The sequence below is a fragment of the Streptomyces sp. NPDC050164 genome (assembly GCF_044459945.1).
In the GTDB taxonomy this organism is placed as follows: Bacteria; Actinomycetota; Actinomycetes; order Streptomycetales; family Streptomycetaceae; genus Streptomyces; species Streptomyces coeruleorubidus_A.
In genome coordinates, this window is record NZ_JBITJK010000026.1 from 1 (window position 1) to 45007 (window position 45007).

Sequence of the window (45007 nt, forward strand, 5' to 3'; positions counted from 1 at the left end):
TAGGTGTCGCAATCCACACCGAAACCAGGGGCCCTCACCCCGTTCAAGGACCACTCAAGGCGTGTCGCCCGTCACCAACGTCCCGGGACAGCACAACTAGGCCCTGTCGTCAAATTCCCGTCGTCCGCCCGAAGGGCGGGCACCGCGGCGTCAGGTGCGTGCTCTCGCCGTGCCGGGCGCAGGCCCTCCTACTGGTTGTACGTGGGTCTGTGCCCGGTGCGGCGAGAGTGCGTGCATGGCGCCGCGGGGCAGGCGGGAATTTGACGACAGGGCCTAGGAGGGGCGGGCCATGGCCTTCACGAAGGCCCGCTCCACATCGGCCGCGGACAGGACCCCGTAGATCTCGCCGGTCTCCTCCACCACCAGGTACTCGGTCGCGGGGGTCGCCCGGAGGGCGTCCAGGAGCTCCTCGCCCGACAGTTCCGCCGAGACGCGCATGCCGTCGGTGAGGTCCTGGGCGAGCCCGCTGACCGCGACCCAGGGGCGGCGGTGTTCGGGGACGCCGACGATGGCGGCCTCGCGGACGAGGGAGAGGGGGTTGCCGTGGGCGTCGACGACGACCAGGGCGCGGGCGCCGGCGGCGTTGGCGCGGCGCAGGGCCTCCGAGAGCGGGGTGTCGGTCTCGACCGGGACGGCACGGCGGGTGAGCGCACGGGCGCGCAGTTCGGGCAGGTGCTCACGCAGGCGGGCCATGCGCAGGCTGTTGCCGGCGCCGGTCCAGATGATCGCGGCGAGGATGGCGGCGAGCAGGGCGTCCAGGACGGTGTCCATGCCGACGCTGTCCACGGCCTCGGTGCCGAGGGCGCCGGACTGGGTCAGCAGGGGCAGGCCGATCAGGACGGAGACGGCGAGGGCGCGGCCGACCCAGGCGGCGGCGATGGTGCCGCTCATCGGCTTGCCGGTGACCTTCCAGACGACCGCGCGCAGCATGCGGCCGCCGTCGAGGGGCAGACCGGGCAGGAGGTTGAACGCGGCCACGATGAGGTTGGAGATCATCAGGCCGGCCAGCAGGACGCCCGGGACGGTTCCGGGTTCCACGGTCTGCACGGCGGCGTAGAAGACGCCGGCCAGGGCGAGGGAGAGCAGCGGCCCGACGAAGGCGAGCACGAACTCCCGTCCGGGGGTCTCGGCCTCCTTCTCGATCTCGGAGACGCCGCCGAAGAACTGGAGCTGGATGCGGCGGACCGGGAGCTTGAAGCGGAGGGCGGCGACCGTGTGGGCCAGCTCGTGCACCAGCACGGACGCGTAGAAGGCGACCGCGAAGAACAGGGAGACCAGGTAGCGGGCGGCGCCGAGCTCGGGCAGCACGCGCTCCAGCTGTCCGCCGAACACCCAGGTGATCAACGCGGCGACGAGGAACCAGCTGGGCGCGACGTAGACGGGCACGCCGAAGGGCCGCCCCATCAGCAGTCCGCCTCGCGGCTCCGGGGGACGCTGGGGCGCGGGGCCCTTGCCGTCCGCCGAGTGCGCGAGGTGACGGTCGCCGGGGCCGGGGGTGGTGTGCCGGCTGTTCGCATCGGACTTGCCCGCGGCAGAGGCCGCGTGCGGGCCGGTGGCGTAGGCACGGTCGGGGTGCGCGTCGCCCTGCGACGAACGGCTGCCGTCGTACTCGCCGGGGGCTGGGGCCTTGCGCAGGGCGTCGGACGCAGGGCCGTCCGCGTGCGCGTCGCCTTCCGGTCGGCGGCTGTTGTCGTGCTCACCGTCAGCGGGGGCCTCGCGCAAGGCACCGGACTCAGGGCGGTCCGCGTGCGCGTCACCCTCCGGCCGACGGCTGTTGTCGTGCTCACCCTGAGCGGGGGCCTCGCGCAAGGCATCGGCCTCGGGGCGGTCGGGGTGCTCCTGGTGTGAGGCTTCCGGGGGCTGCTGGTCCGAGGGGGCGTCGGCGGTGGTGTCCGGGGCCTGGCCGGGCGCCGAGTCCTGCGGTCGAGCGGCCGGGCGGTCGGCGCCGGGGGCCTGGTCCGCTGCCGGGTCGGCCGTCGGTCCGGGTGTCTGCGGGGCCGGGCCGTCGTCCGGCCGGGTCGGCGGCGTCGCGGCAGGGGCGTCGTCGTCGCTCGTGGAGGTGAACCGCCGTACGTCCGTGGACTGTTCGTCGGCGGAGGTGGGGTCGGTGGCCCGGGCCGGAGGCCCTGCGTGGCGCTCCGCCGACTCCTCGTTGCCGGACCGCGGCTGCCCGCGCCCGCCGCTCTCGTCCACCGGTGTCCCCTCGTTCGAAGCGTCTCCCGCGTCTGCCGGACGGGAGGTCTCGAGTCGATGGTATGCGTCCGTCGAGGCACCTTCCGCCCCGGCACCCCTGAGTTCCCCTCCACCCCGCCCCCTCACTCCTGCCCGCCGTGTGACCGCGGCTGGGTCACTGTCAGTGGCGGGCCGTATGGTCTGGGGCATGGAGACGAGCAGCGAGGGCGCGGCGCAGCCCGACAGCAGCCCTGCCGCGGCGGTGGATCCGCCGGTGACGGCCGGGTCCGTGGAGGCGGTCATCGAGACGGCCGTGGAGACGGCGACCGAGACCGCGCCCACCGCCATACCGCCCGCCTCGCTGTCCCCCTCGCGTGCCAGTGACTTCATGCAGTGCCCGCTGCTCTACCGCTTCCGGGTCATCGACCGGCTGCCGGAGAAGCCGAGCGAGGCCGCGACCAGGGGCACGCTGGTGCACGCGGTCCTGGAGCGGCTGTTCGACGCCCCGGCGGCCGAGCGCACGGCGCCCCGGGCGAAGTCGCTGATCCCGGGCCAGTGGGACCGGCTGCGGGAGACGCGGCCGGAGGTCGTGGAGCTGTTCGCCGACGATCCGCAGGGCGAGCGGCTGGCGCGCTGGCTCGGCGAGGCGGAGCAGCTCGTCGAGCGCTGGTTCAGCCTGGAGGACCCCAGCCGGCTGGAGCCGGCCGAGCGGGAGCTGTTCGTCGAGGCCGAGCTGGAGTCCGGGCTGCGGCTGCGCGGGATCATCGACCGGGTCGACGTGGCGCCCACGGGCGAGGTCCGGATCGTCGACTACAAGACGGGGAAGGCCCCCAGGCCCGAGTACTCCGAGGGCGCCCTGTTCCAGATGAAGTTCTACGCCCTCGTCGTCTGGCGGCTGAAGAACGTGGTCCCGAGGCGGCTCCAGCTGGTCTACCTCGGCAGTGGTCAGGTGCTGACGTACGACCCCGTCCTCGCCGACCTGGAGCGGGTCGAGCGCAAGCTGCTGGCGCTGTGGGAGGCGATCCGGCTGGCGACCGAGACGGGCGACTGGCGGCCGCGCCCCACGAAGCTGTGCGGCTGGTGCGACCACCAGGCCCACTGCCCGGAGTTCGGCGGCACTCCCCCGCCGTACCCGCTGCCGCTGAGGGCGACCGGCCAGGGCGGCTGAGTCCGGCGGCCTCGCGCAGGGCAGAATGGGGCCGGACTAGCGAAGGAGACTTACGTGGCCATCCGCGTCCTACTGGTCGACGACCAGCCCCTGCTCCGTACGGGCTTCCGGATGATCCTGGAGGCCGAGCAGGACCTCGCGGTCGTCGGCGAGGCCGGAGACGGCCTCCAGGCGCTCGACCAGGTGCGGGCGCTGCAGCCCGACGTGGTCCTGATGGACATCCGCATGCCGCGGATGGACGGTGTGGAGGCGACCCGGCAGATCACCGGCCCCGGGCGGGACGGTCCGGCGAAGGTCCTGGTGCTGACCACCTTCGACCTCGACGAGTACGTGGTGGAGGCCCTGCGGGCCGGTGCCAGCGGTTTCCTGCTGAAGGACGCCCCGGCCAACGAACTGGTGCAGGCGATCCGGGTCGTGGCCGCGGGCGAGGCGATGCTCGCGCCGAGCATCACCAGGCGGCTGCTCGACAAGTACGCCACGCATCTGCCGTCGGGCGAGGAGCCCGTGCCGGACACGCTGCACACGCTCACCGACCGCGAGGTCGAGGTGCTGAAGCTGGTGGCGCGCGGGCTGTCCAACGCCGAGATCGCCGCCGATCTGTTCGTCAGCGAGACCACCGTCAAGACGCACGTCGGGCACGTGCTCACCAAGCTCGGTCTGCGCGACCGCGTGCAGGCCGCGGTGTACGCCTACGAGAGCGGGCTGGTGCGCCCCGGCGCCCAGTAGGCACCCGCGCACCGGACACACAGAGGGCGCCCCCTGCCGAGCAGGGGGCGCCCTCGTCCTTCACGCACGCGTGTGCGTCAGGAGTCCTTGCTCAGCTCCCAGAAGCGGAACACGGTCGACGCGTCGAGGCAGTACTCCAGGCCGTAGACGCCGTCCCGGACGACCGCGTACTGCTTGGCCTGCCACACCGGCAGGACGGGCAGTTCGTCGGCGACGATGTCCTGCAGCTCCCCGAACTCCTTGTCGGTGGAGGCGCGGTTGGTCAGGGCCGCGGTGCGCGGGATGAGCGAGCCGGTGATCGTGCTGTTGTCGTAGTTGTTGCCCAGCACGTTGCCCTTGCCGAAGAAGGGGGCCGTGAAGTTGTCGGCGTCCGGGTAGTCGGGCACCCAGCCCTTCACGTAGACGCCGTACTTGCCGGCGGCGATGTCCTTCTCGTACTGGCCGAAGGGGACGGACTTGACCTCGGCGTCGAACAGACCGCTGGCGTTGAGCTGGCCGGCGATGGCCGTCAACTCCTGGTCGGTGGCGGGGCCGTAGCGGGACGGCGTCGACCACAGGGTGAGCTTCACCTTGCCGGTGATGCCGTCCTCGCGCAGCGCGGCCTGGGCCTTGGCCTTGGAGGGGCGGGCGCCGTAGGTGTCGAAGAAGGCCGTGTTGTGGCCGGCGATACCGGCCGGGATGATCGAGTACAGCGCGGTCGCGGTGCCCTGGTAGACGTCCTTGATGAGGGCTTCGCGGTCGAGCAGATGGGCGATGGCCTTGCGGACGCCGAGCTTTCCGGCGACCGGGTCGTCCATGTTGAACACCAGGTGCTGGACCTCGGCGCTGCTGCCCTCGACGACCTCGACGCCGGTGCCGTCGTCGGCCTTCTCCATGTCGGCGACGTCGCCTGCGGTCAGGCCGCGGTAGGCGATGTCGACTTCCTCGTTCTGGATGGCCTGCTTCAGGGCGGTCTGGTCGCCGTCGAAGAACCTGAGCGTGACGCCGGTGTTCTTCACCTTGGCGGTGCCCTTGTAGTTCTCGTTGACGGAGAAGACGGCCTGCTCGTCGTCGATCGAGTCGAGCTGGTAGGGGCCGGAGCCGACCGCCTTGCCGTCCTTGCGCAGCCCGTCCGCGTCGTACTGGCGGTGGTCGACGATGGAACCGGCACCCGAGGCGATCTTGCTCGGGAAGGTGGCGTCGGCCGTGTTGAGCCGGAAGACGACCGTCTTGTCGTCCGGTGTCTCGACCTTCTCCAGCGTGGGGAACATGATCGCGGGCCCGTCGGGGTCGTTGATCTTCAGCATCCGGTCGAAGGAGAACTTGACGTCCTCGGAGGTGAGCTCGTCACCGTTGCTGAACTTGAGGCCGTCCTTCAGCGAGCACTTGTAGACCGTGGTCTGCGTGTCGGTGAAGGCGCAGCTCTCGGCGGCCTCCGGCTGGGGTTCCGTGGCGCCCTTGGGGAAGCTGAGCAGCGACTGGAAGACGTTGTTGAACAACAGCCAGGAGCCCGGGTCGTAGCCGGAGGCCGGGTCGGTGGCCAGGACGTCGTCCGACATCCCCACCACCACGTTGGAGCCGTCCCCCGCGGAGTCTCCGGTCTCCGTGCCACAGCCGGTCAGCAGTCCGGAGGCGAGCCCCGCCACGATGGGCAGGACCGGCCACTGGTTGCGTATGTTCACGTGTGTGCCTTGTCGTCGGTTCTCGAGAACACCCGGAGCATGTCCCTGGCTCCGGGCACGGTTCCCCGGGGGCCGCGGTCACCGGCCCCGGGGTTCCAGCGGGTCCGTCAGCCACTCACGCCCCGGCCGAGCTCCCACAGCTGGAGCGTCGACGAGGAGTTGAGAGCGTAGGCGGTACCCGTGATGTCGTCGCGCGCGGCGACGTACTGCTTGCCCTGCCACAACGGCAGCACCGGCACGTCGGAGGCGACGATGTCCTGAATGTCCGTCAGGCTGGTGGAGGCGGACAGCCGGTCCGCCTCACGACGGGACTCCGGGATCAGCGTGTTGCGGATCCGGCTGTTGTCGTACGGCGAGCCGAGGGTGTTGTCCTTGTCCAGGAACGGCGCGAGGAAGTTGTCGGCGTCCGGGAAGTCCGGGAACCAGCCCATGCCGTAGACGTCGTACTCGCCCTTCTTCTCCGCCGGGCGGAAGGTGTCCCACGGCGTGCCCTTGATGCTGACGTCGAACAGGCCGCTGGAGTTCAGCTGGTCGCGCAGGACCTCGAACTCCTCCTTGGTGGCCGGACCGTAGTGGTCGGTCGTGTAGTGCAGCGTCAGCTTCACCGGGGTGGTGACGTTCGCCTGGTTCAGCAGGGAACGGGCCTTGGTGACGTTCGGGTCGCCGTACTTGTTGAAGAACGAGTTGGAGTGGCCTGTGACGCTGGCCGGGACGAGCGAGTACAGCGGCTCGGCCTGGGAGCCGTAGACCTTGGCGACCAGCTCGCTGCGGTTGACGACCTGGGCCATCGCCTGGCGCACGGCCTTGGACTTCACGGTCGGGGCGTCGGTGTTGAAGCCCAGGTAGCGGATCTCCAGGCCGGGCATCTCGACGAGGTCGATGCCGGTGTCCGCGTCGCCCGAGAGCTTTCGGATCTGCTCCGGCGACATGGTGCGGGTCATCAGGTCGATGTCGCCCTTGTCCAGGGCCGTGCCCATGGCGTCGGCGCCCTTGAAGGAGACCATCTCGATCTTGTCGTTGTTCACCTTCAGGCTCCCCTTGTAGTCGGGGTTCCGGGTGAACTCGGCCTTGACCATCTCGTCGTTCTCGACGTCGGCCTTGAGGGTGTACGGGCCGGAGCCCTGGAGGTCGAAGCCGTCGCGCAGCTTGTTCTTCGGGTACTCGTCGGGGTCGACGATGCCGGCGACCGGTGTCGACAGCTTGTACGGGAAGGTCGCGTCGGCGGTCTTGAGGTGGAAGATGACCTCGCGGTCGCCCTGCGTCTCGACGGTGTCGATGGTGGACAGCAGCGCGAACACGCCGCTGTCGGCCTTGAGGGAACGGGCGCGGTCGATGGAGTACTTGACGTCGGCCGCGGTGACGGGGTCGCCGTTCGCGAACTTCAGGCCGTCGCGCAGGGTGCAGGCGTAGCGCTCGTTGCCGGTGTCGGTGAAGCCGCATCGCTCGGCGGCCTCCGGTACCGGCTCGCCCTCGCCGCGCGGCTGGATCATCAGGGTCTGCACGGTCTGGCGCAGGATGTTCCAGGTGCCGACGTCGTAGGCGTACGCCGGGTCGAGGGGCGCGGGGGCGTCCTTCGAGGCGGTGAACCGGTCCGTGGTGCCGACGACGATCGCGCCGCCGTTGTCGCTCCCGCTGTCGGACCCGCCGCAGGCGGCGAGCACCGGCGCGAGCAGGCCGATCACGGCCGGCAGCACCAAAGTCTTGCGGTTCATGCTCGAGTTTCTCCAGAGCTGTCGACTCCGTGTACCCGGCATGCAGGGGTGGCGCAGCGGATCACGGGGGTGGGGCGATGTTCTCGTGTCGAGATTAGTCGCGGCCGACAGGAGGGTTCGCCGCCACCGGAGTTGAGCACCCATCACGCTGCGGAACCAGGCGCGGACGCACCGAAAACCCGACAGCGGAAGCTTTGGTGCAGCGTTCCATCAATCGGGACACAAAGGCACGCCGAAGGCCCCCCGGAGGGGGTGCGCAGCACACGCTGGACTTGGTGTCGACCCCGGACTACGTGGGGAACGTCACACCCGTAAACAGGTTCGAAGGTACGGGAATTCGGTCCTCCGGGGAGTTCGAATTCACCTTCGGAATTACCGTCCTAACGCCGCTGCACGCTGGGTGAACACCTAGCGCATTTCCGTCATCAGGCCGTGCAGAAATGTCAGGTCGACCTCTTCGAGAGAGGTGACGACCGTACGCCTCAGGGCCGGGGCGATGGGGGCCACGGAGGGCACCGCCACGACCCGGCAGCCCGCGGCCTCGGCGGCGGCGACTCCGGTCGCGGTGTCCTCGATGACGGCGCACCGGGCGGGGTCGGCGCCGAGTCCGGCGGCGGCCGCCAGGTACGGGTCGGGGTGGGGCTTGGTGCGCGGCACCTCGTCGCCGGCCACCGTCAGGGCGAAGTGGTGCGCGCCCAGGGAGGTCAGGACCCGGTCGATGATGCGCCGGTGCGAGGCGGAGACCAGGGCCGTGGGGATCTCGTACTCGTACAGCTCGGCCAGCAGCCGGCCGGCGCCGGGCATCAGCGGCAGGGCGCGGCCGATGCGGTCCTCGAAGCCGTCGTTCAGGAGCACTGTGAGCTCGTCGAGGGTGATGTCCGCGCCGGTGGCGTCGATCAGGAACCCCGCGCTGCGGGTCATGGGGCCGCCGACCACGACATGGCGCCAGGACTCGTCGAGCATGTGGCCGAGGGAGGCGAAGACATCGACCTCGACGTCCCACCAGAAACCCTCCGTGTCCACCAGGGTGCCGTCCATGTCGAGGAGCACGGCCTGTAGGGCCGAGCCTTCGGCCGTACGGGTACCGAGCGCGGGGACCGTACTGGTCATCCACCTACCTCCTTGAGGGACGATCAGGCCGGTTCCCACGTGGGAACCGGCCTGCAGTGGACCGACCAGTCTACGTCGTGTGCGGAGGAAGTGCCTCGTTTAACCGCTGTGCCCCCGGGCACACAGTGCGTACGCCGGGGGCCGCTGTGGAGCGTGCCCGGTAGGGCGGCTCAGCGGGCGTTGAAGTACTTCGCCTCCGGGTGGTGGATCACGATGGCGTCCGTGGACTGCTCGGGGTGCAGCTGGAACTCCTCGGACAGGTGGACGCCGATGCGCTCCGGCTGGAGCAGGTCGGCGATCTTGGCGCGGTCCTCCAGGTTGGGGCAGGCGCCGTAGCCGAGGGAGAAGCGGGCACCCCGGTACTTCAGCTCGAACATGCCCTGCATCTCGTCCGGGTCCTCGCCGGCGAAGCCGAGTTCGGAGCGCACGCGCGCGTGCCAGTACTCGGCGAGCGCCTCGGCCAACTGCACCGACAGGCCGTGCAGTTCGAGGTACTCGCGGTAGGCGTTGGACTCGAACAGACGCGCGGTCTCCTCGCCGATGCGCGAGCCGACGGTGACGACCTGGAGGCCCACGACGTCCGTCTCACCGGACTCCTCCGGGCGGAAGAAGTCGGCCAGGCACAGGCGCCGGCCGCGGCGCTGGCGCGGGAAGGTGAAGCGGGTGCGCTCGTTGCCCTGCTCGTCCAGGATGATCAGGTCGTCGTCCTTGGAGACGCACGGGAAGTAGCCGTAGACCACGGCCGCCTCCAGCAGGTTCTCCGTCTGGAGCTTGTCCAGCAGCCCGCGCAGCCGGGGCCGGCCCTCGGTCTCGACCAGTTCCTCGTACGAGGGGCCCTCGCCGGTGCGGGCCTGCTTGAGGCCCCACTGGCCCTTGAACAGGGCGCCCTCGTCGAGCCAGCTCGCGTACTCCCTGAGCTGGATGCCCTTGATCACGCGGGTGCCGCGGAAGGGCGGCTCGGGCACGGGGTTGTCGGTGGCGACGTCGGAGCGGACGTGCCCCTCCTCGGGGCGCTCCTCGACGGCGGCCGGGGCGGTGGCCCGCACGCGGCGCTGCTTCAGCTCGGGCAGCTTCGCGCCGGGCACGCCGCGCTTGACGCCGATCAGGGCGTCCATCAGGCGCAGGCCCTCGAAGGCGTCGCGGGCGTAGCGGACCTCGCCCTGGTAGATCTCGTGCAGGTCCTGCTCGACGTAGGCGCGGGTCAGGGCGGCGCCGCCGAGGATCACCGGGTACTTCGCCGCCAGGTCGCGCTGGTTCAGCTCCTCCAGGTTCTCCTTCATGATCACCGTGGACTTGACCAGGAGACCGGACATGCCGATCACGTCGGCCTTGTGCTCCTCGGCGGCGTCCAGGATCGCGGAGACCGGCTGCTTGATGCCCAGGTTGACGACGTTGTAGCCGTTGTTGGTCAGGATGATGTCGACGAGGTTCTTGCCGATGTCGTGCACGTCGCCGCGCACGGTGGCCAGCACGATGGTGCCCTTGCCGGCCTCGTCGCCCTCGACCTTCTCCATGTGCGGTTCGAGGTGGGCGACGGCCGTCTTCATCACCTCGGCCGACTGGAGCACGAACGGCAGCTGCATCTGGCCGGAACCGAACAGCTCACCGACGACCTTCATGCCCTCCAGCAGCGTCTCGTTGACGATGTCGAGGGCGGGGCGGGACTGCAGGGCCTCATCGAGGTCGGCCTCCAGGCCGTTGCGCTCGCCGTCGATGATGCGCCGCTTCAGGCGCTCGTCCAGCGGCAGCGCGGCCAGCTCCTCGGCCTTGCCCGCCTTCAGGGACTTGGCCGTGGCGCCCTCGAACAGCTGCATGAGCTTCTGCAGCGGGTCGTAACCCTCGGCGCGGCGGTCGTAGATGAGGTCCAGGGCCGTCTGGACCTCCTCCTCGGAGAAGCGGGCGATCGGGAGGATCTTGGACGCGTGCACGATCGCCGAGTCCAGGCCCGCCTTGACGCACTCGTCCAGGAAGACCGAGTTCAGCAGGATCCGGGCGGCCGGGTTGAGGCCGAAGGAGATGTTCGACAGGCCCAGCGTGGTCTGCACCTTCGGGTGGCGCCGCTTCAGCTCGCGGATGCCCTCGATGGTGGCGATCCCGTCCTTGCGCGACTCCTCCTGGCCCGTGCAGATGGTGAAGGTCAGGCAGTCCACGAGGATGTCCTCCTCGTGGATGCCCCAGTTCCCGGTCAGGTCCTCGATCAGCCGCTCGGCGATCTCGACCTTCTTCTCCGCCGTGCGGGCCTGGCCCTCCTCGTCGATCGTCAGCGCGATCAGCGCGGCACCGTGCTCCCTGGCCAGCCGGGTGACCTTGGCGAAACGGGACTCCGGGCCGTCGCCGTCCTCGTAGTTCACCGAGTTGATCACCGCGCGGCCGCCGAGCTTCTCCAGACCGGCCCGGACCACCTCGACCTCGGTGGAGTCCAGCACGATCGGCAGCGTGGAAGCGGTGGCGAAACGGCCGGCCAGCTCCTCCATGTCGGCCACACCGTCCCGGCCGACGTAGTCCACGCACAGGTCCAGCATGTGCGCGCCCTCACGGATCTGCTCCCGGGCCATCTCCACACAGTCGTCCCAGCGGCCCTCCAGCATCGCCTCACGGAACTTCTTCGAACCGTTGGCGTTCGTCCGCTCACCGATCGCCAGGTAGGAGGTGTCCTGCCGGAACGGCACCGACTGGTACAGCGACGCCGCGCCCGGCTCGGGCTGCGGAGAGCGCTCGGTCGGGGTGACGTCCCGGACGCGCTCGACGAGCTGGCGCAGGTGCTCGGGGGTGGTGCCGCAGCAGCCGCCGACCAGGGAGAGGCCGTAGTCCCGGACGAAGTTCTGCTGGGCGTCGGCCAGGCCCTCGGGGTCGAGCGGGAAGTGAGCGCCGTCCTTGGTGAGGATCGGCAGGCCGGCGTTCGGCATGCACAGCAGCGGGATGCGCGAGTGGCGCGTCAGATAGCGCAGGTGCTCGCTCATCTCCGCCGGGCCGGTGGAGCAGTTCAGACCGATCATGTCGATGCCCAGCGGCTCCAGCGCGGTCAGCGCCGCGCCGATCTCGGAGCCGAGCAGCATGGTGCCGGTGGTCTCGAAGGCCATCGAGCACAGCAGGGGCACCTCGACGCCGGTGGCCTCCATGGCACGGCGGGCGCCGAGGATGGAGGCCTTCGTCTGGAGCAGGTCCTGCGTGGTCTCCACGAGCAGCGCGTCCGCGCCGCCGGCGAGCAGTCCCTCGGCGTTGGCCTGGTAGCCGTCGCGGATAATGCCGTAGGCGACGTGGCCGAGCGTGGGCAGCTTGGTGCCGGGGCCGATCGAGCCGAGCACCCAGCGTGGCCGGCCGTCCCGGGCGGCGTACTCGTCGGCCGCCTCTCGGGCGATCCGGGCACCCGCCTCGGACAGCTCGTGCACCCGGTCGGAGATCTCGTACTCCACCGCGGCCGTGTGGTTGGCGCCGAAGGTGTTGGTCTCGACGCAGTCGACGCCCACCGCGAAGTACGCGTCGTGGACGGAACGGACGATGTCCGGCCGGGTCAGGTTGAGGATCTCGTTACAGCCTTCGAGATTCTCGAAGTCCTCGAGCGTCGGGTCCTGCGCCTGGAGCATGGTGCCCATGGCCCCGTCGGCCACGACCACACGGGTGGCCAGGGCCTCTCGGAGGGCGGACACACGGGTCCGGCTGTCTGCGGAAGGGGTCGGTGGCAACGAGGCCATGTAAAGGGCTCCCTCAAGTGCGACGGCTGTCGGCTATGCGGCTGCCCGGACACGCGGAGGGCATCCGGGAAAAAGGCGCACGGCGCCAGCCTAACCGGGAGGCGGCCCGGATGGGCAGGGCGTCCACGGGGCGGACGCGCCTGGCGTCCCGAACGGCCGTTGTGCCACTGATGAGCCACCTGTGCCGCGCCCCGGGCGCGGCACGGGTGCACCACAGGGCGACCCGCCGGCGCAACAAATGGCGACCCGCCATTAGCGAGAGGTCGGCAACGACCGGTAGTGTTCGACATTGCCGAACAAGGGCTGCGGGCGCCGCTGGTCGGCGGTCGAAGGGGACGGAGGCAGTACGGCGATGGCACGGAACATCCAGTCGCTCGAACGGGCGGCCGCGATGCTGCGGCTGCTCGCGGGCGGCGAGCGGCGGCTCGGCCTGTCGGACATCGCCTCGTCGCTGGGCCTGGCCAAGGGCACCGCCCACGGCATACTGCGCACCCTCCAGCAGGAGGGCTTCGTGGAGCAGGACGACGCCTCCGGGCGTTACCAGCTCGGCGCGGAGCTGCTGCGCCTGGGCACCACGTACCTCGATGTGCACGAGCTGCGGGCGCGCGCCCTGGTGTGGGCCGACGACCTGGCCCGGTCCAGCGGCGAGAGCGTCTACCTGGGCGTCCTGCACCAGCAGGGCGTACTGATCGTGCACCACGTCTTCCGGCCGGACGACAGCCGGCAGGTCCTGGAGATCGGGGCCATGCAGCCGCTGCACTCCACGGCGCTGGGCAAGGTGCTCTCCGCCTACGACCCGGTGGCGCACAGCGAGGCGCTGGAGGCCGACCGCAAGGCGTTCACCGACCGGACCGTGTGTGAGCCGGGGACCTTCGAGCACATCCTCGACGTCACACGCGCGCGTGGGTACGCGGCGGACGTCGAGGAGACCTGGGAGGGCGTCGCCTCCCTCGCCGCGCCCATCCACGACCGGCGGCGCATGCCGGTCGGCTCGGTCGGCATCACCGGCGCCGTGGAGCGGCTGTGCCGGGACGGGGAGCTGCGCCCCGAGCTGATCGCGGCGGTCCGGGACTGCGCCCGCGCGGTGTCGCGGGACCTGGGCGCCGGGCGGTTCTGACGGGACACGACGGGACCGGGACGCCGCAGGGCGTCCCGGTCCTCGGCATGCCCCTGCTCACCGGCCACTGGAGATCCACAAGGCCGCGGCGATCAGTAACGATCGTGTTTTCGACAACACAGCCCTTGACGTGCTCGTAACGCCGAAGCAAGACTCCCGTCCATCGGTCGACATTGTCGAACAGCTACCGGCAATACGCGCTAGAGTGTGACAACGCCAGGCCGGTATAGAACTTCACCCCTGGACGAAGGACAAAGGAGTCGCGGGTGTCCAGCTCCGACATCTTCATCGGCGAGACCATAGGTACCGCCATACTCATCCTCCTCGGCGGCGGAGTCTGCGCCGCCGTCACACTGAAGGCTTCCAAGGCCCGCAACGCCGGCTGGCTCGCCATCACCTTCGGGTGGGGCTTCGCGGTGCTCACGGCGGTCTACACCACGACGCCGCTGTCCGGCGCCCATCTGAACCCGGCCGTGACCCTGGCGATCGCGATCAAGGACGGCGACTGGAAGAACGTCCCGGTCTACTGGGCCGGACAGATCCTCGGCGCCATGATCGGTGCCGCCCTGGTCTGGATCGCCTACTACGGACAGTTCCACGCCCACCTCACCGACCGCGAGATCGTCGGCGGTCCGGGCGCACAGGCCACCACGGCCAAGGCCGTCGAGGCCCAGGAGAAGGGCGCCGGCCCCGTGCTGGGCATCTTCTCCACCGGGCCCGAGGTCCGGGTCGCCTGGCAGAACGTCGCCACGGAGATCATCGGCACCGTCGTGCTGGTGCTCGCCGTGCTCACCCAGGGCCTGAACGACAAGGGCAACGGCCTGGGCACGCTGGGCGCGCTGATCACCGCGCTCGTGGTGGTGTCCATCGGCCTGTCCCTCGGCGGCCCGACGGGCTACGCGATCAACCCGGCCCGTGACCTCGGTCCGCGTATCGTGCACGCCCTGCTGCCCCTGCCCAACAAGGGCGGCTCCGACTGGGGCTACGCCTGGGTCCCGGTGGCCGGTCCGCTGATCGGCGGCGCCATCGCGGCAGGCATCTACAACGTCGCGTTCGCCTAGGAGCAATCCTCGCCCCCTTTGCGAAACTCTCGGCACGCGCCGTACGTAAAGCCCCATAAACCCGGAACTTCCAGGAGCACACAGTGACCGACGCGCACACCGCCGGCCCCTTCATCGCCGCCATCGATCAGGGCACCACCTCCTCCCGCTGCATCGTCTTCGACCGCGACGGCCGGATCGTCTCCGTCGACCAGAAGGAACACGAGCAGATCTTCCCCAAGCCGGGCTGGGTCGAGCACAACGCCACGGAGATCTGGACCAACGTCCAGGAGGTCGTCGCCGGGGCCATCGAGAAGGCCGGCATCACCCGCGACGACATCAAGGCCATCGGCATCACCAACCAGCGCGAGACGACCGTGCTGTGGGACAAGAACACCGGTGAGCCCGTCCACAACGCCATCGTCTGGCAGGACACCCGCACCGACGCCCTGTGCCGCGAGCTCGGCCGCAACGTCGGCCAGGACCGCTTCCGCCGCGAGACGGGCCTCCCCCTCGCCTCCTACTTCGCCGGCCCCAAGGCCCGCTGGCTGCTCGACAACGTCGACGGGCTGAAGGAGCGCGCCGAGGCGGGCGACATCCTCTTCGGCACCATGGACAGCTGGGTCATCTGGAACCTGACCGGCGGTGTCGACGGCGGCAAGCACGTCACGGACGTCACCAACGCCTCCCGCACGATGCTCATGAACCTGCACACCATGCAGTGGGACGACAAGATCTGCGAGTCCATCGGCGTCCCGAAGCAGGTCCTGCCCGAGATCCGCTCCTCCGCCGAGGTCTACGGCGAGATCACCGGCGGCAAGCTGGGTGACCTGCTCGGCGGCATCCCGGTCGCCTCCGCGCTCGGCGACCAGCAGGCGGCCCTGTTCGGCCAGACCTGTTTCTCCGAGGGCGAGACCAAGTCGACGTACGGCACCGGCACCTTCATGGTGATGAACACCGGTGACAAGATCATCAATTCCTACAGCGGCCTGCTGACCACCGTCGGCTACAAGATCGGCGACCAGGACACGGTCTACGCCCTGGAGGGCTCGATCGCCGTCACCGGCTCGCTGGTGCAGTGGATGCGCGACCAGATGGGCCTGATCTCCACGGCCGCCGAGATCGAGACGCTCGCGCTGTCGGTGGAGGACAACGGCGGTGCCTACTTCGTGCCGGCCTTCTCCGGTCTGTTCGCCCCGTACTGGCGCTCCGACGCCCGTGGTGTGATCGCCGGCCTGACCCGGTACGTCACCAAGGCGCACCTGGCGCGTGCCGTCCTGGAGGCCACCGCCTGGCAGACCCGCGAGATCGCCGACGCCATGACGAAGGACTCCGGCGTGGAGCTGGCCGCCCTGAAGGTCGACGGCGGCATGACCTCCAACAACCTGCTGATGCAGACCCTCGCCGACTTCGTGGACGCCCCCGTGGTGCGCCCGATGGTCGCCGAGACCACCTGCCTCGGCGCCGCCTACGCCGCCGGCCTCGCCATCGGCTTCTGGAACAGCACCGACGACCTGCGCGCCAACTGGCGCCGGGCCGCCGAGTGGACCCCCCGCATGGACGCGGAGACCCGCGCCCGTGAGTACAAGAACTGGCTCAAGGCCGTCGAGCGGACCATGGGCTGGCTCGAGGACGAGGAGTAAGAAACAGCATGACCACTCAGTCCACCCTGAAGTCCGTGCCTGCCCTGGGGACGCGCCCGTCCTCCGGCTCGAACCCGAGCCGAGCCGAGACCAGGGAGCAGCTCGCCAAGGCGTCGTACGACCTTCTCGTGATCGGCGGCGGCATCCTTGGCATCTCCACCGCCTGGCACGCCGCGCAGTCCGGCCTCAGGGTGGCTCTGGTCGACGCCGGCGACTTCGCCGGTGCCACCTCCTCCGCCTCCTCCAAGCTGCTCCACGGCGGTCTGCGCTACCTCCAGACCGGGGCCGTCAAGCTGGTGGCGGAGAACCACTTCGAGCGCCGTGCGGTCTCCCGGCAGGTGGCTCCCCACCTGGCGAACCCGCTCACGTTCTACCTCCCCGTGTACAAGGGCGGGCCGCACGGCGCGGCGAAGCTCGGGGCGGGCGTCTTCGCCTACTCCGCGCTGTCGGCCTTCGGTGACGGCGTCGGGCATCTGCTCTCGCCGGCCAAGGCCGCGCAGGACGTGCCCGAGCTGCGCACCGAGAACCTCAAGGCCGTGGCCGTGTACGGCGACGACCAGATGAACGACGCGCGCATGGCGCTGATGACGGTCCGCGGGGCCGTCGAGGCGGGCGCGGTCGTCCTCAACCACGCCGAGGTCACCGGCCTGCGCTTCACCCAGGGCCGTGTCACGGGCGCCGAGCTGAAGGACCGCCTGACCGGCGACGAGTTCGGCGTCAGCGCCCGGCTGGTGCTCAACGCGACCGGCCCTTGGGTCGACCACCTGCGGAGGATGGAGGACGCGAACGCCGCGCCGTCCATCCGCCTGTCGAAGGGCGCCCACCTGGTCCTGAAGCGCACCTCCCCCTGGAAGGCCGCGCTCGCGACCCCGATCGACAAGTACCGCATCACCTTCGCCCTCCCCTGGGAGGACATGTTGCTGCTCGGCACCACCGACGAGGAGTTCGAGGGCGACCCGGCGGATGTCGCGGTCACCGAGAAGGACATATCCCAGATCCTCGACGAGGCCGCCTTCTCCGTCCGCGACCAGCAGCTGAGCCGCGACCTCATCACCTACGCCTTCGCCGGTCTGCGCGTGCTGCCGGGCGGTCCCGGGGACACCGCGAAGGCCAAGCGCGAGACGGTGGTGACCGAGGGCAAGGGCGGCATGCTGTCCGTCGCGGGCGGCAAGTGGACCACCTTCCGCCACATCGGCCGCACGATCATGAAGAAGCTGGAGTCGCTGCCGGGCCACCCCCTGGGCGACGACTTCGAGCCCATCAGCTCGCTGCCGAAGAAGCTGCCGCTGCCCGGCATCGCCAACCCGCGCGCGGTCGCCCACCGGCTGCTGACCGACCGCCCGGCGCCCGGCCCGCGCATGGCGGCCGACACCGCCAGGCACCTGGCCACGCACTACGGCTCGCTCGCCTTCGACATCGCCCGCCTGGCCAACGAGAGCCCCGAGCTCGCCGAACGCGTCCACGCCGACGCCCCGGAGATCTGGGCGCAGGTCGTCTGGGCCCGGGACCACGAGTGGGCCGAGACGCAGGACGACGTGCTGCGCCGCCGCACGACGCTGACGATCCGCGGGCTGGCCACGGACGACGTCCGCGCCAAGGTCCAGGACCTGCTCGACAAGAAGTAGGCACGACCCGGGGATCCCGTTGCCCGGGGACCCGGTTGCCGGGAGGGGCGGCTCCACGCCGACGGAGCCGCCCCTTCCGCGTTCCCGACCCCCATAATGACCTGATACGTCGGAGGTCTTGAGCGACAGGGAGGCCGGCCATGGCAGTCACCGACGAGGCGATCGAGAAGATCAAGGGCATGATCGTCTCCGGCGCGCTGCGGCCGGGCGACCGGCTGCCCAAGGAGAGCGAACTCGCCGCCGACCTCGGCCTGTCCCGCAACTCCCTGCGGGAGGCCGTACGCGCGCTGTCCCTCATCCGGATCCTGGACGTGCGGCAGGGCGACGGCACGTACGTCACCAGCCTCGATCCGCAACTCCTGCTGGAGGCGCTGAGCTTCGTCGTGGACTTCCACCGCGACGACACGGTCCTGGAGTTCCTGGCCGTACGCCGCATCCTGGAGCCGGCCGCGACGGCCATGGCGGCCCTGCGGATCAGCGAACAGCAGCTCGACGCGCTCACGGCCCAGCTGGACAAGCTCGGCGACGACCCGTCCGTGGAGGATCTCGTCGCCTGCGACCTGGAGTTCCACCGGGGCATCGTGCAGAGCTCGGGGAACTCCGTGCTGTGCTCGCTGCTCGACGGGCTGTCGGGCCCCACCACCCGGGCCCGGATCTGGCGCGGCCTGACCCAGGAGGACGCGGTCGGCCGCACCCTGCGCGAGCACCGGGCGATCCTCGCGGCCCTGCGGGACCGGGACGCCGAGGCGGCGCGCTCGTGGGCGACGGTGCACATCGCGAGCGTGGAGCAGTGGCTGCGCTCCACGCTGTGACCAGGGCCTCACGGACAGCTCGGATGAATCCGGGGTGTTCAGGGGTGGATCGCGGGGCAGTGATGGGGTCACTCCCCCTGCAAGGGGGCTGCGGGCGCCCCCTTGGTACGCCGTAAGGTTGGGGGGTACGCGAGGGCACGTCGGAAGGAGGCGCTGGGTGATCGAGCTCGAGGGGGTTCCCGAGCTGATCGACCCGGTCATGGTGGCCGCGTTCGAGGGCTGGAACGATGCCGGCGACGCCGCCTCCACCGCGGTCGCGCATCTGGACAGGGAGTGGAAGGGCGAGGTGTTCGCGGCGCTGGACGCCGAGGACTACTACGACTTCCAGGTGAACCGCCCCACGGTGTTCATGGAAGCCGGCGTTCGCAAGATCACATGGCCGACGACAAGGTTGTCGGTGGTCCGGGTCGGCGGGGACAAGCCGCGCGACCTGGTCCTCGTCCGGGGTATCGAACCGTCCATGAGATGGCGGTCGTTCTGCAACGAACTGCTCGGCTTCGCGCACGAACTGGGCGTGGAACTGGTGGTCGTCCTGGGCGCCCTGCTCGGCGACACCCCGCACACCCGTCCGGTTCCGATCAGCGGGACGACGTCCGACCCGGACCTGGCCCGTCGCATGGACCTGGAGGAGACCAAGTACGAGGGGCCCACGGGCATCGTCGGCGTCCTCCAGGAGGCGTGCACGCACGCGGGGGTACCGGCCGTGTCCCTGTGGGCAGCCGTACCGCACTACGTCTCGCAGCCGCCGAACCCGAAGGCCACGCTGGCCCTCCTGAACCGGCTGGAGGACCTGATCGACGTGCGCATCCCGCTGGGCGAGCTGCCCGAGGACGCGCGCGCCTGGCAGGTCGGCGTGGACCAACTGGCCGCCGAGGACAGCGAGGTCGCCGAGTACGTCCAGTCGCTGGAGGAGGCCCGGGACACCGCCGAGCTGCCGGAGGCGTCCGGTGAGGCGATCGCCCGCGAGTTCGAGCGCTACCTCCGGCGCCGCGACGGCGGCGGACCGACCGCCTCCGGCGGCCACGCCACGGCGGACGGCAGCGACAGCACGTCGTACCTGCGGGACAACCCCAGCGGCCGTACCCGCCCACCGAAGCCGCCGAAGCCGGGCACGGACGACGAGGAGTCGTCGGAGGACTGAGACCTCGCCCACCGCGGGCCCGGGCGGCAGCGAGCGGGCGCCGGGGGACGCGCCCGCAGCCCTGGCGGCCTGCCGGGCCCCACCGCGGCACCTCGCCGCCATGCCGTCGACCACGACGAGCATGCCGGACGGGGCTCCACTGCCACACCTTGCACCCGCGCCGGCAACCGCGAGCGTGAGCCCCGGGTGGGGAACGCGCCGGTCCTCGCCGCCCCTGCCGTCGGCGACGAGCAGACAGCAGGCGTGCTCAGAGCCGTCGCAGCCTGCCACGGCCACCGCGGCACCTCGCCGACCCGCGTCCGCGACGGCAAGCGGGCGCCGGGGGCGCACCGCAGCCCCTCGCAGCCTGTCAGAGTCTCACGGCAGCACCCCGCTGCCCAGCCGTCGCCGACGACGAGCATGCACGCGCCCAGAGCCCTCACAGCCGCCGGGGGCACCCCGCGACACCCGGCCAGCCGCAGGGGGCGTCTCCCGCCCGGGAGACGCCCCCTGCGGCTGTTGTCGGTTACAGCGCTACGCCCAGCAGCGCGTCCACCGCCCGGGAGACCACCCCGGGGGCGCCCTCGTCCGTGCCGCCGCTCTGCTCCTGCTGCGCGGTCCAGCGGTCGACCGCGGTGAGGGCGGCCGGAGCGTCCAGGTCGTTCGCGAGGGACTCGCGGATCTGCTCCACGAGTGCCTGCGCCGGGGGGCCGTCGGGCCGGGAGACTGCGGCCCGCCAGCGGGCGAGCCGTGCGACGGCGTCCTGGAGGACCTGGTCGGTCCACTCCCAGTCGGCACGGTAGTGGTGGGAGAGCAGCGCGAGCCGGATGGCGGCCGGGTCGACGCCGTCGCGCCGGAGCTTGGAGACGAAGACCAGGTTGCCCTTGGACTTGGACATCTTCTCGCCGTCGAGGGCGACCATGCCGGCGTGGACGTAGGCCTTGGCCATGGGGAACTCGCCGGTCAGGCCCTGGGCGTGCGAGGCGCCCATCTCGTGGTGCGGGAAGGCCAGGTCGGAGCCGCCGCCCTGGATGTCGAAGCCCATGCCGAGGTGGTCGAGGGCGATGGCCACGCACTCGATGTGCCAGCCGGGCCGTCCGCGTCCGAGCGAACCGCCGTCCCAACTGGGCTCGCCCTCCCGGGCCGCCATCCACAGCATCGGGTCGAGCGGGTTCTTCTTGCCCGGCCGGTCCGGGTCGCCGCCGCGCTCGGCGGACAGCAGCCGCATCGCCGCGGCGTCCAGCCCGGAGACCTTGCCGAAGTGCGGGTCGGACTCGACCGAAAAGTAGACGTCGCCTTCGAGTTCGTACGCCGCGCCCATGTCCCGCAGCCGCTCGACGAGCGGGACGATCCCGGGTATCGCCTCGACGGCGCCTATGTACTGCCGCGGCGGCAGCATCCGCAGGGCCGTCATGTCCTCACGGAAGAGGGCCGTCTCCTGCTCGGCGAGCGCGGCCCAGTCGAGGCCGTCGCGCTGCGCCCGCTCCAGGAGCGGGTCGTCGACGTCGGTGACGTTCTGGACGTAGTGAACCTGCCGCTTGGTGTCGAGCCACACGCGCTGCACGAGGTCGAACGCGTTGTAGGTCGCCGCGTGTCCTATGTGGGTGGCGTCGTACGGGGTGATGCCACAGACGTAGATACGGGCGACGGGACCGGGGTCGAGGGAGACCAGACCACCGGTCGCGGTGTCGTGGATCCTCAGGTCGCGGCCCTGACCAGGCAGGGCGGGGACCTCGGAAGCGGGCCAGGCATGCATGCCATGAGCCTAACCGGACTGAAGTTCCATATACGAATGGGAGCGGGCCGGACGGCCGAGAAGGCGCTCTTGCGACTGCTCGGCGCATGTGCTGCTACACGGGTGGCCAGGGAATCGCCGGCCACTGCCCGCTCGGCTCCGGATGCTTCCCCGAGGCGAGCAGCGCGCCGACCCGCGCGCGTGTGGCGTCGATCTCCGCGCCGGTGATCAGCGGCTGCAGCCGGGCGGTGAGGGGACCGTCCTCCGCCAGGTCCTTCCTGAGGCCTTCGAGGACGTCGACGGCCTCCTGGGTGAGGGGCTCCCCCGCCCACCCCCACAGCAGGGTCCGCAGCTTGTTCTCGACGTTGAAGGTGACCCCGTGGTCGATCCCGTACAGCCGCCCCTCATCGGTCGGCAGCAGGTGCCCGCCCTTGCGGTCGGCGTTGTTGACAACGGCGTCCAGCACCGCGAGCCGGCGCAGCCGCTCGTCGTCCGCGTGCACGAGGAGAGCGGTGCGGCCCTCGCCGACCTCGGCGAAGCCGACCGCCTTCCAGCCCGGCTCCGGTTCCTCCCCGTCGACCAGCGCGAGCAGCTCCGCCTCCGGCGCCGCCTCGACCCACAGCTGGCACATGCCCTCGCCGTAGGGGCCGTCCCGCAGCACGGTGGGCGGGACGAGGCCCCAGCCGGTCACCTCGGAGACCTCGTACGTGGCGACCTCGCGCTGGGCGAGCGTCCCGTCGGGGAAGTCCCACAGGGGTCTCTCCCCCGCGACCGGCTTGTAGATGCAGGCCGCTTCCCGGCCGTCGTGGGACACCGTGCAGTACAGGGCCGCGTTGGATGCCTCACGGATGCGTCCGCGCACGGTGAGTTCGCCCCGGGCGAGCAGTTGGGCGGCGTCCGAAAGAGGACTCACGCTCCGCGGCGGTATCCGTTCTGGCGCGGACATACGTGTCCTTCCGGGTCGAGCGGGAGGCTGCACAGCGGGCACGGCGGCCGCCCGGCGTTGACGATGTCGAGGGCGCGCTTGGCGAAGGCCCTCGCCTGCGCGCCGGTGAGCCGGACACGCAGCATCGGCGGCCCGTTCTCCTCGTCCTGGAGCAGCCGCTCCTCGGCCTCGGCGAGGTCCTCCTCGGAGTCGGCGTCGAGCTCGACGAGCGCCTGCGCCTCGACGATCATCAGCTGCTCCTCGCCGTCCCAGGCGAGCGCCATGGTGCCGACCCGGAACTCCTCCTCGATCGGGGTGTCCAGCGGAGCGGTGTCGGTGATCTCGGACGGTGCGACGGCGGGGACGGCGGCGCTGCCTCCGCTACGGCGTACGACCTCGTCGAGCAGTTCGTCCATGCGCTCGGCGAGCGCGGCGACCTGGGTCTTCTCCAGGGCCACGCTGGTCACCCGGGAGCCGGCGGTGGCCTGGAGGAAGAACGAACGGCGCCCGGGCAGTCCGACCGTACCGGCCACGAAACGCTCCGGATGGTCGTAGAGGAACACCTGACGGGACACGTCCTGTCTCCATTGGAATCGTGGGGGCCGTGTGGCCACGGCACTGCTGCGACCGCTTCACCCTACTGCGGCCGACGATCACGGTGCGCCCGCACCACCCCCGACGGGGGCCTCGTCGCCCGGCGGTTCCTCGCGCGGCACCAGGGACGTGAAGTCGCCCGTGTCGCCGAGGCGGACGAGAAACGGTCGCAGTCGTGTGTAGCGGATCGCGGTGATGGAACACGGTTCAACGGAAATCCGCTGGAAGAGGTCCAGATGAAGTCCGAGTGCGTCCGCGACGAGCGACTTGATGATGTCGCCGTGCGAGCACATGAGGTAGACGGCGTCGGCGCCGTGGTCGCGCTCCACGCGCGCGTTCCACTCGCGTACGGCCTCGGCGGCACGGGTCTGCATGGCCCGCATGGACTCGCCGCCGGGGAACGCCGCCGCGGAGGGGTGCGCCTGCACGACCTCCATCAGGGGCTGGTCCTTCAGCTCGTCGAGCTTGCGCCCCGACCAGTCGCCGTAGTGGCACTCGCCGATGCGCTCGTCGGTGTGCGGGGTGAGCTCCGGCCGGGCCTGGAGAAGGGGCCGGATCGTCTCCTGGCAGCGCTGGAGCGGGCTGGTGACGATCTCGGCGAGGGGCAGTTCGGCGAGCCTCCCGGGCAGCGCGGCGGCCTGCGCCGCGCCGCGTTCGTCGAGGGAGACACCGGGCGTCCAGCCGGCGAGCAGTCCCTCGGTGTTGGCGGTGGAACGTCCGTGCCGGACCAGGATCAACGTGGGCATGCGGTCCAGCGTAGGCGCACGCGCGCGTACGGTGTCCTTCGAGTGACGGGAGAGTCTCTTCGTGATCGTCGACTGTGCCATCTACCGCGACGGACACCGGTCGCAGGGGCCGGAGGACTTCTCCGACGCCCTGGGTGAGGCCCGTGCGGCGGGCGGTTTCGTGTGGATCGGGCTGCACGAGCCGACGGAGCGCGAATTCGACCATGTGACCCAGGAGTTCGGGCTGCATCCACTGGCCGTCGAGGACGCCCTCAAGGCCCACCAGCGGCCCAAGCTGGAGGTGTACGACGACTCGCTCTTCGTGGTGCTCAAGCCGGTGACGTACGAGCCGCAGAGCGACACCGTCTCGGCCGGCGAACTCATGATCTTCCTGGGCGACTCGTTCGTCGTGACCGTCCGGCACGGCGAGGGCGGCCCGCTCAAGGCCGTACGGCAGCGGCTGGAGCACGAGCCGGACCTGCTGGGCAACGGCCCCACCTCCGTGCTCTACGCGGTCGCCGACGCCGCCGTCGACCACTACCTGGACGTCGCGACCGAGCTGCAGGCCGACCTGGAGGGTCTGGAGGCGGAGGTCTTCTCACCGGACGGCGAGGGCTCGCGGCACACCGCGTCGCGGATCTACAACTTCAAACGGCAGGTCCTGGAGTTCCGCCGGGCGACCGGGCCGCTGGCATTGCCGATGAGCCGGCTGGCGGGCACGGCGCCGTCCGGCGTCGCGGTGCCGTTCGTGGACGACCGGGCCCGGCCGTTCTTCCGTGACGTCAGCGACCACCTCACGCGCGTGAACGAGTCCGTGGAGAACCTGGACCGGCTGGTGTCGGACATCCTCTCCGCGCATCTGGCGCAGATGAGCGTCCGGCAGAACGACGACATGCGCAAGATCTCCGCGTGGGCGGCCATGGCCGCGATCCCCACGATGATCGCGGGGATCTACGGCATGAACTTCGATCACATGCCCGAGCTGCGCTGGGAGTGGTCCTATCCCGCGCTGATCGCGGTGATGGCCGTTCTCGAGGTGCTGGTGTTCCGGCTGTTCAAGCGCCGTGGCTGGTTGTAGACCGGGCCGTCTCAGGCGAACTCGGGTGCCGCGGACGCGGGTCCGCCGAGGGCGTCGCGGCGCTCGGGCGTCTTCAGCGACACCATCCGGCGCCAGCCGCCCAGCCGTTCGTAGGCGTACATCGCGTGGATGCCCGCCGCGAGCACCGCGGACTTGGCCCTGGACCAGCCGAGGATGCGGCCCATGTGCGCCATGACGGCGAGGCTGACGTCCCGGTAGATGCGGATCTCGGCGAGCGCGCACTCGCGCAGGGTCCGCTGGATGGCCCGGCCGTGGCCCGCGTAGGCGAAGCGCAGCAGTTCCTCGTGGCAGTAGGCGAGGTGGTTGTCCTCGTCGTTGGAGATCTGCTTGACCGCGCGGCCGATGTCGGGGTCGTCGGCGAAGTGCTTGCGCAGGAGTTCCATCTGCTCGGAGGCGCGCTGTTCGGTGACCCTGCTGTGCGAGAGGTACGTGACGATGTCCTGCACCGTGAGCCGCTCGTCGCGCCCGAGTTGCTCATGCGCGAGGCCGATGCCGTTCTTCTCCAGGAGCATCGTGTAGTCGGTCTCCGGCGGGACCGGGACGGGGTCGAGGCCGCGCTTCTTCATCAGGGCGTTGAAGATCCGGCCGTGCTTGTCCTCGTCGGCGCCGTGCCGGGTGATCTTGGGGGCGAGTTCCCGCTCGCTTTCGGGGACGAGCGCGGCGATACGGGCGTTCTCCCAGCCGCCCTGGGACTCGCCGCTCGCGGCGATGGAGCAGAACAGGGCGAAGGACTCGTCGTTGGCGAGGATCTGCTGGAACACACTCTTGGCCGAAAGCATCGTGAGCACCTCTCCCGCGCACGTGCGCGTGCGCGTGCTGCGTGATTCCGCAGGTTTCCGCAAAGGACGAGTCAAGTGCGGGACGACAGGTGCGGCAACAGGTATGTCGGACAACTCCGCCGAATGGAGGACACGGGAGACCGCGTCGAAACCGGCCCGGCCGGCATGTCCGGGAGGATCCCGGCGTAACCGCAGGAGGCACGCCGCGTTGTTCTGCGTGACGGCCGTGGCGGGGAAGACCCCCGAGCCCCCACCACGGCCGCAGAAGACTCGGGCCTGTTACGCGAGCCCCGCGCGCTCCAGGGCCTGCGTGCCGGCGCGGAGGGACGCGAGCCGCTCGTCGAGCGTGAAGCCCGCCGGGGCGAGGCTCAGGGTGGTGACGCCGGCCTGCGCGTAGGCCTTCATCCGGTCCGCGATCCGGTCGACGGACCCCAGCAGCGCGGTCTTGTCGATCAGCTCGTGCGGTACGGCGGCCGCGGCGCCCTGCTTGTCGCCGGACAGGTACTTGCCCTGGATCTCGGCGGCCTCCTTCTCGTAGCCCATGCGCTGGGCGAGCTGGTTGTAGAAGTTCTGCTTGGGGCTGCCCATGCCGCCGACGTACAGCGCGGTGTAGGGGCGGAAGGTGTCGGCGAGCGCGGCGACGTCCTTGTCGTCGCCGACGGCGAGCGGGAGGGTCGGGCAGACGTCGAAGCCGTCGAGGGTCTTGCCGGCCTTCTCACGGCCGGCCCGCAGGTACTTGATCGTCGTGTCCTCGAGGTGCTCGGCGGAGGGGAAGATCAGCAGGGCCCCGTCGGCGATCTCGCCGGTCTGCTCCAGGTTCTTCGGGCCGATCGCGGCGATGTACAGCGGGATGTGCTCGCGCTGCGGGTGCACGGTCAGCTTGATGGGCTTGCCCGGGCCGCCGGGCAGGGGCAGCGTCCAGTGCTCGCCCTCGTAGGACAGGCGCTCGCGCGTCATGGCCCTGCGGACGATCTCGACGTACTCACGCGTGCGTGCCAGCGGCTTGTCGAACTTGACGCCGTACCAGCCTTCGGAGACCTGCGGGCCGGAGACGCCGAGGCCGAGGCGGAAGCGGCCGCCGGAGAGGGAGTCGAGGGTGGCCGCCGTCATGGCGGTCATCGCGGGCTGGCGGGCCGGGATCTGGAAGATGGCGGAGCCGACGTCGATACGTTCGGTCTGGGCGGCGACCCAGGTCAGTACGGTGGCGGCGTCGGAGCCGTAGGCCTCGGCGGCCCAGCAGACGGCGTATCCGAGCCGGTCGGCCTCCTGGGCGACGGCCAGATTGTCCGCGTCCATTCCGGCACCCCAGTAGCCGAGGTTGATACCGAGCTGCATGCCGAATCCCCTTACCGATCAGTAACGTGCACGTGCGCAGACCTTAGCGTGCGGCTGTGCGAGGACCTAGCCGCGGGCAGCCGTGCCGGACAACCCGAGCCGGGCGCCGGAAATCGGCCGTCCACAGCCCCCCACACGGAAGGTTCTGGCCAGTAATCTCGGCGTTCATGGAGCAGAGGCATCTCGGCCGCACCGGCCTGCGTGTGTCCCGGATCGGGCTCGGCACCCTGACCTGGGGACGGGACACCGACGAGCACGACGCCGCGGACCTGATGAAGACGTTCTGGGAAGCGGGCGGGACCCTCGTCGACACCGCGGACGTGTACGGCGACGGAGAGGCCGAGTACCTGCTCGGCAGGCTCATGGACGGCCTGGTGCCCCGCCGGGACCTGGTCGTGTCGACCAAGGCCGGCAGCGTGCCGGACCCCGACCGCCGCTTCGACACCTCCCGCGGCCATCTGCTCTCCGCGCTGGACGCCTCGCTCTCCCGGCTCGGCACCGACTACGTCGACCTGTGGCACGTGCACGCCTTCGACCCGGACACCCCGCTGGAGGAGACCCTCCAGGCCCTCGACCTCGCGGTCGCCAGCGGTCGGGCCCGCTACGCCGCCGTCTCCAACTTCTGCGGCTGGCAGCTGGCCAAGGCCGCCACCTGGCAACTGGCGGCCCCCGGCACCCGGACCCGGCTGGCGGCCACACAGCTGGAGTACTCGCTGCTCCAGCGGGGCATCGAGCGCGAGGTGCTGCCGGCAGCGCTGGACCTGGGTATCGGGCTGCTGCCGTCCTCGCCGCTGGGGCGTGGGGTGCTGACGGGCAAGTACCGGGGCGACACGACGCCGCCGGACTCACGTGGTGCCTCGGAGCACCTCGCGCCGTTCGTCGCGCCGTATCTGGACGACACGGCGAGGCGCATCGTGGACGCCGTGACGACCGCGGCCGACGGACTGGCGGTGACGCCGCTGCAGGTGGCGCTGGCCTGGGTCCGCGACCGGCCGGGGGTGGCCGCGCCCATCGTCGGCGCGCGCAACGCGCAGCAGCTCACGGCGGCATTGTCAGTGGAGACCCTTAGTCTTCCTGACGAGATCTGCCGGGCGCTCGACGACGTGTCGGCGCCTGTGCACCGCTATCCCGATCACGACTGGAGCACGCTGTGAGCACGGAGCCGGAGACCACGGAGGACGCCGAGCCGGGGACGCCGACCGGTGGTGCGCAGACCGAGGGGACCGAGGGGGATGCGGCCGGTGCCGGTGAGGTCTCCGAGGCCGGGGGCACCGAGGGGGAAGCAGCCGGTAGCGGTGAAGTCTCCGAGGCCGAGGGCGCCGAGGGGGAAGCAGCCGGTGCCGGTGAGGTGTCCGAAGCCGAGGCCGAGCTGCGGGCGCAGCGGGCCGTGCGGGAGCGTATCGAGCAGCGCAAGGCCGAGAAGAAGGCGCCGATCGAGGCCGGGACCAAGCTGAGCGGCAAGGCCGCCGATCTGCTCGCGGCCGTGCGGGCCGTGGAGAGCGGTGAGAAGCCGGTCGCCACGGTGTTCGAAGAGCCCGAGCCCGCCCCCCGGCGCTCCGCCCCGGAGCCGGTACGACGGCCGCAGCCGCTGGCGGCCGAGGCCGTCGCCGCGTCGACGGCTCCCGCGTCGGCGGCGGTGCAGGCCGTACGGCAGGTGCTCGGCGAGGGCGGTGCCCCCGAGGTGCTCGCGCCGCCGGTGGCCGCGGCACTCGGCGAGGGCGCGGACGAGCTGCTGCGCGCGGATCCCTGGCAGTTGCTGCGGGTCGCCGGCGTGCGGCCCGAGCAGGCCGACGGGTTCGCGCGGGCCCTGCTGGGCGCCGAGTGCGGTCCGGGCGACGAGCGGCGGGGCCGGGCCGTCACCGTCTGGCTCCTGGAGCAGGCGGCGCTGGCCGGGCACACCGCCCTGGAGATGCCGGCGCTCCTCGCGGCCCTGGCCCAGCGGGGTGTGCCGGAGCCCGACAGCGCCGTGCAGGACGCGATCGCGGAGGGGGACGCGCTGGTCTTCCAGGACGCGCTGGAGGAGACCGGTGGCGCGCCGGCACCGGCCGAGGAAGAGGGCGCGGAGGAGGACGAGGAGCGTCCGGTCCGTGTCCTGGTCGGCCTCGAGCGGTACGCGCTCGCGGAGGAGAGCCTGGCCGACGGTCTGGCCCGGCTGGTGAACTCGGTGCCCAAGCAGGACGGTTCGGCCGAGGACTGGGAGCGGGCCGCCGCCGCGGCCCAGGGCTCGACGGGTGAGCTGCTCCGCGTGGTCGCCGCTCACGGCCTGGTCCTGCACACCGGCGGCGAGGCCTCCCTGACCGAGCCCGCGGCGCTGCTGACCGCCGCGCGCGCCCTCGGCCTGCGCGCCTGGGCCGCCAGCCACGGCCCGATCGGCCGCACCCGCTTCGCGGCCCTGCTGCGCCGGTCCGAGGCCGCCCCCGGCACCCGGTCCCCCGACGCCCACTCCCCCGTCGCCACCGTCGCCGGACTGCTCTCCGGTGCCGAGGGACCCGGCCGGGATGCCGACGGGGCGCTGGATCTCGATCTGCTCGTCGTGCTCGACGCACCGCAGCTGGATGTCGAGACGGCCGCACTGCTGACGGAGTCGCTGCCGGACGGGGCGCGGCTGGTGCTGGCCGGGGACCCGGGAGTGCTGTGGTCCGTGGGCCCGGGCCGGGTGTTCGCGGATCTGCTCGCGGCGCGGATCTGCCCGCAGGTCGCCTCGCGGCGGCCGGATCCCGGGCCGCTGGGCGAGCTGGTCTCCGGTATCGGCATCGGCGAGCTGAACCAGGTCGAGGCCCCCGGCAAGGAGGTCGTGATCGTGCCCGTGCGGGACGCGGGCGAGGCCGTGCACCGGACGGTGCAGCTCGTCGTGGACTCGGTGCCGCGGGCGATCGGCGTACCGGCCGAGGAGACACAGGTGATCACACCGGGGCACGGCGGCGCCGTCGGCACGCGTGCGCTCAACGCTGCGTTGAAGGAGCGGCTCAATCCGGGCCCGGGCCGCTTCGGCGGCTTCGACCCCGGTGACCGGATCGTCTACTCCCCCGTGCCGGGCCGTGCGCTGCCGGGCCGCGTGGTGAAGGCGGATGCCGAGGGGCTGCACCTGTCGTGCGAGGGCGAGGCTGCCGTCGTGCCGAAGGAGCGGGTGGAGCAGTCCGTGCGGCACGGCTGGGCGCTCACCGCGCACCAGGCGGTGGGGAGCCGGTGGCCCGCGGTGGTCGTGGTGCTGCCCGGCGATGCCGCGCAGGCCCTCACCCGGCCGTGGGTGTACACGGCGTTCGGGCGGGCCGACCGCCATCTGTCCGTCGTGCACGGCGTGGAACAGGCGTTGGCCCGGGCCGTCGCCGAGGTTCCGGCGAAGCCCCGGACGACCCGGCTTCCGGTGCTGCTCGCTCCGCAGATCAGCAGCTGACGACGACGGCGGTGGTCACGGGGCCTGCCCCGTGACCACCGCCGTCGGGTGGCTGACGTGTGCGCTCAGCGGCGGTCCGCGTCCAGCGGCTCCAGGGCCTCGTCCCCGTCCTCGTCCAGGTCGGTGTCGAGTTCGTCCTCGAGGTCCTCCGCTTCGTCGTCATCGTCGTCGACGCCGATCTCGTCGTCGAACACGGCACTGACGTCGAAGCGGCAGACCACACTCTGCGGATCGACCTGCTCGAACGGCGCCTCCAGCCACTCGCCGGGATCGGCCGGTTCCTCCGCAGCCGTCACCCAGAGCGTGGAGTCGCCCTCCTCCAGCCCGAACTCCTTGTGCCGGGAGGCGATCTCGTCGGGTTCGAACTCGCCGAAGAGGAGGCCCAGCGCACCATGGATCGTCCCGGAGGCGGCCGGGCCGTCCTCACCCTCGGCGGCCTCGATCCGCTGCGCCTGCGCGAGCAGCCGCTGCGGCTCCGCCACCGCGTAGTCGCGGCGGATCAGTACGCTCAGCGCGTTCGGTTCCTCGGGTCCGGTGTACGGGGGCAGCGCGTCCTCCGTACCGGGGATCTCGAAGGGTGTGACCTCGTCGTAACGGTCGTAGAGCAGTTCGTCGTACACCTCTGCGGCCGCGGCCAGCTGGTTGAACGCCTCGTAGACGGCCGGGTCGTCCTCCCCCGACCGGCGTTCGACCGCGGCCAGGTGGCGGTCGAGCGCGGTCTTGACCGCCTCGGCGGCGGCGCGTACCTCGGCAGCAGTGGGCTGCGCAGCATCAGACATAGTGCAGACGCTATCCGTACCAGGCCCCAGCCCGCACAATAGATGCGATGCCGGAATACGAATTTGTCGACGTGTACGTACCGCGCGGGGTCTCCCGCAAGGAGACGGCACGTCTGCTGACGGACCATGCCGAGTACGGACACTGGGAGTTGCACCGTCTGAGCCTGCTGCGCGACGGCAGCCGCAAGGTGCGGTTGCGCCGGCGGATCATCCGTCAGGTGCGGGCCACGTGGTGAGCTGAGACGGGGCGCCGGGAGAAGGCATACACGGGAGCGGGCCCCGCATCGGCGGGGCCCGCTCCGTTTTCCGGAACTGTCAGGCCTTTCCGGGACTGTCAGGCTCGTCCGGGACGGTCAGGCCGAGGTGCGCGCCTTGCGGTAGAGGATCGAGCCCGCGAGCAGCGCGCCCGCGCCGGCCGGCAGGGTGAGACCGAGCGGCAGGTCGCTGCCGGTGCTGGCGAGCTGGGAGTCGCCCCTGGGCTGGGTGACGAACTGGCCGCCCGGCTTGTTGCCGTGCGAGGAACCGCCCGGCGTCTCGCTGTCCGCGCCGGGCGGCGTGCCCGGGGTGCCGGGGTCGCCCGGGCTTCCGGGGCCGCCCGGGTCCCCCGGCTGTACCGGGTCACCGGGGTTGCCCGGGTTTCCGGGATCGCCCGGATCACCGGGGTTTCCGGGGTTGCCCGGGTTTCCGGGGTTGCCCGGATCACCGGGGTCACCCGGGTTGCCGGGGTGGCCCGGGTCCCCCGGCTGTCCCGGGTTCTCGTTGCCGCCGCCGGGCGGGTTGGTGTGGTGCCCGCCCGAGCCACCGTTCGCACAGTCGTTGCCCGTGCTGTAGTTGCCGACGCCGATGACGTTGACGCTGTTGCCACAGACGTTCACCGGCGCGTGGATCGGCGCCTGGACGTGGTTGCCCGAGCCGACGCCCGGCGAGTCACTGGCGCGGCCGCCCGCGTGCGAGCCGCCCTGGCCGCCCGAATCGCCGTATCCCCCCGACGACGATCCACCGCCCTGGTTGGCACACGAGTTGCCCACCGACGGGTTGAGGACACCGATCACATTGACCGTGTTCCCGCACACGTTGACCGGCGCGTGCACCGGCGCCTGGACCGAGTTCCCGGACAGCACGCCCGGCGAGCCCGAGCTGGAGCCCTGTGCGCCCGAGTCGGCGTGAGCGGAGCCGCCCGCGGCGGCGATCACGCCGGTCGCGGCCGCCACGGTCATCAGACCCTTGCGGGTGACCTGTCGCATTCCTGAATACCTGCCTTCGACCTGGCTCGAATTCTTCTCGAATTCCTTGAAAGAAGCGTTCAGTCCCGGAGCGCATGGCACGCGCTCCGGGACCGATGGCTTTGGACTCCCCTCAGCGAGGGGGAAGCGTCACTTGTTGACGCAGGAGTTGCCGAAGGCGGGGTTCAGCAGCCCGATCACAGAGACCGTGTTGCCGCAGACGTTCACCGGGACGTGAACGGGCGCCTGAATGACGTTGCCGGACACGACGCCCGGGGAGTGCACGGCAGCACCCTGGGCACCCGAGTCGGCGACAGCCAGGCCCGCGCCCGCGAGAACCAGCCCACCGGTGGCAGCCGCAGCAGCGACGACCTTCTTGATCATTATTCCTCCTAGTTGGCAAAGCGACCCATCTTGCGATCGCATTACCTGTAACGAAGAGGGAGTAATGAGGCTACGAGCTTATGGTCGCATTCACCCTTCCCAGCCGATCTCGTACGCCTGCCCGAATAGCGGTGTTTCGTATGGGCTGTCTCAGGTCGCGTCGATGAACCGGTCGAGCACCCGCACGCCGAACTTCAGGCCCTCCACCGGCACCCGCTCGTCCACGCCGTGGAACATGCCGGCGAAGTCCAGCTCCGGCGGCAGCTTCAGCGGCGCGAAGCCGAAGCAGCGGATGCCGAGGTCGTCGAAGGACTTGGCGTCGGTGCCGCCGGAGAGCATGTACGGCACGGCCCGGGCGATCGGGTCCTCGGCGCGCAGCGCGGTCTGCATGGCGTCGACGAGCCGGCCGTCGAAGTCGGTCTCCAGCGCCTTGTCGGCGTGCACGTCCTCCCGCTTCACGCGCGGGCCGAGGATGCGGTCGAGGTCGGCGAGGAACTCCTCCTCGTAGCCGGGCAGGAAGCGGCCGTCGACGTGCGCGGTGGCCTGGCCGGGGATGACGTTGACCTTGTAGCCGGCGCCCAGCATGGTCGGGGCCGCCGAGTTGCGCAGGGTCGTGCCGATCATCCGCGCGATGCCGCCGAGCTTGGCGAGGGTCTCGTCCATGTTCTCGGGGTCCAGCTCGACGCCGAGCGCGTCGGAGAGCTCGTCGAGGAAGGCCCGTACGGTCTTGGTGACCCGGACCGGCCAGGTGTGCCGGCCGAGCCGGGCGACCGCCTCGCACAGCTCCGTGATCGCGTTGTCGGTGTTGGTCATCGAGCCGTGGCCGGCCGTGCCGTCGACCGTGAGCCGCATCCAGTGCATGCCCTTCTCGGCGGTCTCGACGAGGTAGAGCCGCAGCTTCTCGTTGACCGTGAAGGAGAAGCCGCCGACCTCGCCGATCGCCTCGGTGACGCCCTCGAACAGATCGGGGTGCTTGCGCACGAGGTGCTTGGCTCCGTAGGTGCCGCCCGCCTCCTCGTCCGCGAGGAACGCGAGGACGATGTCGCGCGGGGGCTTGCGCCCGCTGCGCAGCCGGTCCCGGACGACCGCGAGGGTCATCGCGTCCATGTCCTTCATGTCGACGGCCCCGCGGCCCCACACGCAGCCGTCGGCGATCTCGCCGGAGAAGGGGTGGTGGGTCCAGTCGTCCGCGTTGGCCGGTACGACGTCGGTGTGGCCGTGGATGAGGAGCGCGGGCCGGGAGCGGTCCTCGCCCTCGATCCGGGCCACCGTGGATGCGCGGCCCGGATGCGACTCGAAGATCTGCGGTTCGAGTCCCACCTCGGCGAGCTTCTCGGCGACGTACTCCGCCGCCTTGCGCTCGCCCGGACCCGAGTGGTCGCCGTAGTTGCTGGTGTCGATCTGGATCAGCTCGCGGCAGAGGTCCACGACCTCGTCCTCGCCGGTGACGCTCCTGGCCGTGTCCGTCTCGCTCACGTGCTTCCTCCCGCTGTCACTGCTGGTGGGTCCTCCTCATCCTCCCTCTCCCCGGCCCGCTCCCCAAGAGCGGTCCCGGTCCGTCACACCCCGTTCACGCCCGGCCGGGTGCGGGCGGGGGTGATCGGCCACCCCTGGGAGCCTGGTAATGTTTACGTCGTCGCCGCGGGGAGAACCCGCGCGACAGACACCTTGTCCGGGTGGCGGAATGGCAGACGCGCTAGCTTGAGGTGCTAGTGCCCTTTATCGGGCGTGGGGGTTCAAGTCCCCCCTCGGACACAGATCGAAAAGCCCCTCTCGTCGAGGGGCTTTTCGTCGTCTCCGGGGAGGAAGACTTCCCCTCAAGTCCGGTGCCTTCGGGCGCTCTTCGGGGGCGGCCGGGGAAATGTGGGCGACATCTCGCCAGGCCGGGAGAAGCACAGGTGGGAGCGGGGGGCGCCGGGCCTCAGGAGGTCTCGCGGTTGCCTCCGAGCAGCGGACATGACAGGGCGAAGTCACCCGACCACTAGAGTATTGGGCTTGTTCGCGCCGGAACGGAACATCCCCAGGCAGACCTGCGGGCCCACCGGCGCCCCGGATGGTCCGGGTTCGAGACGCGAGGATCCGATGGCCGCCCTGCACGAAAGCCCTGACCTCACCGTGCTGGACCGGGAGTTGAGCGCGGAACTCCCCGACGTGGCCCGTTTCTCCGCCGGTCCCGCGGCCTCGCCCCGCACCCTGGTCGACATCTTCGAGGCGTCCGTACGGTCGTACCCCGACGAGCCCGCGCTCGACGACGGCCACCGGCTGCTCACCTACCGCGCGCTGGCGGTCGAGGTGGAGCACCTGCGGCAGCGGCTGGCCGCCATGGACGTCGGGCTCGGGGACCGCGTCGGTGTCCGGGTCCCGTCGGGCACCAACGACCTGTACGTGGCGATCCTCGCGGTGCTGGCCGCCGGTGCCGCGTACGTGCCCGTGGACGCCGAGGACCCCGACGAGCGGGCTGAACTGGTCTTCGGCGAGGCCGGGGTGCGGGTGGTCGTCGGGGCCGGTCACGAGCTGACTGCCGGCGGTGCCGCCGGTCATGCCGCCGCCCGGCCCGGTGTCGGGCACGACGCGTGGATCATCTTCACCTCCGGCTCCACCGGGAAGCCCAAGGGCGTGGCCGTCAGCCACCGCAGCGCCGCCGCCTTCGTGGACGCGGAGGCCGCGCTGTTCCTGACCGACGAGCCGATCGGGCCCGGTGACCGGGTCATGGCGGGGCTGTCCGTCGCGTTCGACGCGTCCTGCGAGGAGATGTGGCTGGCGTGGCGGTACGGCGCCTGTCTGGTGCCGGTGCCCCGCTCGCAGGTCAGGAGCGGGGCCGATCTCGGGCCCTGGCTGGTCGAGCAGGAGATCACCGTCGTGTCCACCGTGCCGACGCTGGCGGCGCTGTGGGAGCCGGAGACGCTCAACGACGTACGCCTGCTGATCTTCGGCGGGGAGGCGTGCCCTCCCGAGCTGGCGCAGCGTCTGGTGACCGAGGGGCGCGAGGTGTGGAACACCTACGGGCCGACCGAGGCGACCGTCGTGGCGTGCGCGTCGCTGATGAGCGGCGAGGAGCCGATCCGGATCGGGCTGCCGCTGGACGGCTGGGAGCTGGCCGTCGTGGACGAGGCCGGGGAGCCCGTGCCGATGGGCGGCAGTGGACAGCTGGTGATCGGCGGGGTGGGACTCGCCCGGTATCTCGACGCCGAGAAGGACGCGGAGAAGTACGCGCCGCTTCAGTCGCTGGGCTGGGAGCGGGCGTATCGCAGCGGTGACCTGGTGCGGGCCGAGCCGGAGGGGCTGGTCTTCCTCGGGCGGGCCGACGAGCAGATCAAGCTCGGTGGGCGCCGTATCGAGCTCGGCGAGGTGGACGCGGCGCTTCAGGCATTGCCCGGGACGGCCGGCGCCGCCGCCGCGGTGCGGACGGCCCGCAGCGGCAACCAGCTCCTCGTCGGCTACGTCGTCACCCAGGACGGCTGGGACCACTCGGCGGCCGTCGAGCGACTGCGCGCCGAACTGCCCGCAGCTCTGGTGCCGTTGCTCGCGCCGGTCGACGAGCTGCCGACCCGTACGTCGGGCAAGGTGGACCGGGACGCGCTGCCCTGGCCGCTGGACGGACTGGAGACGAGCGGCCCGGCCGAGCGGCTGTACGGCACCGAGGCCTGGCTCGCCGAGCAGTGGACGGACGTCCTCGGCATTCCGGTCACATCGGCCTCCGACGACTTCTTCGGGATCGGCGGGGGCAGTCTGGCCGCCGCCCAGCTGACGACGAGACTGCGCACGCGCTATCCGAGCGCCGCCGTCCTCGACGTCTACCAGCAACCCGTCCTGCGGAAGCTGGCCCGGCATCTGGAGGAGTCGGCGCAGGACGACGGGGTCCGGCGGGTCGTGGCACCGGTGCCGAGGCGCGCCCAGCTCGTCCAGCTCCTGGTGCTGGTTCCCCTGTTCACGCTGCTCGGGCTGCGCTGGACCGTGGTGCTCGCCGCGCTCGGGAACATGCTGCCCGGCTACTCCTGGCTGCCGACGGCGCCCTGGTGGCTCGTCGCGGCCGGCGCCGTGCTGCTGTTCAGCCCGCCCGGGCGCCTCGCGCTCGCCGCGGGCGGGGCACGATGGCTGCTGCGGGGGGTGCGGCCAGGCCGGTACCCGCGCGGCGGGAGCGTCCATCTGCGGCTGTGGACGGCCGAGCGGCTGGCCGAGTTCAGCGGGGCGACCTCGCTGACCGGGTCCTGGCTCGAACGGTACGCGCGTGCGCTGGGCGCCAAGGTGGGGCAGGACGTGGACCTGCACTCGCTGCCACCGGTCACCGGCATGCTCAAGCTGGGCCGGGGCGCGGCCGTCGAGTCCGAGGTGGACCTGTCCGGGTACTGGCTGGACGGCGACCGGCTGGAGATCGGGCCGGTGAAGGTGGGCGCGCACGCCGTCGTCGGCACGCGCAGCATGCTCTTCCCGGGCGCGCGGGTGGGCAAGCGGGCCGAGGTGGCGCCCGGTTCGGCGGTCACGGGGCAGATTCCCACCGGGCAGCGGTGGGCGGGCGCGCCCGCGGTCAAGCTGGGCCGGGCCAAGCGCAACTGGCCCAAGGAGCTGCCCGGGCGGGGCGCGTACTGGCGGGTGATGTACGGCGTGACGGGTTTCGCGCTGACCGCGTTGCCGGTGGTCTCGGCTGCTGCCGCGCTGCTGGTGGCGGGGCTGTTCGTCGGTCCGGACGCCGGGTTCGGTGCGGCCCTGCGTGGCGCTGTCGTCGCGCTGGTGCCGGCGACGCTCGCGTTCGGGCTGGCGTACGCGCTGCTGCTCGTGGCCGCCGTACGGCTGCTGAGCCTGGGGCTGCGGGAGGGCACGCACGCCACGCACAGCCGGGTGGGCTGGCAGGCCTGGACCGTGACACAGCTGATGGACCGGTCGCGGGACATGCTGTTCCCGCTGTACGCGGGGCTGGTCACGCCGGTGTGGCTGCGGCTGCTCGGGATGCGGATCGGGCGGCGGGCCGAGGTGTCCACCGTGCTGGCCCTGCCCAGCCTGACCACGGTCGGCGAGGGCGCGTTCCTGGCGGACGACACACTGACCGCGCCCTACGAGCTCGGCGGCGGCTGGCTGCGCGTCGGGCGCGCGGAGATCGGCCGGCGGGCCTTTCTCGGCAACTCGGGGATGACCGCGCCGGGGCGGAGCGTGCCGGACGGTGGCCTTGTGGGTGTGCTGTCGGCGACGCCGAAGAAGGCCAAGAAGGGCAGCTCGTATCTGGGACTGCCGCCGGTGAGGCTGCCGCGTGCCGCGTCGGGCGGCGACCAGAGCCGGACCTATGACCCGCCCGCGCGGCTGCTGTGGGCGCGCGCTCTGGTGGAGCTCTGCCGGATCGTGCCGGTGTTCTGCTCGGCGGCGCTGGCGGTGGGGACGGCGGCGGCGCTGTGCGCGCTCGGTGTGTGGGCTCCCCTGCTGTCCGGTCTGGTGCTGCTCGGGGCGGGCTGCGCGGCGGGGCTCGTCTCGATCGCGGCGAAGTGGCTGCTCGTGGGACGGCATCGCGCTGGTGAGCACCCCTTGTGGAGCTCCTTCGTGTGGCGCAACGAGCTGGCGGACACCTTCGTCGAGGTGCTGGCCGTGCCGTGGCTGGCCGGTGCGGTGCGGGGCACGCCGCTGATGTCGGCGTGGCTGCGCGGGCTGGGCGCGCACATCGGCCGGGGTGTGTGGGTCGAGAGCTACTGGCTGCCGGAGACGGACCTGGTGACGCTCGGGGACGCGGCGACCGTGAACCGGGGCTGTGTGCTCCAGACCCACCTCTTCCACGACCGGATCTTGCGGACGGATACTGTGGTCCTCCGTGAGGGCGCCACTCTGGGCCCGGGCGGAATCGTCCTGCCCGGCAGCGCCGTCGGGGCCCGCACCACGCTGGGTCCGGCGTCCCTGGTGATGGCCGCGGAGTCCGTGCCCGACGACACGCGCTGGCTGGGCAACCCGATCGAGGCATGGCGTCGCTAGGCGGTACTCCCGCGGGGCCGGGGGCCGATGGACGTCGTAGGAGCGCAGTGCAGGGAGCGGACGCAACAGTGGCGGTTCAGCAGTCAGTGGGTCAGGACCCGTACTTCCCGGGTAACGGTGACCTCCGGTACCGGGTGCATCGGTACGAGCTCACGCTGGACTACCGCCCCGCGCCGAACCGGCTGGCGGGAACGGCGCGGATCAACGCCATCGCGGGCCGTGGTCCGCTCACCGAGTTCCAGCTGAACCTCGCGGACTTCCGGGTGGGCCGGGTGAGGGTCGACGGCCGTGCGGCGCACTACACGCACCGGGGCGGCAAGTTGCGCGTCCGTCCCGCGAAGCCGCTGCGCGCCGGTGCCGCGTTCACCGTCGAGGTGCAGTGGTCGGGGAACCCCCGGCCGGTGAGCAGCCCCTGGGGCGGCCTCGGCTGGGAGGAGCTGGAGGACGGGGCGCTGGTGGCGAGCCAGCCGGTCGGGGCGCCGTCGTGGTACCCGTGCAACGACCGGCCCGCCGACAAGGCCTCGTACCAGATCTCGGTCACGACGCCGTCGGCCTACGCGGTGGTGGCCGGTGGACGCCTGCTCACGCGCACTACGAAGGCCTCGACGACCACCTGGGTGTACGAGCAGGCGGCGCCGACCTCCAGCTACCTGGTGGGGCTGTCGATCGGGAAGTACCAGACCGTGCTGCTGGGTGACCCGGGCCCGGGCGGGGTGCCGCAGCACGGGCACATTCCGGCGCACCTGCTCCCCCGGTTCTCCCGGGACTTCGCACGGCAGCCCGCGATGATGGAGCTGTTCCAGGAACTGTTCGGGCCGTACCCGTTCGACGAGTACGCGGTCGTCGTGACCGAGGAGGAGCTCGACGTCCCCGTCGAGGCGCAGGGGTTGTCGCTGTTCGGGTCCAACCATGTGGACGGCGCGCGGGGTTCGGAGCGGCTGGTCGCGCACGAGCTGGCGCACCAGTGGTTCGGCAACAGCGTGTCCATCGCCGACTGGCGGCAGATCTGGCTGAACGAGGGGTTCGCGAAGTACGCCGAGTGGCTGTGGTCGGAGCGCTCGGGAGGCCGCGGCGCCCAGCAACTGGCCGCCGCCGCACACCGGTCGCTGTCCGCGCTGCCGCAGGACCTTCGGCTCGCCGATCCGGGGCGGAAGTCGATGTTCGACGACCGTCTCTACCAGCGTGGCGGGCTCACCCTGCACGCGGTGCGGTGCGCCCTGGGCGACGACGCCTTCTTCCGCATGCTGCGCGGGTGGGCGGGGCTGCACCGGGGCGGGGCGGTGACGACGGCGGTCTTCACCGCGCACGCGGCGCGGTTCGCGGACGAGCCGCTGGACGAGCTGTTCGACGCCTGGGTGTACGGGACGGCGCTGCCGCCGCTGCCCTCGTCCGGGCCGGGTGCGGCCGTCTAGGACAATGACAGGCATGACTACGCGTTCCTGCCCCTGCGGCCTTCCCGGGGCCTACGGCGACTGCTGTGGGCGCTGCCACTCCGGGACAGCTGCCGCGCCGACCGCCGAGGCGTTGATGCGCTCGCGCTACTGCGCCTTTGTGAAGCGCGACGTCGCGTATCTGCTGCGGACGTGGCATCCGCGGACCCGGCCCGGGACGCTGGAGCTGGATCCGCGGATGCGGTGGACCGGGCTGGAGATCCTGGAGACGAGTGACGGGACCGCGTTCCACACGACCGGGACCGTGGAGTTCCGGGCGTCGTACCGGGGCGGCTCGCTGCACGAGCGGAGCCGGTTCGAGCGGGTCGACGGGGCCTGGGTGTACGTCGACGGGGAGTTTCCGCCGTAGCGGGTGCTACGGCGCCAGGATGTCGAGTTCCTGGAGGGCGCCGACCGTGATCTCGCGGGTCAGTTCCTCCGCGCGCGCCGCGTCGCCCGCGCGGACCGCCTCGGCGACCTGGACGTGCAGGGTGACGGCGGCCGGGTCGGGATCCTCGAACATCACGTCGTGGTGGGTGCGGCCGGCCAGGACCTCGGCGACGACGTCGCCGAGGCGGGCGAACATCTCGTTGCCGGAGGCGTCCAGGATGACGCGGTGGAAGGCCATGTCGTGGACGAGGTACTCCTCCAGCTTGTGACCACGTGAGTTGGCGACCATGCCGAGGGCGCACTCGGTGAGTTCGGCGCACTGCTCTGACGTGGCGTGCCGGGCGGCGAGGCCCGCGGCGACCGGTTCGATCGCCGAGCGCAGCACCGTGAGGGAGCGCAGTTGCCGGGCGCGGTCCTTGCCGGCCAGGCGCCAGCGGATGACCTGTGGGTCGTAGACGTTCCACTCCGACGTCGGACGGACCGTCACGCCCACGCGGCGGCGGGACTCGACCAGGTGCATGGACTCCAGGACGCGGACCGCCTCGCGCATCACCGAACGTGACACGTCGAAACGCTGGGCGAGCTCGTCCGTGCGCAGAACGCTGCCCGGCGGGTACTCGCCGGCCGTGATCTCGGGGCCGAGGGTGTCCAGTACATGGCCGTGCAGCCCCCGGCCCGGTGTGCTCATGCACTCAGCGTACGGGGTAGATCACGGAGACAAAAAGTCAGACTTATTCATCACGACCTCTTGAATTCGTCGTACCTAATGGGTTTCAGTTGCGTCGACATCACGTGTCGACGGAGACAGCAGACAGTGAGGCAGCGATGAACACCCCCCACGTCGTCGTGGTCATGGGCGTCGCCGGCACCGGCAAGACCACCATCGGTCCCCTGCTCGCGGCCCGGCTCGGCGTTCCGTACGCCGAGGGCGACGACTTCCACCCGCAGGCCAACATCGACAGGATGTCGGCCGGTACCCCGCTGACCGACGAGGACCGCGGGCCCTGGCTGGACGCCATCGGTGCCTGGGCTCACGGGCGGGCCGGGCTCGGCGGAGTGGTCAGCTGCTCGGCGCTGAAGCGGTCGTACCGCGACCGGCTGCGGGCCGCCGCGCCCGGCGTGGTCTTCGTGCACCTCACGGGTGACCGCGCGCTCATCGAGGACCGGATGTCGCACCGGCAGGGGCACTTCATGCCCACGGCGCTGCTCGACTCCCAGTTCGCCACGCTCCAGCCGCTTCAGGCGGACGAGGCCGGGGTCGACGTGGACGTCTCGGGCAGCCCGGAGGAGATCACCGAGCGGGCGGCGCTCGCCCTGGAGGACCTCCCCGAGCCCGTCCAGTAACCCCTGACGGCCCCCTCCCCCAGTCCCCCGAACGCAAGGGAACCCACCCCCGTGACCAGACTCAGCGTCGAGATGCTGGCAGCGGACGCACCCGAGCCGATCACCTCGGCCGGCCACGCTCAGCTGGGCATCGCCGTCCTGGCGGGCATCGCCGTCATCGTCCTGCTCATCACCAAGTCCAAGCTGCACGCCTTCCTGGCGCTGACCATCGGGTCGCTGGCGCTCGGCGCGATCGCCGGGGCGCCGCTGGACAAGGTCCTCACCAGCTTCAGCACCGGCCTCGGCACCACGGTCGCCGGCGTCGGTGTGCTGATCGCCCTCGGTGCGATGCTCGGCAAGATGCTCGCCGACTCCGGGGGTGCCGACCAGATCGTCGACACCATCCTCGCGAAGGCCGGCGGGCGGTCGATGCCGTGGGCGATGGTGCTCATCGCCTCGGTGATCGGACTGCCGCTGTTCTTCGAGGTCGGCATCGTGCTGCTGATCCCGGTGGTGCTGATGGTCGCCAAGCGCGGCAACTACTCACTGATGCGGATCGGCATCCCGGCGCTCGCGGGCCTGTCCGTGATGCACGGCCTGGTGCCGCCGCACCCCGGTCCGCTGGTCGCGATCGACGCGGTGCAGGCCGACCTCGGCGTGACGCTGGCCCTCGGTGTCCTCGTCGCGATACCCACGGTGATCATCGCCGGCCCGCTGTTCTCACGGTACGCGGCCCGCTGGGTGGACGTCCCCGCCCCGGACCGCATGATTCCGCAGCGTGCTTCGGAGGACCTGGTCAAGCGCCCCGGCTTCGGCGCCACGCTGTTCACGGTCCTGCTGCCGGTGATCCTGATGCTGGCCAAGGCGCTGGTCGACATCGTCGTGGACGACCCGGAGAACCTGGTCCAGCGCGTCTTCGACGTGATCGGCGCCCCGATGATCGCGCTGCTCGCCTCGGTACTGGTCGGCATCTTCACGCTGCTGCGGCCCGCCGGGTTCTCCAAGGAGCGGATCTCGCCGCTCGTCGAGAAGAGCCTCGCGCCGATCGCCGGCATCCTGCTGATCGTCGGCGCGGGCGGCGGCTTCAAGCAGACGCTGATCGACACCGGGGTGGGCCAGATGGTCCTGGACATCTCCAAGGACTGGTCGATTCCCGCGCTGCTGCTGGCCTGGCTGATCGCGGTGGCGATCCGGCTGGCGACCGGTTCGGCGACGGTGGCGACGGTCTCGGCGGCCGGTCTGGTCGCCCCGCTCGCCGCCGACATGTCGACCACGCACGCGGCCCTGCTGGTCCTCGCCATCGGCGCCGGCTCGCTGTTCTTCAGCCATGTCAACGACGCCGGGTTCTGGATGGTGAAGGAGTACTTCGGGCTGAGCGTCGGCCAGAACATCAAGACCTGGTCGGTCATGGAGACGATCATCTCGGTGGTCGCCGGCGGCATCGTCCTGCTGTTGTCCCTCGTGATCTAGGAGTGCCACGGCAATGACGGCTCACCCTCTCTTCGACATCAGCGGCCGTACGGCCCTGGTGACCGGCTCCAGCCGGGGCATCGGACTCGCGCTCGCCCGCGGTCTGGCGGAGGCCGGCTGCACGGTCGTCCTGAACGGACGCGACAAGGACCGGCTCGCCGAGGCCGCCGCCGGGTTGCCCGGCGACCGGGTGCACACGGCGGCGTTCGACGTGACCGACGGATCATCGGTGGCCTCGGGGGTCGCCGAGGTCGAGGAGCGGGTGGGCCCGCTCGACATCCTCGTCAACAACGCGGGCATGCAACTGCGCGCCCCGCTGCTGGAGTTCACCGACTCCGACTGGCACCGGATCCTGGACACCAACCTGACCAGTGCCTTCCTGGTCGGGCGGGAGGCGGCGCGCCGGATGACGGAACGCGGCCACGGCAAGATCATCAACATCTGCTCGTTGCAGAGCGAGGTGGTACGGCCCGGGATCGCGCCGTACGCCGCGACCAAGGGCGCGCTGAAGATGCTCACCAAGGGCATGTGCGCGGACTGGGGTCCGAGCGGTGTGCAGGTCAACGGGCTCGGTCCGGGCTACATCGAGACCGAGCTGACACGGCCGCTGGTCGAGGACGAGGAGTTCAGTGCCTGGGTGCGGCGGCGCACCCCGGCCGGCCGCTGGGGTCGCACCCAGGATCTAGTGGGCGGGGTGCTGTTCCTCGCCTCCCCCGCGGCCGACTTCGTCAGCGGGCAGGTGCTGTATGTCGACGGCGGTATGACAAGCGTGCTGTGACCACCTGCCGGGAGGCTGTGATGCTGGGTTGTGTGATCCACGGTCAGGGTGACCTGCGGGTGGCGGAGTTGCCGGTTCCCGAGCCCGGGCCGGGGCAGGCGCTGGTCGCCGTGCGGTACGGCGGGGTGTGCGGGTCCGATCTGCACTACTGGCGGCACGGCGGGGTCGGGGACTTCCGGCTCCGGGAGCCGATGGTGCTCGGGCACGAGGTCGTCGGGACGGTGGTCGAGTACGGTGCCGGCGCGTCGGGGCCGGCAGCGGGTGCCGCTGTCGCCGTGCATCCGGCGACGCCGTGCGGGGTGTGTCCGGAGTGTTCGGACGGTCGGCGGAACGTCTGCCGGGACACGCGTATCTGGGCAGTGCGGCGCGCTTTCCGCATGTGCAGGGGGGATTCGCGGCGCAAGTGGTCGTGCCCTGCGAGCAGTTGCGGGCGTTGCCGGACGGTCTGGAGCTGCGCCGGGCCGCGCTCGCCGAGCCGCTGTCCGTCGCCCTGCACGCGGTGCGGCGGGCCGGGGAGGTGGCCGGGCGGCACGTCCTGGTGACCGGTGCCGGGCCCATCGGCTGTCTTGTGGTCGCGGCGGCGAAGGCGGCCGGGGCGGCGGAGGTGACCGTCACGGATCTGCTGCCCGAGGCGCTGGACTACGCGCGGATCGCCGGTGCCGGGACTCCGGTACGGGCCGATGATCCCGACGACCCGGGGTGGCCTTCCGAAGCGGACGTCGCGATCGAGGCGTCCGGAGTGGCTGCCGGGCTCGACACGTGTCTGCGGCGGGTGCGGCGGGGTGGGGTCGTGGTGCAGTTGGGGATGCTGCCGCCGGGGCACAGTGCGTTTGCGGGGAATCTCGTGGTGAGTCGGGAGATCGAGCTGCGGGGGGCGTTTCGCTTCGACGGGGAGTTCGATCAGGCGCTGGAGTTGCTGGCGGGGGAGGTGGCGTTCGACGGGCTGATCAGTGCGGTGGTTCCTGTGAGGGAGGCCGAGGGGGCTTTTGCGCTGGCGGCTGATCGGAGTCGGTCCTGCAAGGTGCTGTTGGATTTCGCCGTGGCGCCGTAGGGGGTGTGGTCGTCGGGTGGGTGCGGGTGCGTTGGGGTTGTTCGCG

33 protein-coding genes, 1 tRNA gene and 2 pseudogenes are annotated in these 45007 nt (G+C 71.2%); 20 read left to right on the forward strand and 16 right to left on the reverse strand.

Annotated features, from left to right (window positions below; translation table 11 throughout):
- Positions 1 to 273 precede the first annotated feature (273 nt).
- On the reverse strand, positions 274 to 2193 hold the full coding sequence (locus ACIBNA_RS28835; protein WP_399168104.1) for a site-2 protease family protein: 1920 nt from the start codon (positions 2191 to 2193) through the stop codon (positions 274 to 276).
- Between the two features lie 187 nt (positions 2194 to 2380).
- Between ACIBNA_RS28835 and ACIBNA_RS28840 the strand changes: the two are divergent.
- Positions 2381 to 3380, forward strand: a pseudogene (locus ACIBNA_RS28840) (RecB family exonuclease).
- A gap of 14 nt (positions 3381 to 3394) precedes the next feature.
- Complete coding sequence (locus ACIBNA_RS28845) at positions 3395 to 4066, forward strand: response regulator transcription factor (RefSeq protein ID WP_010045368.1); 672 nt, start codon at positions 3395 to 3397, stop codon at positions 4064 to 4066.
- 77 nt (positions 4067 to 4143) lie between these two features.
- Here ACIBNA_RS28845 and ACIBNA_RS28850 read toward each other — a convergent pair whose 3' ends face one another.
- The 4 genes from ACIBNA_RS28850 to metH all read right to left on the reverse strand — a co-directional run bounded on the left by ACIBNA_RS28850 (position 4144) and on the right by metH (position 12241).
- Complete coding sequence (locus ACIBNA_RS28850) at positions 4144 to 5727, reverse strand: ABC transporter substrate-binding protein (protein WP_399168106.1); 1584 nt, start codon at positions 5725 to 5727, stop codon at positions 4144 to 4146.
- Positions 5728 to 5834: 107 nt separating this feature from the next.
- Positions 5835 to 7439, reverse strand: coding sequence for an ABC transporter substrate-binding protein (locus ACIBNA_RS28855; RefSeq protein WP_399168107.1), 1605 nt, complete (start codon positions 7437 to 7439; stop codon positions 5835 to 5837).
- Positions 7440 to 7847: 408 nt separating this feature from the next.
- Entirely contained in the window at positions 7848 to 8549 is a 702-nt protein-coding gene (locus ACIBNA_RS28860; protein ID WP_399168108.1) for an HAD family hydrolase, read from the reverse strand.
- Between the two features lie 170 nt (positions 8550 to 8719).
- Positions 8720 to 12241 (reverse strand): methionine synthase, encoded by a 3522-nt coding sequence (gene metH, locus ACIBNA_RS28865; RefSeq protein ID WP_399168109.1) that lies wholly within the window; start codon positions 12239 to 12241, stop codon positions 8720 to 8722.
- Between the two features lie 352 nt (positions 12242 to 12593).
- On the opposite strand from metH, the gene ACIBNA_RS28870 reads away from it, so the two are divergent.
- The 6 genes from ACIBNA_RS28870 to ACIBNA_RS28895 all read left to right on the forward strand — a co-directional run bounded on the left by ACIBNA_RS28870 (position 12594) and on the right by ACIBNA_RS28895 (position 19619).
- Positions 12594 to 13358 carry an IclR family transcriptional regulator gene (locus ACIBNA_RS28870; protein ID WP_399168110.1) on the forward strand — a complete coding sequence of 255 codons (765 nt, stop codon included), beginning with the start codon at positions 12594 to 12596 and terminating at the stop codon, positions 13356 to 13358.
- 266 nt (positions 13359 to 13624) lie between these two features.
- The gene (locus ACIBNA_RS28875) at positions 13625 to 14419 is read left to right on the forward strand and encodes an MIP/aquaporin family protein (RefSeq protein ID WP_399168111.1); all 795 of its coding nucleotides are present in this window, start codon (positions 13625 to 13627) and stop codon (positions 14417 to 14419) included.
- Between the two features lie 83 nt (positions 14420 to 14502).
- Positions 14503 to 16041, forward strand: a complete 1539-nt coding sequence (gene glpK / locus ACIBNA_RS28880; RefSeq protein ID WP_399168112.1) for a glycerol kinase GlpK — start codon at positions 14503 to 14505, stop codon at positions 16039 to 16041.
- Between the two features lie 8 nt (positions 16042 to 16049).
- Complete coding sequence (locus ACIBNA_RS28885) at positions 16050 to 17666, forward strand: FAD-dependent oxidoreductase (RefSeq protein ID WP_399168113.1); 1617 nt, start codon at positions 16050 to 16052, stop codon at positions 17664 to 17666.
- Between the two features lie 140 nt (positions 17667 to 17806).
- Positions 17807 to 18478 carry a FadR/GntR family transcriptional regulator gene (locus tag ACIBNA_RS28890; protein ID WP_010045382.1) on the forward strand — a complete coding sequence of 224 codons (672 nt, stop codon included), beginning with the start codon at positions 17807 to 17809 and terminating at the stop codon, positions 18476 to 18478.
- A gap of 157 nt (positions 18479 to 18635) precedes the next feature.
- Positions 18636 to 19619: a PAC2 family protein gene (locus tag ACIBNA_RS28895; RefSeq protein ID WP_020276825.1), complete on the forward strand. Its 984-nt coding sequence runs from the start codon at positions 18636 to 18638 to the stop codon at positions 19617 to 19619.
- 505 nt (positions 19620 to 20124) lie between these two features.
- Here ACIBNA_RS28895 and mshC read toward each other — a convergent pair.
- From mshC to ACIBNA_RS28915, 4 genes are all read right to left on the reverse strand, one after another.
- A complete protein-coding gene (mshC, locus tag ACIBNA_RS28900) occupies positions 20125 to 21354 on the reverse strand; it encodes a cysteine--1-D-myo-inosityl 2-amino-2-deoxy-alpha-D-glucopyranoside ligase (protein WP_399168114.1) in 1230 nt (409 codons plus the stop codon).
- 94 nt (positions 21355 to 21448) lie between these two features.
- Entirely contained in the window at positions 21449 to 22279 is an 831-nt protein-coding gene (locus ACIBNA_RS28905; protein ID WP_399168115.1) for an SCO1664 family protein, read from the reverse strand.
- Positions 22243 to 22833, reverse strand: a complete 591-nt coding sequence (locus ACIBNA_RS28910) for a DUF3090 domain-containing protein (protein WP_274815177.1) — start codon at positions 22831 to 22833, stop codon at positions 22243 to 22245. The genes ACIBNA_RS28905 and ACIBNA_RS28910 overlap by 37 nt, the downstream gene beginning before the upstream one ends.
- Before the next feature lie 78 nt (positions 22834 to 22911).
- Entirely contained in the window at positions 22912 to 23598 is a 687-nt protein-coding gene (locus ACIBNA_RS28915) for a histidine phosphatase family protein (protein ID WP_399168116.1), read from the reverse strand.
- Positions 23599 to 23659: 61 nt separating this feature from the next.
- Here ACIBNA_RS28915 and corA point away from each other — a divergent pair, with 61 nt between their 5' ends.
- Entirely contained in the window at positions 23660 to 24655 is a 996-nt protein-coding gene (corA, locus tag ACIBNA_RS28920; RefSeq protein WP_399168117.1) for a magnesium/cobalt transporter CorA, read from the forward strand.
- 11 nt (positions 24656 to 24666) lie between these two features.
- On the opposite strand, the gene ACIBNA_RS28925 is transcribed toward corA, so the two are convergent.
- On the reverse strand, positions 24667 to 25455 hold the full coding sequence (locus ACIBNA_RS28925; protein WP_399168118.1) for a ferritin-like domain-containing protein: 789 nt from the start codon (positions 25453 to 25455) through the stop codon (positions 24667 to 24669).
- Positions 25456 to 25734: 279 nt separating this feature from the next.
- A complete protein-coding gene (locus tag ACIBNA_RS28930) occupies positions 25735 to 26790 on the reverse strand; it encodes an LLM class F420-dependent oxidoreductase (protein ID WP_399168119.1) in 1056 nt (351 codons plus the stop codon).
- 167 nt (positions 26791 to 26957) lie between these two features.
- Between ACIBNA_RS28930 and ACIBNA_RS28935 the strand changes: the two genes are divergently transcribed.
- A complete protein-coding gene (locus ACIBNA_RS28935; RefSeq protein WP_399168120.1) occupies positions 26958 to 27944 on the forward strand; it encodes an aldo/keto reductase in 987 nt (328 codons plus the stop codon).
- Entirely contained in the window at positions 27941 to 30184 is a 2244-nt protein-coding gene (locus ACIBNA_RS28940; RefSeq protein ID WP_399168121.1) for a helix-hairpin-helix domain-containing protein, read from the forward strand. Before ACIBNA_RS28935 ends, ACIBNA_RS28940 begins: the two co-directional genes overlap by 4 nt.
- 65 nt (positions 30185 to 30249) lie before the next feature.
- Here ACIBNA_RS28940 and ACIBNA_RS28945 read toward each other — a convergent pair whose 3' ends face one another.
- Positions 30250 to 30963 carry a hypothetical protein gene (locus ACIBNA_RS28945; protein ID WP_399168122.1) on the reverse strand — a complete coding sequence of 238 codons (714 nt, stop codon included), beginning with the start codon at positions 30961 to 30963 and terminating at the stop codon, positions 30250 to 30252.
- Between the two features lie 47 nt (positions 30964 to 31010).
- Between ACIBNA_RS28945 and ACIBNA_RS28950 the strand changes: the two genes are divergently transcribed.
- On the forward strand, positions 31011 to 31199 hold the full coding sequence (locus tag ACIBNA_RS28950) for a DUF5703 family protein (RefSeq protein WP_010045410.1): 189 nt from the start codon (positions 31011 to 31013) through the stop codon (positions 31197 to 31199).
- Positions 31200 to 31316: 117 nt separating this feature from the next.
- Here ACIBNA_RS28950 and ACIBNA_RS28955 read toward each other — a convergent pair whose 3' ends face one another.
- The 3 genes from ACIBNA_RS28955 to ACIBNA_RS28965 form a co-directional block, all read right to left on the reverse strand.
- The gene (locus tag ACIBNA_RS28955) at positions 31317 to 32207 is read right to left on the reverse strand and encodes a chaplin (RefSeq protein ID WP_399168123.1); all 891 of its coding nucleotides are present in this window, start codon (positions 32205 to 32207) and stop codon (positions 31317 to 31319) included.
- Between the two features lie 129 nt (positions 32208 to 32336).
- The gene (gene chpH, locus ACIBNA_RS28960; RefSeq protein ID WP_399168124.1) at positions 32337 to 32570 is read right to left on the reverse strand and encodes a chaplin ChpH; all 234 of its coding nucleotides are present in this window, start codon (positions 32568 to 32570) and stop codon (positions 32337 to 32339) included.
- 150 nt (positions 32571 to 32720) lie between these two features.
- Entirely contained in the window at positions 32721 to 34046 is a 1326-nt protein-coding gene (locus ACIBNA_RS28965) for a M20/M25/M40 family metallo-hydrolase (protein WP_399168125.1), read from the reverse strand.
- A 194-nt stretch (positions 34047 to 34240) separates the two neighbouring features.
- Here ACIBNA_RS28965 and ACIBNA_RS28970 point away from each other — a divergent pair.
- The 4 genes from ACIBNA_RS28970 to ACIBNA_RS28985 all read left to right on the forward strand — a co-directional run bounded on the left by ACIBNA_RS28970 (position 34241) and on the right by ACIBNA_RS28985 (position 40319).
- Positions 34241 to 34325, forward strand: a tRNA-Leu gene (locus ACIBNA_RS28970).
- Between the two features lie 327 nt (positions 34326 to 34652).
- A complete protein-coding gene (locus ACIBNA_RS28975) occupies positions 34653 to 38519 on the forward strand; it encodes a Pls/PosA family non-ribosomal peptide synthetase (RefSeq protein ID WP_399168126.1) in 3867 nt (1288 codons plus the stop codon).
- 68 nt (positions 38520 to 38587) lie between these two features.
- The gene (locus tag ACIBNA_RS28980; RefSeq protein ID WP_399168127.1) at positions 38588 to 39931 is read left to right on the forward strand and encodes a M1 family metallopeptidase; all 1344 of its coding nucleotides are present in this window, start codon (positions 38588 to 38590) and stop codon (positions 39929 to 39931) included.
- 13 nt (positions 39932 to 39944) lie between these two features.
- Positions 39945 to 40319, forward strand: a complete 375-nt coding sequence (locus ACIBNA_RS28985) for a YchJ family protein (protein ID WP_399168128.1) — start codon at positions 39945 to 39947, stop codon at positions 40317 to 40319.
- A 6-nt stretch (positions 40320 to 40325) separates the two neighbouring features.
- Here the strand turns inward: ACIBNA_RS28985 and ACIBNA_RS28990 are convergent, their stop codons facing one another.
- Entirely contained in the window at positions 40326 to 41027 is a 702-nt protein-coding gene (locus ACIBNA_RS28990; protein ID WP_399168129.1) for a FadR/GntR family transcriptional regulator, read from the reverse strand.
- Between the two features lie 137 nt (positions 41028 to 41164).
- Here ACIBNA_RS28990 and ACIBNA_RS28995 point away from each other — a divergent pair, with 137 nt between their 5' ends.
- The 4 genes and pseudogenes from ACIBNA_RS28995 to ACIBNA_RS29010 all read left to right on the forward strand — a co-directional run bounded on the left by ACIBNA_RS28995 (position 41165) and on the right by ACIBNA_RS29010 (position 44961).
- Positions 41165 to 41683: a gluconokinase gene (locus ACIBNA_RS28995; RefSeq protein ID WP_399168130.1), complete on the forward strand. Its 519-nt coding sequence runs from the start codon at positions 41165 to 41167 to the stop codon at positions 41681 to 41683.
- Between the two features lie 51 nt (positions 41684 to 41734).
- Complete coding sequence (locus ACIBNA_RS29000; protein ID WP_399168131.1) at positions 41735 to 43132, forward strand: gluconate:H+ symporter; 1398 nt, start codon at positions 41735 to 41737, stop codon at positions 43130 to 43132.
- A 13-nt stretch (positions 43133 to 43145) separates the two neighbouring features.
- On the forward strand, positions 43146 to 43910 hold the full coding sequence (locus ACIBNA_RS29005) for an SDR family oxidoreductase (protein WP_399168132.1): 765 nt from the start codon (positions 43146 to 43148) through the stop codon (positions 43908 to 43910).
- 20 nt (positions 43911 to 43930) lie between these two features.
- Positions 43931 to 44961: pseudogene (locus tag ACIBNA_RS29010) on the forward strand (L-idonate 5-dehydrogenase).
- Positions 44962 to 45007: the final 46 nt, after the last annotated feature.

Bases quoted from the DNA above. Each gene is read 5' to 3' on its own strand.
- ACIBNA_RS28945 (WP_399168122.1), bottom strand. From the start codon at position 30,963: ATGTCTGATGCTGCGCAGCCCACTGCTGCCGAGGTACGCGCCGCCGCC.
- ACIBNA_RS28935 (WP_399168120.1), top strand. From the start codon at position 26,958: ATGGAGCAGAGGCATCTCGGCCGCACCGGCCTGCGTGTGTCCCGGATC.
- chpH (WP_399168124.1), bottom strand. From the start codon at position 32,570: ATGATCAAGAAGGTCGTCGCTGCTGCGGCTGCCACCGGTGGGCTGGTT.
- ACIBNA_RS28985 (WP_399168128.1), top strand. From the start codon at position 39,945: ATGACTACGCGTTCCTGCCCCTGCGGCCTTCCCGGGGCCTACGGCGAC.
- ACIBNA_RS28855 (WP_399168107.1), bottom strand. From the start codon at position 7,439: ATGAACCGCAAGACTTTGGTGCTGCCGGCCGTGATCGGCCTGCTCGCG.
- ACIBNA_RS28905 (WP_399168115.1), bottom strand. From the start codon at position 22,279: ATGTCCGCGCCAGAACGGATACCGCCGCGGAGCGTGAGTCCTCTTTCG.
- metH (WP_399168109.1), bottom strand. From the start codon at position 12,241: ATGGCCTCGTTGCCACCGACCCCTTCCGCAGACAGCCGGACCCGTGTG.
- ACIBNA_RS28975 (WP_399168126.1), top strand. From the start codon at position 34,653: ATGGCCGCCCTGCACGAAAGCCCTGACCTCACCGTGCTGGACCGGGAG.
- mshC (WP_399168114.1), bottom strand. From the start codon at position 21,354: ATGCATGCCTGGCCCGCTTCCGAGGTCCCCGCCCTGCCTGGTCAGGGC.
- ACIBNA_RS28955 (WP_399168123.1), bottom strand. From the start codon at position 32,207: ATGCGACAGGTCACCCGCAAGGGTCTGATGACCGTGGCGGCCGCGACC.
- ACIBNA_RS28950 (WP_010045410.1), top strand. From the start codon at position 31,011: ATGCCGGAATACGAATTTGTCGACGTGTACGTACCGCGCGGGGTCTCC.
- ACIBNA_RS28995 (WP_399168130.1), top strand. From the start codon at position 41,165: ATGAACACCCCCCACGTCGTCGTGGTCATGGGCGTCGCCGGCACCGGC.
- ACIBNA_RS28915 (WP_399168116.1), bottom strand. From the start codon at position 23,598: ATGCCCACGTTGATCCTGGTCCGGCACGGACGTTCCACCGCCAACACC.
- ACIBNA_RS28890 (WP_010045382.1), top strand. From the start codon at position 17,807: ATGGCAGTCACCGACGAGGCGATCGAGAAGATCAAGGGCATGATCGTC.
- ACIBNA_RS28860 (WP_399168108.1), bottom strand. From the start codon at position 8,549: ATGACCAGTACGGTCCCCGCGCTCGGTACCCGTACGGCCGAAGGCTCG.
- ACIBNA_RS28990 (WP_399168129.1), bottom strand. From the start codon at position 41,027: ATGAGCACACCGGGCCGGGGGCTGCACGGCCATGTACTGGACACCCTC.
- ACIBNA_RS28925 (WP_399168118.1), bottom strand. From the start codon at position 25,455: ATGCTTTCGGCCAAGAGTGTGTTCCAGCAGATCCTCGCCAACGACGAG.
- ACIBNA_RS29005 (WP_399168132.1), top strand. From the start codon at position 43,146: ATGACGGCTCACCCTCTCTTCGACATCAGCGGCCGTACGGCCCTGGTG.
- ACIBNA_RS28885 (WP_399168113.1), top strand. From the start codon at position 16,050: ATGACCACTCAGTCCACCCTGAAGTCCGTGCCTGCCCTGGGGACGCGC.
- ACIBNA_RS28870 (WP_399168110.1), top strand. From the start codon at position 12,594: ATGGCACGGAACATCCAGTCGCTCGAACGGGCGGCCGCGATGCTGCGG.
- ACIBNA_RS28930 (WP_399168119.1), bottom strand. From the start codon at position 26,790: ATGCAGCTCGGTATCAACCTCGGCTACTGGGGTGCCGGAATGGACGCG.